Source organism: Sandaracinaceae bacterium, assembly GCA_020633055.1.
In the GTDB taxonomy this organism is placed as follows: domain Bacteria; phylum Myxococcota_A; class Polyangia; order Polyangiales; family Houyiibacteriaceae; genus JADJJE01.
Window position 1 is genome coordinate 1 of sequence record JACKEJ010000008.1, and the last position, 57,671, is coordinate 57,671.

General features: G+C 70.2%; 48 protein-coding genes and 1 tRNA gene (1 of these 49 running past the window's edge). 24 read left to right on the forward strand and 25 right to left on the reverse strand.

Annotated elements, in window-relative coordinates; translation table 11 throughout:
- Nucleotides 1-123: 123 nt before the first annotated feature.
- Nucleotides 124-273 carry a hypothetical protein gene (locus H6726_16870; protein ID MCB9659319.1) on the forward strand — a complete coding sequence of 50 codons (150 nt, stop codon included), beginning with the start codon at nt 124-126 and terminating at the stop codon, nt 271-273.
- Nucleotides 274-394: 121 nt separating this feature from the next.
- Here H6726_16870 and H6726_16875 read toward each other — a convergent pair whose 3' ends face one another.
- Nucleotides 395-1,087: a hypothetical protein gene (locus tag H6726_16875; GenBank protein ID MCB9659320.1), complete on the reverse strand. Its 693-nt coding sequence runs from the start codon at nt 1,085-1,087 to the stop codon at nt 395-397.
- Nucleotides 1,088-1,305: 218 nt separating this feature from the next.
- Between H6726_16875 and H6726_16880 the strand changes: the two genes are divergently transcribed.
- The gene (locus tag H6726_16880; GenBank protein ID MCB9659321.1) at nt 1,306-1,947 is read left to right on the forward strand and encodes a methyltransferase domain-containing protein; all 642 of its coding nucleotides are present in this window, start codon (nt 1,306-1,308) and stop codon (nt 1,945-1,947) included.
- Between the two features lie 94 nt (nt 1,948-2,041).
- Here the strand turns inward: H6726_16880 and H6726_16885 are convergent, their stop codons facing one another.
- From H6726_16885 to H6726_16900, 4 genes are all read right to left on the reverse strand, one after another.
- Nucleotides 2,042-2,758 (reverse strand): PQQ-binding-like beta-propeller repeat protein, encoded by a 717-nt coding sequence (locus H6726_16885; GenBank protein ID MCB9659322.1) that lies wholly within the window; start codon nt 2,756-2,758, stop codon nt 2,042-2,044.
- Nucleotides 2,739-3,248: a hypothetical protein gene (locus H6726_16890; protein MCB9659323.1), complete on the reverse strand. Its 510-nt coding sequence runs from the start codon at nt 3,246-3,248 to the stop codon at nt 2,739-2,741. Before H6726_16890 ends, H6726_16885 begins: the two co-directional genes overlap by 20 nt.
- A gap of 466 nt (nt 3,249-3,714) precedes the next feature.
- Nucleotides 3,715-4,038, reverse strand: coding sequence for a hypothetical protein (locus tag H6726_16895; protein ID MCB9659324.1), 324 nt, complete (start codon nt 4,036-4,038; stop codon nt 3,715-3,717).
- A gap of 299 nt (nt 4,039-4,337) precedes the next feature.
- On the reverse strand, nt 4,338-6,086 hold the full coding sequence (locus H6726_16900; GenBank protein MCB9659325.1) for a hypothetical protein: 1,749 nt from the start codon (nt 6,084-6,086) through the stop codon (nt 4,338-4,340).
- 635 nt (nt 6,087-6,721) lie between these two features.
- Between H6726_16900 and H6726_16905 the strand changes: the two genes are divergently transcribed.
- From H6726_16905 to H6726_16920, 4 genes are all read left to right on the forward strand, one after another.
- Complete coding sequence (locus H6726_16905) at nt 6,722-8,194, forward strand: glutamate--tRNA ligase (protein ID MCB9659326.1); 1,473 nt, start codon at nt 6,722-6,724, stop codon at nt 8,192-8,194.
- Nucleotides 8,191-9,030: a CPBP family intramembrane metalloprotease gene (locus H6726_16910; GenBank protein ID MCB9659327.1), complete on the forward strand. Its 840-nt coding sequence runs from the start codon at nt 8,191-8,193 to the stop codon at nt 9,028-9,030. The genes H6726_16905 and H6726_16910 overlap by 4 nt, the downstream gene beginning before the upstream one ends.
- Nucleotides 9,031-9,174: 144 nt before the next feature.
- Complete coding sequence (locus tag H6726_16915; protein ID MCB9659328.1) at nt 9,175-9,726, forward strand: hypothetical protein; 552 nt, start codon at nt 9,175-9,177, stop codon at nt 9,724-9,726.
- A 201-nt stretch (nt 9,727-9,927) separates the two neighbouring features.
- Nucleotides 9,928-10,344, forward strand: coding sequence for a hypothetical protein (locus H6726_16920; protein ID MCB9659329.1), 417 nt, complete (start codon nt 9,928-9,930; stop codon nt 10,342-10,344).
- Between the two features lie 136 nt (nt 10,345-10,480).
- Here the strand turns inward: H6726_16920 and H6726_16925 are convergent, their stop codons facing one another.
- Nucleotides 10,481-11,422: an isopenicillin N synthase family oxygenase gene (locus tag H6726_16925; GenBank protein ID MCB9659330.1), complete on the reverse strand. Its 942-nt coding sequence runs from the start codon at nt 11,420-11,422 to the stop codon at nt 10,481-10,483.
- A gap of 74 nt (nt 11,423-11,496) precedes the next feature.
- On the opposite strand from H6726_16925, the gene H6726_16930 reads away from it, so the two are divergent.
- The gene (locus tag H6726_16930; protein MCB9659331.1) at nt 11,497-14,319 is read left to right on the forward strand and encodes a hsp70 family protein; all 2,823 of its coding nucleotides are present in this window, start codon (nt 11,497-11,499) and stop codon (nt 14,317-14,319) included.
- 714 nt (nt 14,320-15,033) lie between these two features.
- Nucleotides 15,034-16,017: a D-glycerate dehydrogenase gene (locus H6726_16935; protein ID MCB9659332.1), complete on the forward strand. Its 984-nt coding sequence runs from the start codon at nt 15,034-15,036 to the stop codon at nt 16,015-16,017.
- A 106-nt stretch (nt 16,018-16,123) separates the two neighbouring features.
- Here H6726_16935 and H6726_16940 read toward each other — a convergent pair whose 3' ends face one another.
- The gene (locus tag H6726_16940) at nt 16,124-17,062 is read right to left on the reverse strand and encodes a cation transporter (protein ID MCB9659333.1); all 939 of its coding nucleotides are present in this window, start codon (nt 17,060-17,062) and stop codon (nt 16,124-16,126) included.
- A gap of 98 nt (nt 17,063-17,160) precedes the next feature.
- On the opposite strand from H6726_16940, the gene H6726_16945 reads away from it, so the two are divergent.
- Nucleotides 17,161-18,015, forward strand: a complete 855-nt coding sequence (locus tag H6726_16945; GenBank protein MCB9659334.1) for a MaoC family dehydratase N-terminal domain-containing protein — start codon at nt 17,161-17,163, stop codon at nt 18,013-18,015.
- 147 nt (nt 18,016-18,162) lie between these two features.
- Complete coding sequence (locus tag H6726_16950) at nt 18,163-19,407, forward strand: 2-isopropylmalate synthase (protein MCB9659335.1); 1,245 nt, start codon at nt 18,163-18,165, stop codon at nt 19,405-19,407.
- Nucleotides 19,408-19,453: 46 nt separating this feature from the next.
- Here the strand turns inward: H6726_16950 and H6726_16955 are convergent, their stop codons facing one another.
- On the reverse strand, nt 19,454-19,996 hold the full coding sequence (locus H6726_16955) for a L,D-transpeptidase family protein (GenBank protein MCB9659336.1): 543 nt from the start codon (nt 19,994-19,996) through the stop codon (nt 19,454-19,456).
- Between the two features lie 172 nt (nt 19,997-20,168).
- On the reverse strand, nt 20,169-21,161 hold the full coding sequence (locus H6726_16960) for a hypothetical protein (protein MCB9659337.1): 993 nt from the start codon (nt 21,159-21,161) through the stop codon (nt 20,169-20,171).
- A gap of 341 nt (nt 21,162-21,502) precedes the next feature.
- Between H6726_16960 and H6726_16965 the strand changes: the two genes are divergently transcribed.
- From H6726_16965 to H6726_16980, 4 genes are read left to right on the forward strand one after another with little or no spacing between them, the layout of a single operon-like run.
- Nucleotides 21,503-21,682 carry a hypothetical protein gene (locus H6726_16965; protein MCB9659338.1) on the forward strand — a complete coding sequence of 60 codons (180 nt, stop codon included), beginning with the start codon at nt 21,503-21,505 and terminating at the stop codon, nt 21,680-21,682.
- Between the two features lie 57 nt (nt 21,683-21,739).
- Entirely contained in the window at nt 21,740-23,167 is a 1,428-nt protein-coding gene (locus tag H6726_16970; GenBank protein MCB9659339.1) for a HAMP domain-containing histidine kinase, read from the forward strand.
- Entirely contained in the window at nt 23,164-24,540 is a 1,377-nt protein-coding gene (locus H6726_16975; protein MCB9659340.1) for a sigma-54-dependent Fis family transcriptional regulator, read from the forward strand. The genes H6726_16970 and H6726_16975 overlap by 4 nt, the downstream gene beginning before the upstream one ends.
- 48 nt (nt 24,541-24,588) lie before the next feature.
- Nucleotides 24,589-24,999, forward strand: coding sequence for a response regulator (locus tag H6726_16980; GenBank protein ID MCB9659341.1), 411 nt, complete (start codon nt 24,589-24,591; stop codon nt 24,997-24,999).
- Nucleotides 25,000-25,027: 28 nt separating this feature from the next.
- Here H6726_16980 and H6726_16985 read toward each other — a convergent pair whose 3' ends face one another.
- Both H6726_16985 and H6726_16990 read right to left on the reverse strand, forming a co-directional pair.
- On the reverse strand, nt 25,028-25,825 hold the full coding sequence (locus H6726_16985; GenBank protein ID MCB9659342.1) for a hypothetical protein: 798 nt from the start codon (nt 25,823-25,825) through the stop codon (nt 25,028-25,030).
- 125 nt (nt 25,826-25,950) lie between these two features.
- Nucleotides 25,951-26,598 carry a hypothetical protein gene (locus H6726_16990; protein ID MCB9659343.1) on the reverse strand — a complete coding sequence of 216 codons (648 nt, stop codon included), beginning with the start codon at nt 26,596-26,598 and terminating at the stop codon, nt 25,951-25,953.
- Nucleotides 26,599-26,840: 242 nt separating this feature from the next.
- On the opposite strand from H6726_16990, the gene H6726_16995 reads away from it, so the two are divergent.
- Nucleotides 26,841-28,529, forward strand: coding sequence for an acetyl-CoA carboxylase carboxyltransferase subunit (locus H6726_16995; protein ID MCB9659344.1), 1,689 nt, complete (start codon nt 26,841-26,843; stop codon nt 28,527-28,529).
- Nucleotides 28,529-31,333 carry a biotin carboxylase gene (locus H6726_17000; protein MCB9659345.1) on the forward strand — a complete coding sequence of 935 codons (2,805 nt, stop codon included), beginning with the start codon at nt 28,529-28,531 and terminating at the stop codon, nt 31,331-31,333. Before H6726_16995 ends, H6726_17000 begins: the two co-directional genes overlap by 1 nt.
- Nucleotides 31,334-31,557: 224 nt before the next feature.
- Here H6726_17000 and H6726_17005 read toward each other — a convergent pair whose 3' ends face one another.
- Complete coding sequence (locus H6726_17005; protein MCB9659346.1) at nt 31,558-32,205, reverse strand: DJ-1/PfpI family protein; 648 nt, start codon at nt 32,203-32,205, stop codon at nt 31,558-31,560.
- 79 nt (nt 32,206-32,284) lie between these two features.
- Nucleotides 32,285-33,253 (reverse strand): GlxA family transcriptional regulator, encoded by a 969-nt coding sequence (locus tag H6726_17010; GenBank protein ID MCB9659347.1) that lies wholly within the window; start codon nt 33,251-33,253, stop codon nt 32,285-32,287.
- Between the two features lie 166 nt (nt 33,254-33,419).
- On the opposite strand from H6726_17010, the gene H6726_17015 reads away from it, so the two are divergent.
- Nucleotides 33,420-34,301, forward strand: a complete 882-nt coding sequence (locus H6726_17015; protein ID MCB9659348.1) for a hypothetical protein — start codon at nt 33,420-33,422, stop codon at nt 34,299-34,301.
- On the opposite strand, the gene H6726_17020 is transcribed toward H6726_17015, so the two are convergent.
- The 3 genes from H6726_17020 to H6726_17030 all read right to left on the reverse strand — a co-directional run bounded on the left by H6726_17020 (nt 34,273) and on the right by H6726_17030 (nt 38,118).
- Nucleotides 34,273-35,703: a UDP-N-acetylmuramate:L-alanyl-gamma-D-glutamyl-meso-diaminopimelate ligase gene (locus H6726_17020; GenBank protein ID MCB9659349.1), complete on the reverse strand. Its 1,431-nt coding sequence runs from the start codon at nt 35,701-35,703 to the stop codon at nt 34,273-34,275. The two genes, H6726_17015 and H6726_17020, sit on opposite strands and share 29 nt — an antisense overlap.
- Nucleotides 35,704-35,850: 147 nt before the next feature.
- Nucleotides 35,851-37,089: a metallophosphoesterase gene (locus H6726_17025; protein MCB9659350.1), complete on the reverse strand. Its 1,239-nt coding sequence runs from the start codon at nt 37,087-37,089 to the stop codon at nt 35,851-35,853.
- 249 nt (nt 37,090-37,338) lie between these two features.
- Nucleotides 37,339-38,118, reverse strand: a complete 780-nt coding sequence (locus H6726_17030) for a sulfite exporter TauE/SafE family protein (protein MCB9659351.1) — start codon at nt 38,116-38,118, stop codon at nt 37,339-37,341.
- A gap of 93 nt (nt 38,119-38,211) precedes the next feature.
- Between H6726_17030 and H6726_17035 the strand changes: the two genes are divergently transcribed.
- Complete coding sequence (locus H6726_17035; protein ID MCB9659352.1) at nt 38,212-39,261, forward strand: CoA ester lyase; 1,050 nt, start codon at nt 38,212-38,214, stop codon at nt 39,259-39,261.
- A gap of 64 nt (nt 39,262-39,325) precedes the next feature.
- Entirely contained in the window at nt 39,326-40,204 is an 879-nt protein-coding gene (locus H6726_17040; protein ID MCB9659353.1) for a CoA ester lyase, read from the forward strand.
- 72 nt (nt 40,205-40,276) lie between these two features.
- Here the strand turns inward: H6726_17040 and H6726_17045 are convergent, their stop codons facing one another.
- The 6 genes from H6726_17045 to H6726_17070 all read right to left on the reverse strand — a co-directional run bounded on the left by H6726_17045 (nt 40,277) and on the right by H6726_17070 (nt 47,556).
- Nucleotides 40,277-40,834 carry a hypothetical protein gene (locus tag H6726_17045; GenBank protein ID MCB9659354.1) on the reverse strand — a complete coding sequence of 186 codons (558 nt, stop codon included), beginning with the start codon at nt 40,832-40,834 and terminating at the stop codon, nt 40,277-40,279.
- A 26-nt stretch (nt 40,835-40,860) separates the two neighbouring features.
- Nucleotides 40,861-44,280, reverse strand: a complete 3,420-nt coding sequence (locus tag H6726_17050; protein MCB9659355.1) for a hypothetical protein — start codon at nt 44,278-44,280, stop codon at nt 40,861-40,863.
- 15 nt (nt 44,281-44,295) lie between these two features.
- Nucleotides 44,296-44,997, reverse strand: coding sequence for a hypothetical protein (locus tag H6726_17055; GenBank protein MCB9659356.1), 702 nt, complete (start codon nt 44,995-44,997; stop codon nt 44,296-44,298).
- Complete coding sequence (locus H6726_17060) at nt 44,994-46,169, reverse strand: hypothetical protein (protein ID MCB9659357.1); 1,176 nt, start codon at nt 46,167-46,169, stop codon at nt 44,994-44,996. Before H6726_17060 ends, H6726_17055 begins: the two co-directional genes overlap by 4 nt.
- An 89-nt stretch (nt 46,170-46,258) precedes the next feature.
- Nucleotides 46,259-46,888, reverse strand: coding sequence for a prepilin-type N-terminal cleavage/methylation domain-containing protein (locus tag H6726_17065; protein ID MCB9659358.1), 630 nt, complete (start codon nt 46,886-46,888; stop codon nt 46,259-46,261).
- On the reverse strand, nt 46,885-47,556 hold the full coding sequence (locus H6726_17070) for a prepilin-type N-terminal cleavage/methylation domain-containing protein (protein MCB9659359.1): 672 nt from the start codon (nt 47,554-47,556) through the stop codon (nt 46,885-46,887). The genes H6726_17065 and H6726_17070 overlap by 4 nt, the downstream gene beginning before the upstream one ends.
- A 344-nt stretch (nt 47,557-47,900) precedes the next feature.
- On the opposite strand from H6726_17070, the gene H6726_17075 reads away from it, so the two are divergent.
- Nucleotides 47,901-47,984, forward strand: a tRNA-Leu gene (locus H6726_17075).
- A gap of 265 nt (nt 47,985-48,249) precedes the next feature.
- Here H6726_17075 and ruvA read toward each other — a convergent pair.
- On the reverse strand, nt 48,250-48,870 hold the full coding sequence (gene ruvA / locus H6726_17080) for a Holliday junction branch migration protein RuvA (GenBank protein ID MCB9659360.1): 621 nt from the start codon (nt 48,868-48,870) through the stop codon (nt 48,250-48,252).
- 34 nt (nt 48,871-48,904) lie between these two features.
- Entirely contained in the window at nt 48,905-49,513 is a 609-nt protein-coding gene (locus H6726_17085; protein ID MCB9659361.1) for a nucleotide exchange factor GrpE, read from the reverse strand.
- Nucleotides 49,514-49,660: 147 nt separating this feature from the next.
- Between H6726_17085 and dnaK the strand changes: the two genes are divergently transcribed.
- The 3 genes from dnaK to H6726_17100 are packed head-to-tail and all read left to right on the forward strand — an operon-like array spanning nt 49,661 to nt 54,901.
- Nucleotides 49,661-51,505, forward strand: a complete 1,845-nt coding sequence (gene dnaK / locus H6726_17090) for a molecular chaperone DnaK (GenBank protein MCB9659362.1) — start codon at nt 49,661-49,663, stop codon at nt 51,503-51,505.
- Nucleotides 51,506-51,536: 31 nt separating this feature from the next.
- Nucleotides 51,537-53,558 carry a UvrD-helicase domain-containing protein gene (locus tag H6726_17095; protein MCB9659363.1) on the forward strand — a complete coding sequence of 674 codons (2,022 nt, stop codon included), beginning with the start codon at nt 51,537-51,539 and terminating at the stop codon, nt 53,556-53,558.
- Between the two features lie 41 nt (nt 53,559-53,599).
- Nucleotides 53,600-54,901, forward strand: coding sequence for a beta-lactamase family protein (locus H6726_17100; GenBank protein ID MCB9659364.1), 1,302 nt, complete (start codon nt 53,600-53,602; stop codon nt 54,899-54,901).
- A 9-nt stretch (nt 54,902-54,910) separates the two neighbouring features.
- Here the strand turns inward: H6726_17100 and H6726_17105 are convergent, their stop codons facing one another.
- Nucleotides 54,911-56,983: a PQQ-binding-like beta-propeller repeat protein gene (locus tag H6726_17105; protein MCB9659365.1), complete on the reverse strand. Its 2,073-nt coding sequence runs from the start codon at nt 56,981-56,983 to the stop codon at nt 54,911-54,913.
- A 292-nt stretch (nt 56,984-57,275) separates the two neighbouring features.
- Between H6726_17105 and H6726_17110 the strand changes: the two genes are divergently transcribed.
- Nucleotides 57,276-57,671, forward strand: the beginning of a protein-coding gene (locus H6726_17110) for an NAD(P)/FAD-dependent oxidoreductase (protein ID MCB9659366.1). It continues 1,068 nt past the right edge of the window; the window shows 396 of its 1,464 coding nt (coding positions 1-396); its start codon is at nt 57,276-57,278; its stop codon lies beyond the right edge, outside the window.

Sequence of the window (57,671 nt, forward strand, 5' to 3'; positions counted from 1 at the left end):
TCAGCCGGTGAACAACTCATTCAGCAAGGCCGCCAGCAAGGCCTCCAACAGGGCCTGCAGCAAGGCCTCCAGCGAGGTCGTGACCAAGGCCGCCACGAGGGCACCCTCGCCGCCCTGCGCACCATGCTGCGAGCCCAGCTGACGGAGCGCTTCGGTGAACTCGACGCCACAGATGTGGAGACCATCGAGGCCGCGACGGCGCCCGCGCTGGAGCAGATGCTCATCCGCGTGCTGACCGCGACGAGCCCGGACGACGTGCTCGGCGCGCCGTGACGTCTGGTCTCGGTCGCTGACCCCCGCCGGGGATGCGGCCGCCGCTGCAGCGTGCAGATTCCCCATCGAGCGAGAAGTGACCCGCCGGGCGCGGCCCCCTGCGCCAGCGACGAAGGAGGGCCTACTCGGGCACGGCCTCGCTGGCGCAGGCGGCGAACACCCCCGCGACGTCGAGGTAGACGTCGACCTCGCCGCGACCGAGGGTGAACGAGCCCACGTCGGAGCGCCCGCTGGTCTGGAAGCGGACGGTGACGGTGTCGCCGGTGGGCGTGAACGGCACCACGCGCTGGTACCAGCTGGTGCGCACCGCGAAGGTGAAGGGCGCGACGTCCGTGTCCGAGAGCGTCAGGGTCAGGTCCGTGCCCGCGGCCGCGGAGGCCGTCGAGAACACGAGCGCGTACCGCTGCCCCGGCGTCACGTGCAGGTCGTACTCGTAGGCCGTGTTGGGCTGCTCGCTCGCGCCCGACGTGGTGCGGGGCTTGAGCAGCCCGTGCTGCGCGCCGTAGGCGGCGTTGTCGGGCACCAGCGGCAGGTCCACGTTGCCGCGCCCCACCAGCGGCTCACCGCGCGGGCTGCGCCAGCCCGTGATGGACTGGTAGCTGTTGAACGTCATCTGCGGCGGCAGCGTGGGGTCCTCGAAGCCGATGTTCGGCGTCTCGAGCGCCGCGCACAGCCGCACGCTGGTCTGCTCCTCGGCCGCGGCCCGCGCCTGGTCGATGGTCTGCCCCGGGTTGGACTGGATGATGACGGAGCAGCCCGCCGCGGCGGCGAGACCGAGGGTGAGCGCGATGTGGGTGTGGTGGTGTGTAGTCACAGGCGTTCCTCTTGGCGTCCGAGTGTGCGGCGTCCGACGCCGCCTGGCCAGCGTGAGCGGGAGCGCTGCCCGGGTGTCCATGCCAAAGTGGCTCCATGGCATCGCGTGCGTCCATCTGCAGTGCTCTTTGGCTTGCCGTACTGTCCCTGACGCCCGCGATGAGAGTGGGGTGCGGCGCCTCCTCGGCGCACGAGAGCACCTCGTCACCAGAGGCCACGGTGGAACCCGACGAACCACAGACAGACCCGGCTCACGAGGAGCACCCGCAGCACGGTCATCAACATCACTTCGACGACCCCGCTCAATACGCGACCGCGTGGGAGAGCCCCGAGCGGGACGCGTGGCAGCAGCCGGCGGTGCTCGTCGCCCACATGGACATCGCGCCGGGGATGCGTGTGGCCGACGTGGGCACGGGCACGGGTTACCTGCTGCGCTACCTGAGCGCGGCGGTTGGCCCGAGCGGACGCGTGGTCGCCATTGATGTGGAGCGCGCCATGGTGGACTGGGTCGCCGAACGAGCGCGGACGAGCGGGTGGACCAACGTGGAGCCGCTGCTGGCGCCCCCGACGGGCCCGGGGGTTCCGGATGGCTCGCTCGACCGCGCGGTGATGGTGAACGTCTACCACCACATCGAGCACCGCGAGCACTACGCACGGAACCTCCTGCGGGCGCTTGTCCCGGGCGGATCGGTGCTGATCGTGGAGACCCGCCTGGACGCGCCCGACGGTCCGCCGATGCACTTCCGCTTGCCGGAGGAGCGGGTCATGGAGGAGCTCCGCCGCGCGGGGTTCGACGTCACCCTCTCGCCCTATGGGAACGTGCGCCAGTACGCGGTGCTCGGCACACGCCCTGACCGCTGACACGACGGGCGGGGGCGGGCATTGGCCGCCCACCGAAGCCGGAAGCGCGGGGCGCGCTGCAAGCACTTCAAACGCCGTCCGGGTCGTGTCGGCGTCACACATCCAACGCCAAGAGCGCCGTGCCTGCGCCATCGGGCGACCATCGAAGGACGTAGATGCGGTCACCGACGACGAGCGGCGGGCCCGCGAGGTGAGGTCCCACGCGCGCCTCGTCCACCACTACGCCGTCGGTCGCGCGCACGCTGCGCAAGACTCCGTTCCAATCCCCAGCGACCAGACATTCGCCGCACCTCGCGTAGTAGGGGCAACCCCCTTTCATCGGGACGGCCCACTCGGTCTCCCCCGTTCGGACGTCGTGGCGGCGAAGGTGGCGCCCGTGGCCGCCCGCGGTGCCGAAGATGATGGACGACCCGTCGACCTCGAGCGGGGTGTAGAGCCACTGCGCTCGAAACGACCAGCGCGTCTCGCCCGTGTCGACGTCGACCCCCACCAAGGAGGAACCGCCGTTGACGCTGAGCACCGCGGTGCGCTCGTGGACGAGGAGGCGGTGGCCCTTGGTCGGGGTGATCTGGCCACGCCGCACACACTTCCAAGCGACGTCGCCCGTGCCGGAGGCGAACCGCACGAGTCCACCGCTGGCGCGGTTCGCGTAGGGGAACAACAGGTCACCCTCGAACTCGACGGGTGGGAACAGCCGGTCGATGCCGGGCAGGCTCCGCCGACGCAGAACGACGCCGCGCGCGATGTCCACGTAGATGAGCCCATCACGCGCGGAGCAGACGAGCTCTCCGTCACGCCACGGGCGCGACACTGGCGCTGCGTCCGTTGGATGGTTCTAGCGTCCAACGGACCTCGCCCGCGTCCGTGTCGAAGCAGAAGATCTTGGAGCCACGTCCCCCGGTGAACACGAGCAAACCCGCGTGCCAATGGAACACGCCGCGCCCTGCGAACTCGGATGCGTCCGCGAACGGCAAGGCCTCGACGCGCTCGCCGCTCGGGACGCGATGAAACGTTCCCACATGCAGCAGCAGCTCGTTGGGTAGGGTCAGGAAGGACCAGGCGCTCGCGGGAAGCGCGGCGTCGACCTCGAAGCTCGTCACCGTCGCGACCCCGGTGCTCGCCACGCGGTGCAGGTCGAACTGGTAGCCGCGTTTGGCTTCCTCTCGGCTCCGCGCTTCCCGATCGAACGCATGACGGTGGACAGGGATCAGGACGCGCTCACCGTCCCAGTGGAGGGGGGCCGATCCGTCGAACGGTGCGCCCTCGCCGACGGACAGCGGGTACGTCCACGCCACTTGCATGGGGCTACTGTCAGATGTGGTCTTGCATCGCGCAAGCTCGTGTCGAGGAGGGCGCCACCGCGGGCCCCGGCTGGACCCGCGGCGACGCGGTGATTGGCGTTCTCGGTGGGGATCGAACCCACGCCACGGCGATGAGACGGCCTTTCGGAAACCTGCTTCCCTACAGAACCCGTTCTGAACCCTGTCCGGTGCAATCTGTAAACCTTCCGCCGCCGACCCACACCCCTACTTGCTTTCGTCGACCCCATGGCCACGTCTGCGCTTCGGGTAGCAGGCTCGCCGTGCCCGGTTAGGGGCCCGACGCCGGTTTTTCGGTGCTCTTCCTTGGCTGAGCTACGAGAACAGGCCACCCATGAGCAAGAGCGGTGCCAGGGCTCACGCGGAGGATGTGCAGCTGTTTTCCACTGGGTTTGGCGCCGTCGTCGTTCAGAGCGCGATACAACCAGATAGCGGCTTATCCCAGGTGTCAGGGGAGCGGGTGCAGGTCCGAACCGTAGTACGCACCTCGGTGCAGGTCGGTGCACTCCTCGGTCACGACGCGGAGGTGCTCCGCGACCTCGCCGCGAGCGGCGTCGCACGCACTCGGTTCGAGAGGCTCGAACGTCGTGTCGTGAGCCTCTTCGAAGCGGTAGGCGTTGCCCGCGACCCGCACGCGGTAGGCGCACAGGAGATAGCTGGCCCCGTGCGACTCCGCGACCCACTCCTCGTAGTCGTCCGGGGAGAGCGCGTCGACGGCCGCTTGGGTCGCCGGTGTGGTGTGGTAGCCGCGGTAGACCTCCGCGGAGAGCACGGCCTCGACGTGGACTTCGCATGGTGGGCCGGCCTGGTCGCGTGGCGCTGGGGGCGTGGCTGCGGACGCCTCACCGGATGGCGCCCTCGTCGTGCTGCTCGTCGTGCTGCCGGACGCGTCATCCGCGGACGAACCCGACGACTGGGGCGCAGATTCGTCGGGTGGTTCCTCTGTGGTCGCTGTCGTGGCGGCGGGTGCGCTCCGTGGGCCGCAGCCAAGCGCTGCCAGCAGCATCCACACGGCGCCGCACCGACCGCGCCAGCGAGACCGACGCAGCGCATACGAGCTCGCCGTGCGGGTCACTGCCCCGCGCCCTGGGTCGCGCTGCGGAACGCCGCCGAGTCCGGCCGGAAGAAGGTCTGCGCCATGCTCGCGCCCAAGCGGTCGAAGGCCCGCCGCGCCATCTCGGCGTACACGAGCCCGGCCGTGCCCCCCGGGACCACCACCGGCTCGTTGCTGCGCCGGATGCTGAAGTGCTCCGGCGGCTCCACGCCCACCATGAACGTGTAGGGGGCCTGCCCGGGCACGGACATGGTCACCACGAAGTCCACCTGGATGCCGACGAAGTCGGCCGAGTCGTGGTCCGAGCTGTAGGTCGCCCCCGAGGGCCGCACGTTGTACGCGACGTGGATGGAGGGCGCCTGGCTGGGCACGCCGGCTGCGGCAGCGAGCGTCTCGGGCCCGTGCACGCCGTGCAGTTCCAAGATCTCGCCGGGGAACACCGCACCAAAGCCGGCCTGCAGCGCGCGCGTCACCGACTGCTCGCGCGAGGCGGCGTACTCGGGCGCGAAGTGTGGTGCGATGGGGGCGATGGGGCGACCAGTCACCCGACCCGCGGACGCGGCCAGGACGCGGTCCACCTCCAGCAGGGCGCCAGCGCCCGGAGGCGCGTAGTGCACGGCGACGGGCGGCGAGCCGTTCGCCTCGAGCCAGGCGAGCAGCGCGCTCATGAACGAGACCATCTGCGCGTCCTGCGTGTTGGCCTGCGCCAAGAACGCCTGCTTCACCCGCTCGAAGTGCGCGTGGATGGCGTCGCGCCCGGCCTGCCCGTAGGGCGACCCGCCGAATTCCGCCATGAACTCGCGTAGCGCCGTGACGGTGCCGCGCTGCTGCGCCCGCTCGAGGGCCATGCGCGGCAGGAGGTCCGCCCGCACGGTGGCCGCGTGGTTCCCGCCGCGGTTCACGTAGTTGGACGCGTGGTAGTAGTTCCGGATGGTGCGGTAGGCGGCCTCGTCCGACAGCTGGTTGCGCACGAACCACAGGGGCACGGCGCTGATCACGGCGAGCCCCAGCGACAGCAGTGCTTTGCGCGAGAAGACCTTCGGCACGTCGCCGGCGAGCGGCGTCCCCCCCGCGTCGCGCAGCGCCGAAGGCACGGCCGCCGGGTCGTTCCACACGGGCAGCACGCGCGCCTCGAAGAACACGTCGAGCGCGCGCAGCCGGTCGATGGCCCCCTCACGCGCCGCCGCCACCACCGCCTGCCGCTGCGTGTTCAGCTCCCGCAGCTTGCCCTCCGCGAGCTGCTTGCCGCGCACGGCGAAGGTGTAGTTCTTCCTGCCGAAGTGCAGCGTGGTCAGCGAGTTGGTGTAGACCCCGTTCGTGTGGTGATGGACGCACTTCATGTTCGTCATCGCCCCCACCGGGTGGATGCGCAGCACGGGCCCCGTGGCGTCCACCAAGTCGGTCGCGAACAGGTACACGCCAGGACGAAACGGGACCGCTCGCAGCAGCAACGCGCGCCCGACGGACGCCAGCGCGGACACTACGAACAAGAACACCAGGGCCGCGTACACACCGATGAACTCCGGCCCCTGCGTGAAGCTGGACCCACTGCCGAACTCCACCGCCAGCGCAAGCAACAACGCCAACCCGAACAGCAACGCCAGCACGGCGAACCCCACCACACCGCCCTTCCCTTGCACATTCTCGTAGATCGGCAGCGACGCCCCCCGCTTCCCCAGCGCATCGGTCAACCGGCGACGAGTTGCCTCCGGCAGCGCATTGAACGGAATCTCGCGCAAGGCGGGCGGCTGAGCAGGCGCGTTCATCAGCCCAGGGTACGCCAAGCCACCATCATTTTGACCCCACCAGGCCCTGCGCCGCCTCGGACGCAGACGCACCACCCGCCACGCGCTAGCACATCCCTCGCGGTCCCCGCGCAAACCGTCATGCTCAGACCAGCCCTCCCCGCCCAACACGGACCCCGCGCAAGCAGCCGCGCACCTCGCGCCCCGAAGCAGACCGCGCGCAAACCGTCGAGCTCAGACCAGCCCATCCCGCCCAACACCGACCCCGCACAAACCGTCGAGCTCAGACCAGCCCTTCCCGCCCAACACCGACCCCGCGCATACCGTCGAGCTCAGACCAGCCCTTCCCGCCCCAAAGCGGATCCCACGAGTCCCACCCGCCGCACTCCCGCGCCACGGGCAAGAGACGTCCCCGAGGGAGAGGGGAGCGCCGAGCCCGGGTGTCGGGGGGGCCCCATTGCAAGCGCCCTGGCGCGCCGCAATGGGGGAGGCACCGCAGGGAGCGTCTGCGCGACCGAGCCCGGGCCCGGCGCTCCCCGCTCCCGCGCGCGACCCCGCCCCCAGCCCACGCCTCGAAGAGCGCCCAGTCGGACTCGTGCGCTCCGCGCCCTGCGGCGACCTTGACCGAATTCCCCGAGAGCAGTAGACGCACGCGCATGACCGCCGCCCCCGTCCGCGTCCGCTTCGCTCCCTCTCCCAGTGGCTACCTGCACATCGGCGGGGTGCGCACCGCCCTCTACAGCTGGCTGTGGGCCAAGAAGCAGGGCGGCACGTTCGTGCTGCGCATCGAGGACACCGACGCCGAGCGCAGCACGCAGGAGAGCGTGGACATCATCCTCGACTCCATGCGCTGGCTGGGGCTCACCTGGGACGAGGGCCCCGACGTGGGCGGCCCCAACGGCCCGTACCGGCAGTCCGAGCGCCTCGACATCTACAAGGAGTACGCGGAGAAGCTCATCGCGAGCGGCCACGCCTATCGCTGCTACGCCACCAAGGAGGAGATCCAGGCGGCGCGTGACGCGCACACGGCCACCGGCACCAAGGACGGCTTCGTGTTCGAGAGCCCGTGGCGGGACCGCACCGACGGCGACCCGAGCGAGCCGCACGCCGTGCGCTTCAAGGCGCCGCGCGAGGGCAGCACGACGTTCGTGGACCAGATCCGCGGGCCGATCGAGGTCGCGCACAGCACGCTCCAGGACTTCATCCTGCTGCGCAACACGGGGCTCCCGCTCTACAACTTCGGCTGCGTGGTGGACGACGTGACCATGGGCATCACGCTCGTGGCGCGCGGCGACGACCACATCATCAACACCACGCCGCAGGTGCTGATCTACGAGGCCCTGGGCGTGCCCGTGCCAGCCTTCGCGCACCTGCCCATGGTGCTGGGCCCCGACGGCAAGCGCTTCAGCAAGCGCCACGGCGCCGTGAGCGTCATGGAGTACCGCGACCTCGGCTACCTGCCGGACGCGGTGCTGAACTACCTCGCGCGCCTCGGCTGGGGGCACGGCGACCAGGAGGTCTTCACCCGCGACGAGCTGGTGCAGCTCTTCGACTGGGCCAACTGCGGCAAGCAAGCGGGCAAGTACGACCCGAAGAAGTTCTTGTTCGTGCAGGCCGAGCACCTGCGGATGCAGCCCGACGCGACGCTCGCCGCCCTGGCGCAGCCGTACCTCGCGGCGCGTGGGCTCGAGGTGGCCGCAGACGACGCCCGCGTGCTCGCGGCGATGCCCTACATCAAGCCGCGCAGCAGCCTGCTGCCCGACCTGGCCGACAACCTCGACTACTTCCTGCGCGACGTGCCGCAGCAAGACGAGAAGGCGGCCAGGAAGTTCCTCAAGCCCGAGGCGGCGCCGCACCTGCGCGCGCTGGCGGACCTGGTGCAGCGCGCCGAGCCCTTCGACCAAGCCACGCTGGACGCCGCGGTCACCGCTTGGCTGGAGCGCGAGGGGCTGGCCATGAAGAACGTCGCGCAGCCCGCGCGTGTGGCGCTGAGCGGTCGCTCTGCGAGCCCTGGCTTGTTCGAGGTCATGGACGTACTCGGCCGCGATGTGAGCGTGCAGCGCCTCTTGGCGGCGGCCGAACAGGCTGAAGCGTCGGGCGCGACCGAGGCCGCGAGCGGGCCCCAGTGAAGCTGGCCGAGCTGCACCCGCGGCGCTTCTTCCTCGAGACCTGGCAGGAGATGGACCGCGAGGCCGCCGAGGAGCGGGCAGCCCGAGCGCAGGCCGGGCTCGGCTACGACTGGCGGCCGCTGATCGCCCTGCTGGGCAGCGCCGTGCTGCTGACGCTGATGGAGTACGTCGGGAACCGCTACTGGCTCGACCAACGCATCACCGACGGCCAGCCGCTCGGGTGGATCCGCGAGTGGCGCCGCTCGCCGGACGCGGAGCGCGTGGCGTGGGCGTGGTGGGCGGGCTGGCGCGTGCTGGGCTACTTCCTCGTCCCCATGGTCATCGTGCGCCTGTACGGAGAGCGCGTCCGCGACCAAGGCCTCTCCACCAAGGGGCTGCGCGAGCACGTGTGGCTGTACATGCTCTGCTACCTGGTGGTGGCCGTGTGCGTGGCCTTCGTCAGCCGCAGCCCCGAGTTCACCAACTACTACCCGTTCTACAAAGGCGCGAACCTCAGCTGGGCGGACTTCCTGGGCTGGGAGCTGATGTACGCCGCGCAGTTCTTCGCGCTGGAGTTCTTCTTCCGCGGCTGGTGGCTGAAGGCGTGCAAGGCGCAGATGGGCAGCCACGCCATCTTCGTCATGACCGCGCCCTACGTGATGATCCACTTCGGCAAGCCCATGCTGGAGACCTTCGGCGCGTGCATCGCGGGCGTCGTGCTCGGGACACTGGCCATGAAGACGCGCTCGATCTGGTCCGGCTTTTTTGTGCACGTCGCCGTGGCCGTGAGCATGGACCTAGCCGCCATGCTCAAGACCATCGGCCTGCCCACCACGTTCTGGCCACCGGGTAGCTGAGCGGGCTCGCGCACGTGGCGCGCCGTCCGTGCGCTCGTCCAAGAAGCCCCAGGCGTCCCGCGCGGATGACTCAGGCGCCCCGCTTAGGACGGACTCGGGATGGAAAGGGGGTGAGACTTGACGCACATTCCGTACCATGCGGGCATGGCGGGTATGACGCGTGTTCAGTGGTGGGTGCCCCTCGTCATGGGGTTGGTCATGTGTGCGGTGACAGCGCCCGTGCGAGCGGACTGGATGGGAGACGAAGACGTGCTGCCCGGTGTGCGCCTCGGGCTCGGCCCGCAGTTCGCGACCAACCCCAACTCCACGATGCTCACCGGTCAGTTCCTGCTGGGCCTCGACCTGCGCCTCGACGAGCAGCTCGGCGCGTCCTTCGAGCTGGGCTACAGCGGCGAACGGCGCGGACGACTGGCCGGCCGGCACCTGGTGTTCGGTGGGGCGTTCCGCTTCGGCAACATCCTCGGGCTGAGCCCGCTCGTACACGGGATGATCGGCCGCACCTATGGCGACCCCGTCTTACCCACACGGCGCAGCGGCGGGCTGCGTCTGGGTGGCCGCGTGGACGTGGGTCGCGTCGCCGGGGTGGACATCCAGTACGAGTCCCGCTTCATCCGCGGCCGGGACACCGAGAACGGGTTCCGAATGGTCTTCTGGTTCGACGCCCTGTTCGCGCTGAAGGTCGTCGGGTTCCGCTGACTCGAGCGAGCGAACCACGGACCGAGGCCGAGCCACCATGTCACGCGCATGATTGGCGGCGCGCTCGAGCCGGCTGTGGGTGGGCTGTGACTTTCCGCCCCCGAGAAAACATGGGGTTTTTCACCCATCCCCATGGCGACGTGGGGGATCGGCGTGGCACAATCGGCGCCGGGTTGAACACATTCTCTGGGGGTTTTCTCTATGGTAAATGGAATCTGGTTGGCTGTGCTCGGGGTGCTTGGCGCGGCGAGTCTCATCATCGCGAAGAAGCCGGACGCGAAGGAGCTGATCGACAAGCTCGCGCCCTACCAGGGCTGGATCGGCGCCGTGTCGGCGTTCTGGGGTCTGTGGGTCGTCATCTCGTCGGTGCTCAACATCGGCTGGCTCACCGCGGCGCCCATCTACTGGGTGACGTTCTTGGTGGACGGTGTGCTGCAGCTGTGCCTCGGCCTGCTGCTCGGCGTGGGCGTCCTCAAGACGTTCATCAAGAACGAGGAGGCCGTCGCCAAGCTGGACCAGACCATCGCCAAGCTGCAGCCCAAGCAGGGCGTGCTCGGCCTGGTGGCCATCGGCTTCGGCATCTGGATGATCGTCGCGGGCCTGCTGTTCTCGGTCTGACACGCGCTTCTACCAACACGACGCAACGGCGTGCTTCCCGGGGGGTGGCGCGCCGTTCTCGTTGCGGCGCTCGAGAGCGCTCGTCGCGTGCAGCCCGAGGGCCGCGGTCGGTCGCGACCGCTCCCGCGCGCTGTACCTACTTGATGAGCCCGATCTCGATCAGCCGCTGCGTGAGGTACGCGTCGGCCGTGATGGGCTCTGGGTAGCGGTCCGGGTTCTCGTCGCTCACGCACTCTGGCAGCGTGCGGATCACGTACTCGGAGTTCGGGTGCAGGAAGAACGGAATGCTGGTGCGCGCCTGGCTGGCCCACGGCTCGGGGGGGTTGGTGACGCGGTGCGTGGTGCTCGGCAGCACGTGGTTGGTCAGGCGCTGCAGCATGTCCCCCACGTTCATCGCGATCATGCCCTGCTCGGTGCCCAGCGGGAGCCACGCGCCATCGCGCCGTAGCAGCTCGAGCCCGGGAGCGTCGCTGCACACCAGCAGCGTGATGAGGTTGATGTCCTCGTGCGCGGCGGCCCGCACACCCGGCGGACACGGCTTGGGCAGCGGCGGATAGTGAATGGGCCGCAACACGCTGTTGCCGTGGTCCACCACGTCGTCGAAGAAGCGCTCCGTGAGCCCCAGGCCGAGCGCGATGGCCCGCAGGATGTCCACGCCGAGCGCGTCCAGCGCCTGGTAGAGGGCGAGCGTGGCCGCCTTGAAGCCCGGCACCTCCTGGGGCCAAACGTTCTCGGGCTCGGTGCCGTGGAACGGGCTGTCGGGCGCGAACTCGCGGCCCACGTGCCAGAACTCTTTCAGGTCGGGGTGCTGCGCGTCTTTCGCGGCCTCCACGCCGAACGCCGTGTAGCCGCGGGCGCCACCACCTCCCGGGATGTGGTAGCCGCGCTTGACCTCCTCGGGCAGCGCGAAGAACGCGCGCAGGGCCTCGTAGGCAGGCTCGGTGACCCCCTCGTCCACGCCGTGCCCCACGAAGGTCACGAACCCGAACTCGCGCAGCGAGGCGTGTAGGTCGCGCACGAAGCCCGTGGCGTCCCCTTCGCGCAGCTCGCGCACATCCAGCGTCGGCACTTGATTCACGGCAGTGGCTGCTCCTCGAGGGACTCTACCAGATGCTTGTCCCCCCGCGCCCTTGTGGCCACACTGCGCGCCCGATGAGCGCCCGATACATCGTAGGGATCGACCTGGGCACCACCAACACGGTGGTGGCCTTCGCCGACACGCGCGGGGCCGGCCCGAGCGCCATGCCGCGCGCGGAGGTGTTCCCGCTGCCGCAGTGGGTGGCCGCGGGCGAGGTGGCCGAGCGCCCGAGCCTGCCCTCCGCGCGCTATCAAGCCAGCGAAGAGGAGCTGCCCGAGGCGCGCACGCTGCACGACGATCGCGAGCCAGGCGTGCTGGGCGCGCTGGCGCTCGACCTGGGCGCGCGGGTCCCTTCCCGCCTGGTGACCAGCGCCAAGAGCTGGCTGTGCCACGGCGCGGTCGACCGGCGCGCGCCCATCCTCCCGTGGGGGGCGCCGGCCGAGGTCCGCAAGGTCTCGCCGGTGGACGCGTCGGCCAGCTACCTCGCGCACGTCCGCGGGGCCTGGGACGCGCAGCACCCCACGCACCCGCTGGACGAGCAGGAGGTGGTGCTGACCGTGCCCGCGTCCTTCGACGAGGCCGCCCGCGCGCTCACGCTGGACGCGGCCAAGCTGGCCGGGCTGCCGAAGGTGCGCCTGGTGGAGGAGCCGCTGGCCGCGTTCTACCGTTTCTTGGGCGAACACCGCGCCGGCCTGGCCGAGGCCCTCTCCGACGTGAAGCTGGTGGTGGTCGTGGACTGCGGCGGCGGGACCACGGACCTCACGCTGATCCGCGTGGAGCAGCGCGAGAGCGGGCCGCGCATGACGCGCATCGCCGTGGGCGACCACCTCATGCTGGGCGGCGACAACATGGACCTGGCCCTCGCCAAGCGCTGCGAGGCCGAGCTGAGCCCGGGGCGCCCGCTGAGCGCGCTGCGCTTCGCCCAGCTGGTGCACGAGTGTCGGTCCGCAAAGGAGCGGCTGCTCTCGCCCGACGCCCCCGAGGCGCTGACTGTCACCGTGCTGGGCTCGGGCAGCAAGCTGATCGGCGCGTCGGCGAGCGCGCGCTTGGCTCGTGACGAGGTCCGCGCGGCCGCCCTGGACGGCTTCTTTCCCCTGGTGCAGCGAGACGCGCGCCCGGCGCGAAGGGCTTCCGGCCTCATGGAGCTGGGCCTGCCCTACGCAACCGACGCGGCCGTCACGCGCCATCTCGCGGCGTTCCTCGCGCGGCACGAGTCCGTGGCGCAGGAGGCGGTCGGTGAGGGCGCGCCGCTGCCCGACGCGGTCTTGTTCAACGGCGGCGTGTTCCGCAGCGGACTGCTGCGCGAGCGCGTGGTGGAGACCCTCGGCAGCTTCCGCGGCGGCCCGGTGCGCGCCCTGCCGCACGACGAGCCCGACCTGGCGGTGGCGCTCGGCGCGGTGACCTACGGGCTCGCGCGGCGCGGCGTGGGTCTGCGCGTGGGCGGAGGCTCGGCGCGCAGCTACTTCCTGGCCCTGCCCAAGGAGCCGAGCGCGCGAGGCGGCGATGGTGGGGACAGCGTGGCGGAGGCCATCTGCTTGCTCCCCCGTGGCAGCGAGGAGGGCGAGGAGATCGCTCTGGCCGGCAAGCAGTTCTCGCTGAAGCTCGGCCGCCCCGTGCGCTTTCACCTGCTGACCAGCACCGCCGACGTCCGCCACATCCGCCCGGGGGAGCGCGTGCCCCTCGACGACCCGGAGCGCTACACCAGCCTGCCGCCCATCGCCGCCGTGCTGGACGCCAAGGCCGCGGGTGGGGGATCGCCTCAGGGGGCGCAGGCCGAGGCCGAGGTGACGGTGGAGCTCGTCACCGCGCTGACCGAGGTGGGCACGCTCGAGATGTCCTGCGTGCAGGCCGACGACGCCCGCGCCCGCTGGAAGCTGGAATTCCAGATCCGTGGTCGCGACGACGCTCAGCTGGCCGCGCTGCACGTGGGCCAGCTGCATCCGCGCTTCGCGGAGGCCACGGCGCGCATCCGAGAGGTGTACGGCAAGGCCAAGGGCGCGGCCGACGTCACGGGGCGCGACGTGAAGCGGCTGCGCGCGGACCTGGAGAAGATCCTGGGCCCCCGCGAGGGCTGGGACACCCCCCTGCTCCGCGAGCTGTTCTCGGCGCTGTTCGCGGGCGTGAAGAACCGGCGGCGCAGCGCCGACCACGAGCGCGTGTGGTTCAACCTGGTGGGCTACACCCTGCGGCCTGGCTTTGGGTATCCCCTGGACGAGTGGCGCGTGAGCCAGCTGGTCGAGGCCGCGCTGCGCGCCGGCGTGCAGTACGCCCCCGAGCCGCAGAACTGGTCCGAGCACTGGACCCTGTTCCGACGCATCGCGGGTGGGCTCCCGGCCGAGGCGCAGCGCGAGCTGTTGGACCAGGTGCAGTGGTACCTGGAGCCCCCGAGCCGCAAGCCCAAGCCGCGCCCAGCGGGTCCGCGCATGCTGGCCGTGGACGACATGGTGCGCTTGGCCGGCGCCCTCGAGCGCGTGGGGGCCGAGCGCAAGGCGCAGGTGGGTGGCTGGCTGGTGACGCGCCTGATGGAGCACGACGAGAACCCCCAGGCGTGGTGGGCCGTGGGCCGGCTGGGTGCGCGCGTGCCGCTCTATGGGAGCGCCCACGACGTGGTGCCGCCCCACGTGGTGCACGAGTGGCTCGAGCGCTGCCTGAGCGTCGAATGGAAGAACGACGCGACCCAGGCGCCCATGGCCGCCGCCCTCATGGCGCGCCGCAGTGGGGACCGGGTGCGGGACGTGTCCGACGCGCTGCGCGAGCAGGTCGCGGCGCGCCTCGAGCGCGAGGGCAAGAGCGAGGCCTGGGTGCGCATGGTGCGCGAGGTGGCCCAGCTGGAGGAGGCAGACGAGCGTCGCTTCTTCGGCGACTCGCTGCCCGTCGGCCTGCGCCTGCTGGAGTGAGCCCCCGGGTGAAATCGACCGCCGCACCGAAGAAAAAGTGATGGGGTTGGGCCCAAAGCGGCAACTGCACTCATGGACGCGACAGGCACCATCCCCCCGGGGCCCATCCGGCTACCCCCAGCCCCCTCCAGACCGGCGCTGATCTCCGGTCGTTCTGGCCTCCATGGCAGCGGGGTCGGTGGCAGCGTGCGAGCCGCGCCCTGGTTTCCGATTCCCCACGAGTTCGGCGGGTAACGCGTGTACGTGAGGCGCGTCGAGCCGGAGTTCCCCAGCGCCGTGGAAGGTGCCGCGTCGGTGGGGTGCGAGGGGCTATTCGTGGACGAGGTTCCCCGGCTGAACGTCGAGCGTTCTGCTGGCGGACCCTCCTCCGGCTCGGCGTGCCCTCCGGCCACGTGGACGAATTTCGTCGCCGCAAGGGAGATTTTTCAGACTTGCGACGTTGCCGAAACTTGCACAGAAAAATCCTCAATCTTTTCGTGGCGACCAACGTTGGCACGGGTCTAGCATAGGGAAAGAGCAGTGTTCGGAGCCGACGTTTGGGCCACCCCCCCACGCCCGGCGTCAATGGCCTGACACACCCTGCGACCGCGACGAACCCCCCCCACCCCCTCCGTCGCGGTCGTTTTTATTCCGTCGGCCGCATGGCCTCGGTCGCCCAGCGCGACCGGGGCCCGGCGCCGAGACGGCCTGGGCCCTGACTGCTACGGTCGGCCCATGCCGACCCTCGTGCTCTCACGTGACCTGCCCTTTGGGGCCAGCTTCGACCTCCGGCAAGCCACCAAGGGGCTGGACGTGCGGACGGTGGCCCACGGCCGTTCGGCCGAGCGCGACGAGCTGCTACACGCCTGCCGAGACGCCGACGCGCTCGTGACCATGCTCTCCGATCGCATCGACGCGGAGTTCATGGCGGCCTGTCCACAGCTGCGGGTCATCGCGAATTACGCCGTGGGCTACGACAACCTGGACCTGCACGCAGCCGCCCGCACCGGAATCGTGTTGACCAACACGCCCGACGTCCTGACCGAGGCCACGGCCGACATCGCGTTCGCGTTGGTGCTCGGGGTGGCGCGGCGCGTCCGGGAGGGCGAGCGCCTGCTGCGGGCGGGCGAGTTCCACGGCTGGCGCTCGGACATGCTGCTGGGGACCGAGCTGCACGGTCGTGTGTTCGGGCTGATCGGGATGGGGCGCATCGGGGCCGCCACGGCGCGGCGCGCGCGGGGCTTCGGTATGCGTGTTCACTATTGCAATCGAAACCCGGTGTCGACGGAGCTGACGGCCGAGCTGGGGGCGACGAGGCGCAGCCTGGACGAGCTGCTGGCCGAAGCGGACGTGCTGAGCGTGCACTGCCCGCTGACACCCGAGACGCACCACCTGCTGAACGCGGCGCGCCTCGCGCAACTGAAGCCCGGCGCCATCCTGATCAACACGGCGCGCGGTCCCGTCGTGGACGAGGCTGCCCTGGTGGACGCCCTCGAGCGCGGAGCTCTGCGAGGGGCGGGCCTGGACGTGTACGAGCACGAGCCACGTGTGCACCCTGGGCTGCTCCACCGGGACGACGTGATGCTGCTGCCTCACCTCGGGAGCGCCACCACCGAGACGCGCGCGGTCATGGCAGAGCTCGCCCTGCGCAATTGCGTCGCGGTGCTGCAGGGACGCCCGCCGGAGACACCCATCACGCTCCCCACGCGGGTGGCATAGCGGTGCTGCGGGGTGCACCGTGACAGCGCGGACGGGGTAGCGCTGCTGCGGCGAGGGGCGCTCGACTCCGCGGTCGGAGACGCGCGCCACGTCCGCGGGGGGCTGCTCAATGGGCGGCGGCGCGGGCTGCGTCCCGGCAGGGCTCCTCGGGCCACTCGAACTCGATGGTGGACTTGGCGAACCCGAAGCCACCCACGATCTCTTGCAGCTCGCCCTTGAGCGCGCGCAGCTGCGCCACGGGCCGCTCGTCCACCAGCTCGATGTGCGCGCTGAAGACGTGCTGCTGACCATCGAGCGTCCACACGTGCACGTGGTGCACGTCGTGCACGGCGTCGAGGGCGCGCAGACGAGTCACCAGCTGCTCGAGGTCGATGCCGGCGGGCGCGGCCTGCAGGAACACGCGCACCGCCGCCCACAGGTTGCGTAGCACGTTGAACAAGATGAACGCCGTGAACGCGATGGAGAGGATGGGGTCCAGCACCGGCACGGGCCACACCAAGAGGACGAGCGAGACCACCAGCACCGCCACCCAGCCCAACGTGTCCTCGAGCAGGTGCCAGCGGATCATGTTGGCGTTCAGGGACTCGGCGCGTGAGAGGCGCAGCACCCCCGCGCCGTTCACCAGCACGCCCAGCACGGACAGGCCCAACATGCCGGGCGCGTAGGGCATCTGTGGCTCGAACAGGCGCGGCACAGCCTCGGCCATGAGGTACACCGAGCCGCCGATCAGCACCATCGCGTTGATGACGGCCGCCAGCACGGAGAGGCGCTGGTACCCATAGGTGTACGTCGGGCTGGCCTCCCGCTCACTCGCGCGGCCGAGCCACCAGCCGAGCCCGATGGCCAGCGTGTCCCCCAGGTCGTGCACCGCGTCGGACAGGATCGCGACGCTGTTGAACGCGAATCCACCCACGAACTCGATGATGGTGAACGCGAAGTTCAGCCAGAACGCGGTACCGATGGCGCCCCCCTCACCGCCGTGCCCATGTCCGTGGCCGCCTCCGTGTCCATGCCCGTGGCCGTGTCCGTGTCCGTGAGCCGACATGCGCGTGGGTTCTCGATAGCAGACGCGCTCCCGTGGGGCACCGTGTTCGGCGCGCGCGGCGGCTTGGCGCGGCGCACGGCGTCTGATACCTCCCCGTCATGGCCCTCGACCCCAGCGCCCTCGGCTTCACCACGGACCCCCTGCTGCACGAGTACACCTGGCAGGACGTGGTGCTCTACAACCTCGGCATCGGGGCGCGGCGCGACGGCGAGCTGCACCTGCTGTGGGAGGGCGCGGACAAGCGGGGCCCCCAGGTGTTCCCGACCTACGCCGTGATCCCGGCCTGGCCCGCCATGCTGAAGCTCTTCGACGCGGTCGGGGGGGACATGCTGGGCATCGTGCACGGGGCCCAGAGCATCACGGTGCACAAGCCCTTCGCGCCTTCCGGCCGCGTCTTCACGGTGGGTAAGGTGGCGGGCGTGTACGACCTGAAGCGCCTGGCGCAGACCACGTTCGTGAGCGAGACGCGCGACGAGGCGGGCGAGCTCCTGTGCGAGACCTCGTGGGACATCATCTTCCGCTTGGACGGTGGCTTCGGCGGTGAGAAGCCGCCCAAGGCCGAGAAGGTGCGCCCGCCCGAGCGCGACGCGGACTTCGTGGTGGAAGAGACGACGCAGAACGAGCAGGCCTTGCTGTACCGCCTCACGGGCGACCACAACCCGCTCCACGCGGACCCCGCCATTGGGGAGAAGGCGGGCTTCGGGCTGCCCATCCTGCACGGCCTGTGCACGTTCGGGCACGTGGCTCGGCACGTCGTGAACGCGGCCTGCGGCGGCGACGCATCGCGCTTGTCACGCCTGGAGGGGCAGTTCCGCAAGCCGGTGTGGCCTGGGGACACACTGGTCACCAGCGGGTGGCAAGAGGATGACCATGTGGTCATCGAAATGCGGACGACTCAGCGACCAGACGACGCGCCGTTCAGCAACGCCCGCGCGTTTCTGAAGCCCGTGTGAATCCAGGCGGGGCCACCGTCGTCCGGAAAGCTCCCGGAAACATGTCCGGTGTCGATTTCATGTGGCCCGCACGGTAACCTCGCCCCATCCTCCCCCCGCTCGGACGCCCCCATGTGCGCACACGTTCGAGGGCGGGACTGCCTGTCGATGAGTGACGACCAAGACCTGATCTACAACTGGAACGGCAGCGAACGCGACCTGGCCGCAGGCGTGTTGCTGCACGACGAGACGTTGCGCGACGGCATTCAGGATCCGGCCGTGGTGGATCCATCCGTCGCGGACAAAATCGAGATGGTGCGCGGCATGGACGCCGTGGGCATCCACTCCGTGGACCTGGGCATCCCCAGCGCGGGACGTCGTGCGTTCGCGCACGCGCTCGAGCTGGCCAACGACATCGTGGCCGAGGGGCTGCGCATCAAGCCTGCTTGCGCAGGTCGGACGCTGATCGGGGACCTGGAGCCGATCGCGCGCCTGAGCCAGAAGGCCGGTGTCGCGGTGGAGGTCATGACCTTCATCGGCGCGTCACCGATCCGCCAGGCTGCCGAGCAGTGGTCCGAGAGCGCCATCCTGTCGCGCTCGGTGGAGGCCATCGACTTCGCGGTGCGTGAGGGCCTGCCGGTCACGTTCGTGACCGAGGACACCACACGCTCGCACCCGGACCTCCTCGCCAATCTGTTCAAGGCCGCCATCGACACGGGAGCGTCGCGCCTGTGCCTGTGCGACACGGTGGGTCACGCCACCCCGAACGGCGTGCGCTCGTTGGTGCGCTTCACACGCGACATCGTGGCGCAGCACGGCGCGGACGTACGGGTGGACTGGCACGGACACAACGACCGCGGGCTCGCGCTGGCCAACAGCCTCGAGGCCATCGCGGCGGGGGCGGACCGCATCCACGGCTGCTGGCTGGGCATCGGCGAGCGCGTCGGGAACGCGTCGCTGGACCAGCTCTGGCTGAACCTGGCGATGATGCAAGGCACCTTGGACAACGGGGCCGACCTGCGCGCGCTACGCGACCTGTGCGAACGCGTGTCCGACGCGACGCGCACCCCGATTCCGGCGGACTACCCACTGCTTGGCGCGAACGCGTTCAAGACCGGCACGGGGGTTCATGCCTCGGCCATCCTCAAGGCCACCAGCCGCGGCGACCGCGCCCTGGCCGACCGGGTCTACTCGAGCGTGCCCGCCAGCCTGCTGGGGCGTCGCCAAGAGGTGGTCATCGGCCCCATGAGCGGGTTGAGCAACGTGCGCTTCTGGCTGCGACAGGCAGGCCAGCCGGACACGCCGGGCCTCGCGGAGGCCGTGCTCGAGGCCGCCAAGCAGAGCGACCGCAACCTGAGCGACAGCGAGGTGCGGCACATCGTCGAGACCGTGCTGCGCGGCGCGGCGCAGTAGGGTCCTGACAAGCTCGAGCCGTCGCCCTCGCTCACGCGTAGGCGGGCTACGGGAGGATCTCGATCGGCGCGTCCGGGACGACCGCTTCGTAGAGCTGCTGCGCCTCGTTGGACGCGATGGCGATGCAGCCCTCGGTCCAGCCAACCTCGCGGCTGAAGGGGATGAGCGCGGCCCAGCTCGGGGTGCCGTGCACACCGATGTCGCCTCCGATTCCGGTGCCCGCAGGGATGGTGCCGTCTCGGCGTCCAGCACGATAGCGGGCGCGGTCTTCGCGGTTGGGATAGGACACGTGCAGGAAGCGGTGGAACTCGCGGCTGTGGTGGCGGCTGTCGATGCGGTACTGGCCCTCGGGCGTACGACCGTCCCCCTCCATTCGCTTGGGTCCGAGACCGCCGCGCCCCATGGCGGCGCGAAACGTGGCGACCAACCTGTCGCCAGAGAACGCCTGCAGCGTGCGGTCCGCCTTGCGGACGAGCAGACGGTCGACGCGCGCGCCCGGCGGCATCGGCGTGGGTGTGCTGGCCTGTGCCTCGACGACGAGCGCGCGGGTGACTGCGGCGCACGCGAGCAGCAGCAGCGCGACGGACATGACGGCCCGCGCACGCGCGGCCCAGGCAGAGCGGACGGGGGCGGCGGAGGAGCAGGGCGTGGAGCGCGGTGTCACGCCTCTTTGTGCCGCATGCGTCGCGGGTTGGCGAACGGCGTGCGCCAGGAGGGTCGGGTGGACGCCGGGCCGACCGACTCGAGGTGGGAGATGCGTTCTAGCGGCCCGTGGCCCGCAGCGGGGCGTGTCGGTTGCGCGCGTGGCGGAACTCGGAGAGGCTCTTGTAGATGGCGGCTCGGGCGCGATTGAGCCCCCCGAGGGGCGCGTGCGCCGGGAGCGCATGGGCCGGTGAGAACGTCAGCGCCTCACCGAGCAGGGCGCGCTCGGCCGTGCGGAACGACTGGACGGAGATGCGCAGCGTCGCAACCTTGACGAACGGCGAGACGTCTTCGTTCCAGAGCACCGCCGCGTCCTCGATGGGCATGCCCTCGCGTTGCAGCTGCACACAGAAGTCGAAGGTGGCGTCTTCGACGGCGAGGTGGCGCTCCATGGCGACGCTGAGGTAGTCCTCGGTCAGCTTCTCTGGCAGCGTGCTGCGGTGGGCCGAGGTCGGGAGCAGCCCGTACTTCACGACCTCGTCGAGCCCGAACTGGTAGGGCGTGGTGCTCCAGTAGCGCACGTCGAACGGGGACGTCGGGCAACGCCGCGCGTCGTGCAGCGCCTTGAGCGCACCCATGTGGCCCGTGACGAGGAACTTGGCCATGAGTCCGAGGGGGGAGCCCTTGGTGAGGTAGTAGATGGCGTCCCGGAACATGGGCACCGTCCCGAGCGGCATGGTGGGATGGTCCATCAAGACGAAGTCCTGCTCACCGGGGTGCTCCTCGTTTCCCTCCGCCTCGGGGCACGCCAGCTTGATCGCGAAGCCGCGCAGGTCGGGCTCCGCGTCGGAGCGCACCTCGTTGCTGGCGTTGGAGATGCGTATCCAGCAGTCGTACACGCGCCCGGGTTGGAACACCCCGACGCGCATGTGGGGCGGGAGGTCGCCCGCGACGGTGAACTCGCCGCGCAGCACGCCCAGCGCCTTGGGGTGCGCGTCGCGCAGGGTGGCGCCGGCCTCGTACTGTTGCTCGAGCTTGTGCTGGAGCAGGTCGATCATCTCGGCGATGAGCTCGTGCTCGTGGGCGGACATGCTGCTGGCGTCGATGTTCATGGAGGCTCCTTGGACGAAGGTTCGGTCACGCACGGACCTCCAGCAAGTCCGTGCAGCGCTCGTGCCACACGCCGCGGCTGACCACGCGCCACACGTGCGCCATAGGCGCCAGACGCGGCCGAGATGCCGCGGAGCGGGACGCTCCCACGGGTCACGAGCGGTGACCCAGAGAGCCCCGCGCTCGAGCTCCGCGCGGAGTCCTGCACGACCTCGAGCCACCTGACGCGCGGGGCCTCGTGTCGGAATGCACCGAGTGGTGCATTTCGCCCCACTGAAGTGGCACATGGCTCTCAGAACGAGCGCGGAACGACCGGTGGCCCCGTTCCTGCACTACCCCCCGCATGTCCATTTTCCACCTCATCATCAGTATTGCTCTCGTCGGCCTTGTCCTCTGGCTGGTCAACACGTTCGTGCCCATGGAGTCGCGCGTGAAGTCCATCTTGAACGTCGTGGTCTTGGTGGTGCTCGTCGCCTGGCTGCTCAAGGGCTTCGGCGTCATCGCGGCGGCCGTGGGCTTCTGATTTGCATCGACACCGTGGGTGCGCCCGTCTACACGAAGCGCAACGAGGTGCCCCCCTATGCGCGTTGCCTGGAAGTTGGCCGCAGGTATGACCTGCGGAGTCGGAGTGGTGCTCGCCGCACAGGGTGTGTTCCACGCCTATCGCCTGGCCGATCTCCAGGAGAGCGAGCTCAGCGACGACGAGCTGATCCTCAGCGGGACGCTCGCGACGGCTGTCGAAGACATCTGGGCGACGTCGGGGTTGAGCGGAGCCCAGGACTTCCTGGGTCGCGTCCGCGAAGACTGGCCGCGCTCCCGCATCCAGCTGCGCACCCGCGAGGAGGTCGATCCGCGCGCGCCCCTGCCCGAGGCGGCCGAGATCACCACCTTCCAGCGCGGCGAGCTGTGGTTCGTGAGCGCGGCAGCACCCGTCCGCATCCACGACGAGACCGTCGCAGTGCTGGAGGTCAGCCGCGACCTGACGCAGGACGTCGTGTACGCCGGGAACGCGCTGCGCCAGCAGCTGCTCCTGGCCATGGTGGGGGCCCTCTTCGCGGGGCTCGGCTCGCTGTGGCTGTGGCTGCGTCTGCTGGGCCGTCCACTGCGGGATCTGACGGCGCTGGCGCAGCGGGTGGCGGAGGGCGACTACTCGCAGCGCTCCGCGCTGCGACGCCGCGACGACGTGGGGAAGCTCGCGCAGGCGTTCGACGAGATGAGCGAGAAGCTCGAGCGCGCGCGGATGCGCGTGAAGGCCGAGCGACGCGCGCGGACGCAGACGCTGGAAGAGCTGCGACACGCCGACCGCTTGACGTTGGTGGGGCGCTTGGCCTCCAGCATCGCCCATGAGCTCGGGACGCCGCTCAACGTGGTGTCGGGGCGCGCCATGATGATCGCCACGGACGAAGCGCTGCCCGCCGAGGCGCGCGAGAACGGGGAGATCATCGGGCAACAGGCGCAGCACATGGCCGGGCTCATCCGTGACCTGCTCAACCTGTCGCGCAAGAAACAGGTGGCGCGCGAGGCACAGCCGGTGCGTGACGTGGTCGACAGCGCCGTCGGCCTGGTGGTGCCCATCTGCGACGACCGTGATGTGTCGGTGACCATCGTGGGACGCACTGATCTGCTGGCGGAGATCCACCGCGGCAAGATCATGCAGGTGCTGACCAACCTCATGATGAACGCGACGCAGGCCATGCCCGACGGGGGGACCATCTCCGTGGGGATCGAGCGCGTCGAGGTGGAGGACCCCCGCGACCGCCACGCATCCGCAGGGACCTACGTGTGTATATCCGTCACGGACGAAGGCGTGGGCATCGAGGGCGACAGCCTGGAGCAGGTGTTCGAGCCGTTCTTCACGACCAAGCGCGAGGGCGAGGGTACGGGCCTCGGCCTCACGGTCTGCCACGGCATCGTGCGCGAGCACGGCGGCTTCCTCGACGTGGCGAGCGAGGTCGGGCGGGGGACGACCTTCTTCGTGTACCTTCCCATGTTCGAGGAGACTCCATGAGAGTACTGGCGGTCGACGACGAGCAGAGCATGTGCGAGCTGATGGCCGCCGCGCTCCAGAAACAAGGCATCGAAGTCGCGTGGGAGACCTCGGCCGAGGCAGCGCTACGGTCGCTCGCCGAGCGGGACTTCGATGCGGTCATCGCGGACCTGAACCTGGAGCGTGACGGCGCAGGCCTCGAGCTGTGCGCCTACGTGCGTGAGAACCAACCCGACACGCCCGTGGTGGTGATCACGGGCTTCGGGGACATGCAGGCCGCCATTGCGGCGCTGCGCGCAGGCGCGCACGACTTCATCAACAAGCCAGTGGACATGAGCATGCTGGCGCACACGCTGCGGCGCGCGGCCGAGCACCGCGCCCTGCGTGCCGAGGTCAAGCGCCTGCAGGAGGAGGTGAAGCGGTCACGCGGCGCCGGCGCGCTGGTGGGGACCAGCCCACCCATGCTGAAGCTGTACGACCTCATCCAGCGGGTCGCGAGCGCGGACGCGTCCGTGCTCATCTGCGGCGAGAGCGGGACGGGCAAGGAGCTGGTGGCACGCGCGCTGCACACCGAGAGCCAGCGCCGGGAGCTCCCGTTCGTGGCCATCAACTGCGCGGCGGTGCCGGCGAACCTGCTGGAGAGCGAGCTGTTCGGTCACGTGAAGGGCGCGTTCACCGACGCCCGCACGGCGCGACGCGGTCTCTTCGCGGAGGCAGACGGCGGGACCGTGCTGCTGGACGAGGTGGGCGAGATGCCCCTCGAGATGCAGTCGAAGCTGCTGCGCGTGCTGCAAGAGCGCACGGTGAGGCCCGTGGGTGGCAACGCGGAGGTGCCCTTCGACGCGCGCGTGTTGGCCGCCACCAACCGTGACCTCGAGACCGAGGTGGAGGAGGGGCGCTTCCGCGAGGATCTCTATTACCGCCTGAACGTGGTGCAGCTGCACGTGCCACCGCTGCGCGTCCGTGGGAACGACATCCTGGTGCTGGCGCAGGAGCTGGTGGAGCGGGCCGCGACGCGTGCCGGCAAGGCCGTGCGCGGCGTCTCGAGCGAGGCAGCCCGCAAGCTGCTGGACTACGACTGGCCCGGGAACGTGCGCCAGCTCGAGAACTGCATCGAGCGCGCGGTGACGCTGACGCGCTTCGACCAGATCACGCCCGCGGACCTACCCGAGCGTGTGGTGGACTACGTGCCGGACCGCATCAGCCTCGGGGACGTGGACCTCGAGCACATGTTGACGCTGGAGGCGCTGGAGCGCCGCTACATCGAGCGGGTGCTGCGCGTGTCGCAGGGCAACAAGGCGCTCGCGGCGCGCACCCTGGGCCTCGATCGCCGTACGCTGTATCGGAAGCTCTCGCGCTACGCGGCCGACGACGAGGGCCCCGACGCGAGCTGAGCATCGCTGGCACGCAACGTGCCCTTGGAATGCAGATGGATGGAAGAAGTGAGTGATACCGCCCGAGTCCTGCTAGCCGAAGACGATGACGCGATGCGTGTGATGCTGTGCACGGTGCTCGCGCGCAGCGGCTTCGAGGTGACCCCCTGCGAGAATGGCCGCGCCATGCTCCGCGAGCTCGAGCGCGCGGAGCGCGAGGGGCACGCCCCCGACGTGATCGTGAGCGACGTGTGTATGCCCGGCGCGAGCGGCCTCGACGTAGCGCACGCGTCGCGGCGGGTCCTCCCCGAGGTACCGCTGATCCTGATCACAGCGTTCGGTGACGACCACACCCACGAGCGCGCCAAGGCGCTGGGGGCCATGGCCGTGCTCAACAAGCCGTTCGACCTACGCGACTTTCGGCGGCTCGTGCAAGACGCCGTGGCGGCGACGCGCCCGCGCGAGCGTGGCGAGGCATGACGCCCTACCTGGGGCGGAATGCCCCAGGTCAGAACATCGCGCCGTAGGCGATCTCGAGTCCATAGCCCCAGTGCGTGGCGGGCACCGAGTCCACCGGGGCCACCAGCTCCTCCGTCGCCGCGAGAAAGTAGATGGCCGGGTGCAGGACGCCGGAGCGACCCACGAGCACGTCGAGGCCCGCACGAGGCTTGATGGAGAAGCCCGTGTGGTCGCCGTTGTAGAGCAAGCCGGGTGCGACCCCCAGCAGCACGAGCAAGCGGTCCGACACGCGCAGGTGCGCGCTGGCCTCGATCTGGAGGTTCATCGCGAACCAGCGCCCGTCCTCGCGCTTGCCCCCGTAGAGCTCGTGGATGTACGAGAACGCGATGCCATCGAACGCGAACCAGGTGACGAAGGGCGCGAAGCGCAGGCCCGCGAACGCCTCCGTGGCGAAGAGCGAGCCGGACCCGCCCACCTCGAGCACCCCGCCCGACGCGTAGGCCGTGGGGCCGCCGACGCCCGCCTGCTCGACCACGTCCACGCGCGCCTCGCTGGCGGAGCGCTGCATCAGGCGGGGCACCTCGGGCGTGGGGTCCGGGGTGGCCGTCGCGAGGTCGGTGTCGTCGTCGCTCGGGCGCTCGTCGGGCTGCGCGACCTCGTTGGGGGAGCTGGCATCACGTGGAGCGTCGCCGCGCGGGTCGCGTTGCGCGCCAGCGCGCTCAGGCGAGGCAGAGAGCCACAGGCCCAGCGCAAGGAGACCGAGGAGAGCCATGGAGGTGGAGCGAGGAGACTGCAGCGTCATGTTCGTCATGCCCCCCGACGACGCACGCCCCGTGCCAGGCGTCATGTCGCGGCTGGTACGGGGCGTGCTGATTCGTGCGGATGCTGAACTGGGGCGCTCTGCCCCACCCGCACACGACTGTCACGGGGCGCGATGCCACGAAGGCCGCGCCATCGGGGCGCATCGCGCCATCAGAACTCGAGGTGAAGGCCGGCGTTGACGCTCAGCTGCGCCCACGAGAGGTTGGCCTTCACGTCCCCCAGGGGTCCCAGGTCCTCGCTGGCGTACACGCGGTGGTAGCGCACCCCCACGTCGGTGAAGAGGCCGACGTTGCCGAACACCAGCTCGAGCCCACCCAGCGCCCCTGTGTTGAAGCCGAGGTAGCGCTCGTCGCCGTACACGTCGCCTCGCGGCTTGAGCACACTGAAGCCCAGCGGAACCGTGCCGCGCAGGCGCATGCGGGTGCCGCCGTGGTCCACGAGGGGAATGCGCACCCCGATGTAGGGAGACACGTCGAACACGAAGTCACGGTCGTTGTACTCGTCGTTGCCGTAGCCGCGGAACTCGGTCATGAGACCCGCTGCGAAGATGCCAGACTGCATGCCGACGCGAAGACCTCCACCGAGCGTGGGGTCGAGGTCGATGTCACCGCTGGACCGCCGCTCTCCTTCGACGCGCAACCTGTATTCGCCCAGGAAGTCGCCGATGAAGTAGCCCTCGACGGTGGCGTGGGAGCGGCTGGGGTGCTGGGCGTGGGCGCTGTTCGCCGTGGCGCACGCAGTGATCGCGGCGACGACGGCCAGAAAGAAGGAGGCGCCGCGGGCATGTCGCACGGGCATGGAGGTCGACACACTTCCGGCGGAGAGTCCAGAGAGGGTTGTTTTCATCATGCCCAGTGGCAAAGCACGAAGCGGGCCAGAACGTGCGCGCCAGACGAATACCTGCCCAACGGCCGGAAAGTGAGGAGGGCGCCGGGCTAGCGCCCGCGTGGCAATTCCACTAAGACTCGCGCGCACGCGCTGTGCCTCGGTTTTTGGCGCCCGCGTGAGCCTGCAGCACCCCTGCTCGAGGAAAGTGGCCGATGTCCGAAGCACCCCACGTGGCGCCAATCCTGACGAACCCCCTGGCGCCTCCGCCTGAAGCCGACGAGAAGTCCCAAGGCCCGTACGACGACGCCTTGGCGATGGGCCAAGAGCTGCGCGACAAGCCACGCAGCGCGCCCACGCGCGTGCAGGTGGGGACGCAGCACGGCAAGGGGCGCATGACGGTCTGGGAGCGCATCGACACGCTCAAGGACGCGGGGGACGAGCCCACCATCCTGTTCCAGAACTGGGGCAAGAACCTGGACGGCGCGTCCATCGTCACGGGCGTGGCGAAGGTCAACGGGCGCGACACCGCGTTCTACGGCCACGACTTCACGCTGCGCGCGGGCTCGATGGACGCCACCAACGGGCGCAAGCTGGCGAACGTCATGCGCCTGGCGGGTGAGCGCGGCATCCCGCTCGTCGGCATGAACGACTCCGCTGGCGCTTACGTGCCCGCGGGCATCGGCGGCCTCGACGGCTACGCCGAGGCCTTCACCGCCCTGCGCAAGATCAGCGGCCGCGTGCCCAGCGTCATGTGCATGTTCGGCTTCAACGCGGGTGGCGGCGCGTACCTGCCGCGCCAGGGCAGCTTCGTGATCCAGCCCGAGGACACGTTCTTCGGCCTCACGGGCCCCGGCGTGGTCAAGAGCGTGCTCGGCGAGGACGTCACGCCGGACGAGCTCGGTGGCCCCGGCGTGCACGGGCAGAGCGGCGTGTCGGACCTGACCGTGTCCGACGAGGTGGGCGCACTGCGCACGGCGCGGCGCCTGCTGAGCTACCTGCCCAGCAGCAACGAGGTGGCGCCCCCCTTCCAGGCCACCAGCGACGCGCTCGACCGCCCCACGCAGGAGATCGAGACGCTGCTGCGCAAGGCGTTCAACTCGCCGACCGGGTTCAACACGCCGATCGACGTGAGCATCCTGATCCAGCAGATCTGCGACCACGGCGACTACTTCGAGATCCAGCCGCAGCGCGCCCGCAACACCATCACGGCGTTCGGCCGCCTGGGCGGGCACGTGGTGGGCATCGTCGCGAACAACAGCGCCGTGAGCAGCGGACAGATCGACGTGGCCGCGGCGCTCAAGAACGCGCGCTTCATCCGCTTCTGCAACATCTACAACATCCCCGTCATCTTCATGGAGGACACCACCGGCTTCCTCCCCGGCCGTGACCAGGAGATGGCCGGCATCGTGCAGGCGGGCCGCGCGATGCTCGACAGCATCATCGACCTGCGCACCCCGCGCCTCCTGATGATCATCCGCAACGCCTTCGGTGGCGCGTACGCCGCGTTCAACTGCTACGCGACGGGCGCCGACCACGTCATCGCGCTGCCCACCACGCGCGTGGCCGTCATGGGCCCCGCCGGCAAGGAGTTCGTCTACAAGGACCAGCTCCGCGCCGCGCGCGCCAAGGTGCCGGCGCTGGTGCAGGAGGGCATCGCCGCGGGCAAGAGCGAGACGGACGCGAAGGCGGCCGCCGACGCGTGGCTCAAGGAGACGGAGGCGAGCTTCAACGCCCAGTACGAGCGTGAGCTCATGAACCCCAAGGAGGCGCTCAGCCTCGGCTCCATCAGCGAGATCGTGATGCCGCGCGAGCTGCGCGCGAACCTCATCAAGAGCCTCAACTTCTACCTCAGCACCTACAAAGTCGGTCCCATGCAGTCCGTGCAGCGGGAGTCCTTCTGATGTCCTACGACGCCTACTCGAACAATCCGCTGATCCACCGTGACCGCCGCCTGGGCAAGCACAGCTCCCCCTGGGTGAGCAGCTTCGCCTGCGAAGACATGAGCGTGCTCATCGTCTGCCGCGGCCCCATCCGCAAGGAGGCCATCGACGTCTTCCGTGAGATGGGCATCACGAACATCGGCATCCTGCTCAGCGAGAAGGACAGCATCGTCTACCCGCGCGCGCTTGCGCCGGAGCTGCGCATCTTGAACCCCGAGAACGTGCACGCCGTGCCGGACTACACGGGGGCCACCAAGGAAGAGCGCGTGGAGCGCGTGCAGCAGATGATCCGCATCTGCCGCAAGCACGGCTACAAGTACATCTTCGCGGGCTACGGCTTCATGGCCGAGGACGTGGACTTCGTGCGCGCGCTCGAGACGGCCGGCATCCGCTTCATCGGGCCCTGCAGCCACACGGTGGACGCCGCGGGTCGCAAGGACGAGGCCAAGCGCACGGCCCTGCAGGAGGACGTGAGCGTCACGCCGGGCATCAACGACGTCACGGCGCGCACGCTGGTGGCGAAGGTGAAGGACCTGGGCGGGCTCAAGGCGCTGGTGGCGGACAAGGGCCTCGCCGTGCCCGAGCTGAGCGAGAGCGGGCTCGAGCTGGTGGCGCAGGCCGACGCGGTGCTCGAGGCGGGCTACGCCAAGGGGCTCGACCTGATCAGCGTCGAGGAGCTGCAGGCCACGGTGAAGACCGAGGCGGCGGCGGTGCTGAAGCAGTACCCGGGCAACCGCATCCGCCTCAAGGCGATCGGCGGCGGCGGCGGCAAGGGGCAGCGCATCCTGAGCGACGCGGACGCGGCGCCCGGCTTGGTCCTGGAGATCCTCCAGGAGGTCAAGGCCACCGGCGTGGGCGACAACAAGAACGTGCTGATCGAGCTCAACATCGAGCAGACGCGCCACAACGAGATCCAGCTGCTGGGCAACGGCGACTGGTGCATCTCGCTCGGCGGCCGCGACTGCTCGCTGCAGATGCACGAGCAGAAGCTGCTCGAGGTGTCGGTCACCCAGGAGAGCCTGCTGGAGGCGGCCGAGCGTCACGAGCGCGCGGGCAACAAGACTCAGGCGGCCGTGCTGCGCGCCGACAAGGACGTGCTGGCGAACATGGAGGCCCAGGCCGAGCGCTTCGGCGCCGCCGTGAAGCTGGACTCGGCCAGCACCTTCGAGTGCATCGTCGAGGGCACGAACCACTTCTTCATGGAGGTGAACACGCGCATCCAGGTGGAGCACCGCGTGTCGGAGCTCTGCTACGCGCTGCGCTTCCGCAACCCGGACGACGCCGAGGACTACTTCGACGTGCACTCCGTGGTGGAGATGATGGGCCTCCTGGCGCGCCACAAGGAGCGCCTGCCGAAGCCCCAGCGCATCCGCCGTGACGCGGCCGCCGTCGAGGCGCGCCTGAACGCCACGGACCGCTCGCTCTCCCCGCACGCGGGCGGCGAGATCATCGCGTGGAGCCACCCCATCGAGGGCGAGATCCGCGACGACCAGGGCATCAGCATGCTCAACCCGGACACCGGGCTGTTCATGCGCTACCGCCTGGCGGGCGCGTACGACTCGAACGTGGCGCTGCTGCTCACCACGGGCACCAGCCGCGGCGAGAGCTACACGCGGCTGGCCGAGGTGCTGCGCCGCACGTCCATGCGCGGGCCCGACCTGGCCACCAACCTCGAGTTCCACTACGGCCTCGTGCACTGGTTCCTGAGCAACGGCGTGGACGCCAAGCCCACGACGCGCTTCGTGGTGCCGTACCTGACGCTGGTGGGTCAGCTCAAGGAGGCGGTCGACGCCCTCGACCTCGGCTACGCGTTCGACCGCTGCGTCGCGCGCTGCCTGCCGCCCAGCAAGGACCCCGCCGCCACCAAGGCGGCCAAGGACTGCGCCGTGCTCAAGCGCACGCTGGTGGACCGCCCGCTCGCGCGCCTGACCGAGGAGCCGCACGTGCTCTCGGCTTGGCTCAGCGTGCACCGCAAGGACTTCGTCGTGAACGGCGGGCGCGTGGTGTTCCAGCGCAACCCCGTCGCGATCCTGGAGGAGACCTACCACCTCCTGCACATGGACGCCGAGCGCAACTCGCCCGCGGCGCACCGCATCTGGGACAGCGACCAGGAGGTGCTGGACGAGGCGGGCGACTTCTACGAGGCCCTGCACGAGCGCACCGGCGACGTGGCCTGGCCCGAGCTGGACGCGGCCCTGCGCGGCACCACGCCGGCCTACGGCTTCGACGACGCGACCTGGCAGCAGGTGCGCGCGGCGCACGTGGGCTTCCAGATGGGCCTCGAGCTGCTGGGCCTCTTGGTGCTGGTGGCCGACCAGGTGGGCTTCTACGACCTGGTGGTCAACGACGACCTGACCATCACCATCCCCGAGCGCCTCTTCGACGCCGACCTTCAGAAGCGCATGAAGAAGGTGCTGGTGCCGCCCCCCGCCACCAAGGCGGACGAGGTGGTCGCCGTGAGCGGCGGCATGTACTACGGGCAGGAGGGCCCGGGCATGCCCACCTTCGTGCACGAGGGCATGCACTTCGAGGTGGGGCAGCCGCTCTACATCATCGAGGTCATGAAGATGTTCAACAAGGTGCCGGCCACCTTCGCGGGCACCATCGACAAGATCCTCATCGAGGGCGGCGACGGTCAGATCGTGAGCAAGGGCCAGCCCCTGTTCAAGGTCACGCCGGACGAGCGCGTGGTCGAAGTGGACGAGAAGGCTGTCGCGGCGGCCAAGCGCGCGAAGACCGACGAGCTGCTCGGCCGCATCGGCTGAACGGCACGAGGCGCTCCACCGAGGGCCGACCGGCCGGCGGGGACCACGTCATGGGTCTCGCCGCCAGTCGGCCCTTCGGCGTCGAGCCCAACCGCGACGCGCGAACACACAACCTCGAGCGACGAGACGTGCCGCGTGGCATGGCGCACCGAACGCCCGACCACGGGCGACGAGACGCGCCGCGTGGCGCGATCGCGGCCGCACCAAGCGCGTCGGGTCGGGAGTCAGGCCGCGGAAGCGGCGCGCTTGCGGTCGATGGCCGCCGTCACACGCGCGACAACCTCGGCAGGGGCGCTGCGCGGGTGCCCGCTGTCGAAGGGTGGCTGCGGGTCGTACTCGATGGCGAGCTGGATGGCCTGCGCCACGTCAGGGCTGGCGAGCTCGGCCGCGAGCGTGAGCGCCATGTCGATCCCCGCCGACACACCGGCCGCCGTGACGATGCGCCCCGCGGTCACGACGCGACGACTGACGGGTGTCGCGCCGTAGCTGGCGAGGGTGTCGAAGCGCGCCCAGTGCGTGGTGGCTTCGAGGCCGTGCAGCAAGCCCGCCGCGCCGAGCACCAACGAACCCGTGCACACCGCGGTGGTGTAGCGCGCACCCGCGTCGAGCCGTCGCACGTGCGCGAGCACAGCCGGGTCCCGGATCAGTCCGTCCACCCCGTAGCCCCCTGGGACCAGCAGCACGTCTGCAGCCTCGATGTCGTCGAGGGCGACATCCACGTGCATGCCGAGCACGCGATTGTCGGTGCGCACCTGGCCCACGCGCGGACCCGCGATACGGAGGTTCACGCCTGGCAAGCGGCTGAGCACTTCGTAGGGGCCCACGGCGTCGAGCGCGGTGATGCCTTCGAACAAGAGGAGGACGATGTTCATGAGCGGTGCCTTTCGGGAGGCGCGCCTCATGACCCCCGAACGAGCATCGAGCGGGGCTCATGAGACGCGCGTTGGGCCATCACGCGAAGCGACGGCGGTACTCGTTGGGCGCGACGTGCAGCTGGCGCTGGAACGCTCGACGCAGCGTCTCCACGCGGCCGAAGCCAGCCTGCTCCGCGACCTCCTCCACGCTCAGCGTGGTAGTCTCGAGCAAGCGCCGAGCGGTCTCGACGCGCGCCCGCTGGACGAACACGGCGGGGGTCGCGCCGACCTCGAGCGCGAACGCCCGGGCGAAGTTGCGGGGGCTCATGCCAGCGCGCGCGGCGAGGGTGGACACGCGCGTGTCCGCGCGCGGGTGCTCCGCGATGTACGCCTGCACCTCGCGCAGCGGCTGTCGCTCCGCGAGCTGCGACGCGAGCTGTGCGCTGAACTGGGACTGGCCGCCCGCGCGACGCACGAAGATGACCAGCTCGCGCGCCACGGCCAGCGCGACGTCCCGCCCCACGTCGTCTTCCACCAGGGCGAGCGCGAGGTCCATGCCGGCCGTGACCCCGGCCGACGTCCAGAGATGCTCGTCGCGCACGTAGACCGCGTCGGGCTCTACCTGCACGCGTGGGTAGCGCTCGCGCAGGCGCTCCACGTGCGCCCAGTGCGTGGTGGCGCGCCGACCGTCGAGCAACCCGGCGGCGGCCAGCACGAAGGCTCCGGTGCACACGGAGGCAACGCGTCTGCAGCGCGGCGCCACGCGCCGTACCCAGGCCGCCACCGCGGCGTCCCGGCTGGCCGCCCGCGCGCCCGCGCCTCCCACGATGAGCAGCGTGTCCACCGCGCCGCGCACGCCTGCGAACGTCCCGTCCGGCACCACGGCGAGACCGCTCTCGGTGCGCAGCAGCTCGCTCGAAGCGGCCACCACGCGCACCTCGTAGCCGCGGGTGCGCTGCCGCGTCTGCCCCAAGAAGCGCTGCGCCGCGTGGAACACCTCCAGCGGGCCTACCAGGTCGAGGCCCTGGATGCCGGGGAAGACGGCGATGACCACGCGGCGGTGCATGCGCTCAAGGTGCCCTCGCCGAGCGATGGCAGCAATGACAACGAGCGGGCGTTTCATGCCATCGGCTGCCAGCGCCGGTGCGTCCTGCGGGGCCTGCTCGACCCCACGCGGCCCGGACCATGGCGACAGACCGGAGCCGCCATCCCTGAGATACGATGACCGCACCATGAGCTGGCAGCCGGTCGAACGAATGCCTGACGAGTCGCGCGGGGACGGCTCGCCCTTCCGTCGACAAGCCGAGCCCGTGCTCGCTGCCCGCTCCGCGCCTACGCTCGCCGAGCGTGCGCGCTTGTACCTGGGCTCCACACCCGACCTCCCGTCGGAGCGCGCGGGACGACGGATTCTGCTGACGCGCGAGCACCTGTACGTGGAGCGGGCGGATGGGACGAAGCAGCGAGTGCGGCGCGCCGATCTGAGCGGGCGCCGCGAGGAGCGCGGCCGTGTGGTCTACGGCGTGCGCGACGGCGAGGATGTCGCGCTGCTCACCCGTCGAGACTGCCAAGTGATGGACGCGTTGGACGCGCAGCTGGGCGCCGCAGCGCTACCTGTCACCACGTATCTCCACTTCAGGCGCGCCGCAGCGATCGCCGCTGGCAACGTGGGGTTCCTTTGGGTGTGCGACATGGCGAGCCGCAGTCAGGTGTGGCGCATCAGCGAGCACCCGGCGCGAGTTCTGGTGTTCATCCCCCTCATCGCCGTGCTGTACGCGGTGCTGGTGCGACCGGAGCGGGTGCGTGTGGACACGCTGGGGATACACCGCCGCTTCGGCTTGGTACCCATCCTGCACGAGAACATCCCGGCGGACCGCATCGAGGCGGTCGCGGTCGAGGACCACCACGTCAACGGCCGGCGCGTGGGGCTCAAGGTGAGTGCGCTGCGGCGGGGTGCGCGCGGCAACGCCGTGGAGGAGCGGCGCGTCCTGATCGAGACGTTCGACACGCGCGGCTACGGTGGAGGGGCCGCCGAGTCGGCCGCGCGCGGGCTGGGACGCCGGGTGGCAGCGCTGCTGGGCGCCCCACTCAGCCCGGTGCCGGAACGACGGGCGTGAGCGCCACGAGCACCTCGTCGTACACGCCGCCGAAGTCGCCGTTCGACATCAGCACCACGACGTCGCCCGGCTGCGCGTGGGCAGCCACGCGCGCCGCGACGGACGCCGTGTCAGGGGTGGCCTCGGCGACGCGACCCTGCCGCGTGAGCTCGGTGACGATGGCCTGCACGTCGAGCCGCTGCTCGGCGGGGATCTCGGGGCGGCCCACGGGCGCGATGAGCGACACGTCCGCGGGCATGAACGCAGCCGGGTACTCGTCTTGGTGCATGCGGCGCGAGGCGGTGGCGCTGCGCGGCTCGAAGGCCGCGATGAGCTTGCCGCGCGGGTGCAGGCTACGCAGCCCCCGTAGCGTCTCACGCACAGCGGTGGGGTGATGCGCGAAGTCCTCGTACACATACACGCCCCCCGCGACCCCCAGCAGCTCCTGGCGACGCTTGACCCCGGCCAGCTGCGGGACCGTCTCGAGCACGGGCCCGAGCCCCAGGCCCGCGCCCTCCACGGCGGCGATGACCGCGGCCAGCACGTTGCGCGCGTTGTGGGCGCCCGAGAGCGGTGAGTAGACGCGCGAGAGGAACGAGCCCCCACCGAAGAGGTCGAACGCCTGCGCGCCTGCTTCGACGGAGGCCAGCGCGGCGGAATAGATGGGTGCGACGTCGCCGCAGTCGTCGTTCGCGAGCGCGTAGAAGCGGACCGGACAGCGCGCCTGTCGCGCGAGGGCGCACACCTCGGGGTCGCCGGCGTAGGCCACGAGGAGCCCGTCCTCCGGGATGCGCGCGATGAGCCCCTCGAACGCGGCGCGGTACGACGCGAGGTCGGGGTAGATGTCCACGTGGTCGTGCTCGACGGACGTGAGGATCACGACGCGTGGGTTGTACTGCCAGAACTTGGGGCTCTTCTCGAAGTAGGCGCTGTCGTACTCGTCGCCCTCGATGACGAAGGGCGCCCCCGCCCGACCCAGGCGCGCGGCGCGATCGAAGCCACGCGGCACCCCGCCGATCAGGAAGCCAGGGTCGGCCCCGCCAGCGTGGAGCAGCTGCGCGAGGATGGCGGTGGTGGTGGTCTTGCCGTGCGTGCCAGCGACGACGTAGCCCGGCCGGTCCTGCAGGAAGAGCTCGTTCAGCGTCCCCGGGAACGACATGCAGCGCAGCCCGCGCTCGTGCGCTGCGACCGCTTCGGGGTTGTCGCGGCGGCACACGTTCCCCACCACCACCAGGTCGGGCGCCGGGTCGAGGTTCGCTGCGTCCCAGCCTGGCAGCGCGCGCACGCCCCATGCGGCGAGTGCCGGACCCATCGGGGGATAGAACGCGCGGTCCGATCCGGACACGTCGTGTCCCGCGTCGCGCAGCAGCCCGGCGAGCGCGCCCATGCCTGTCCCGCAGACACCGATCAGGTGGATGTGCATCGCCGCGGAGCGTAGCAGCAACCGTGATCGGCGTCGGTCGAAGGATGGTGCAGGGGACGCGATGCCTCGATGGTTCTGCGACCGAAGCGGGCGGCGAGTGGGCATCGGGCTGCCAGCGAGAGGAAGGGAGGGTTGGAGAGCGGACTGCTAGCGCACGTGGACCGTCTCGAACTGCAGCGTGCCGTGCAGGTCGTAGAAGCGCGCGATGAGCGTGTCCCCGCGGATCTCACCCCAGAAGAACCCGGGGGTGCTGTCGTCGTTGAACGGCCCGTCGTGGCGCAGCCCCCCGCCGAACAGACGCCCCCGGAAGTCCGTGGTCTTGGCGGCCGCGCCCGAGACGACGTGCTGCGTCCCGCACGCCATCGGCAGCCACTGACGGTTGTGGTCGTGGCCCGAGAAGTAGATGTCCACGTTGCCGCAGATCTCCTGTTCGAAGAACGACTTCACCGTGCCGCCGCTGACGATGGGCACGCCCGGAATGCCCTCGTAGAGCCCCGCGTCGCCGTGCTTTCCGTTGCTGATGTAGGGATGGTGACCGAAGGCGATTACCCAGTCTGTGTCGGCGTTCGCGATGGCTTCTCGGACGAAGCTACGCTGTGCGGCGACGTCGTGGCTCCACATGAGCGCGTTGGTGTCGAGCCCGACGAACGTCACGTGCTCGCGCACGAACGCGTAGAACTCGTGGGGCATGGTCCACTTGTCGCTCACGTTGGTGTAGTCGACCTGGATGGCGCCCCGCCAGAACTCGAAGCCCGCACCGCCGAGCCCGCCGGAGTCGTGGTTGCCGAGAACGACGTAGAAGGGGATGTCGAGCTCGGCGTAGGGCATCTCGAACTTGGTGTCGAACTGCATGTCTTCGAGCGAGGAGACCCCGTCGTCGTAGAAGTTGTCGCCGAGATACAGCGCCAGATCGCAGCCCAGCTCGCAGCACCGCTCCGCCATCGCGTGACCCACCTGGTACTGCGCGTCGTTCCCTTCCCCTCCGTCGCCGAGCGCGACGAAGCGCACGACCCCGGGCGTGGGCGGCGCGCACAGGCTCATGAGCGGGCCCCCGTCCACGCCCTGGTCGACGCCCGCGTCCGCCCCCTGGTCGGTGCCCGCGTCGAGCGGACCGTGACCCAGGTCGGTCCCGTGGTCCGGGCTCGTGGCCTGGTCGGGGCCACCCGCATCCACGCCAGCGTCGTGAGGCAGCATCCCGACGTCTGCGAGGCCCGCGTCGATGCCCCCCGCGTCGCGCGACCCGGGGCCCGCAGCGTCGGGCGTCGTCCCCGCGTCATGGTGAGCGCCACCGTCGAGCGCCACGCCGCCGTCGCGCGCAGCCCCGCCGGCATCGGTCCCCTCCGGGTCGAACGGGCTGCCCCCCGTGCATCCGGGCGCGTGGGTCACGCACGCGAGGGCTACGAGGACGTACCGGGTTCTCCACTTGTGCTCTCTCATCACCACGACTCCGCTGGTCCGGGGTGGCTCGCGACGCTGCAGAACGGCTCCGCGCGCGAGCCACGTTCGCGACGCGACGGACTGTGCGCCCCGGCGGCGCCCGACACCCGCGACAGTTGGTGCCCCCGCGTGACGTGCACGCACGCGTCGTGGCAGACGCGTGACCCGCGCGCCGTCAGCCTTGTGGCCGACTCGTTGCTAACGCCCCAGCAGCTCTTGCGCCGCGACGGCAAGACATGCCACCACGACCAGCACCGCGACGAAGCGCTTGAGCTTCTTCGGGTCGGCCTCGACCGCATACCTCACGCCGAGCACGGACCCGATGGACGTGGCCACGGCGAGCACGAGGGCGGGCACCCACGCGACCTGGTCGCGCGCGATGAACACCACGAGCGACGCGGCGCCGAAGCCCAGCGTGCACAAGAGCTTGAGCGCGTTGGCCCGGACCATGTCGTAGTGCAGCGTCCCCGCCAGCACCATCAGCAGCACGAACCCCACACCGGCCTGCACGAACCCGCCGTACAGCCCCGCCACGAACAGCCCCACCATGGCGCGCGGGTGGTCGGACGCGCGGCGTGGCACGGCCCCCTCGGGCGCGATGGCCGCGGGCCGCACGACCATGAGCACGGCCATGCCGCCCATGGTGACGAGCAGCACGGGCTTCAGGAGCCACACGGGAAAGTACGACGCCAGCAGCGCGCCGATGACCGCGCCGATGAGCGTGGGCGCGGCGATGTCGCGGATGGCCCCGGTGTCGAGCTTCCCGTCTCGGTGGAAGCTGTACGCCCCGGACGCGGCCTGCGAGAACACGGCCACGCGGTTGCTGGCGTTGGCGATGTCGGCCGGCAGCCCGAGCGCCATCAGCGCTGGGACGGTCAGCATGCTGCCCCCGCCGGCGAGCGTGTTGACGAACCCCGCGACCAGCCCGGCGAGCATCATCAGGGCCAGCAGGCCCACATCGTAGGAGGCAAAGGTCATGGGGAGCACGGGGGCGGGTGTAGCGCAGATGAGCCCGAGGCAGAATGCTACGGGCGCTGGCACATTCTGCGCCTCGCGTCTATATGCCGAGGCATGCGCAGCCCCAAGCACTTCTTCGCCCCGCTCGCCATCGGCGCCCCCGCTCCCCTGCGTGAGGTGCCGTTCAAGCCGTCGCGGATGATCCACTTCTTCGACCCGAGCAACGCCAAGATGGCGGTCAAGGTGCCGGACATCGCCAAGCAGACGGACGTGCTGCTGGGGAACCTGGAAGACGCCGTCGCGTCGGACAAGAAGCTGGCCGCGCGCGAGGGCTTCATCCAGATCGCGAAGGCCACCGACTTCGGCGACTGCCAGCTGTGGACGCGCGTGAACAGCCTGGACAGCCCGTGGTTCCTGGACGACGTCACGGAGATCGTCACGCAGGTCGGCGACAAGCTGGACGTGCTGATGGTGCCCAAGGTCGAGGGCGCCTGGGACATCCACTACGTGGACCGGCTGCTCGCGCAGCTCGAGGCCCGCGCTGGGCTGAAGAAGCCCATCCTGGTGCATGCCATCCTCGAGACCGCGCTGGGCGTGGCGAACGTCGAAGAGATCGCCAGCGCCAGCCCGCGCATGCAGGGGCTCAGCCTGGGGCCCGCCGACCTGGCCGCCTCGCGCCGCATGAAGACCACCCGCGTGGGCGGCGGTCACCCCGGCTACCTCGTGCGTGCCGACCCGGACGCGGACAACGCCGAGGCCCCGCGCACCACGGCGCAGCAGGACCTCTGGCACTACACGCTCGCGCGCATGGTCGACGCCTGCGCCTCCAACGGCATCCTCCCCTACTACGGGCCCTTCGGTGACATCAAGGACGTGGTCGCCTGCGAGGACCAGTTCCGCAACGCGTTCCTGCTGGGCTGCGTCGGCGCGTGGTCGCTGCACCCGGTGCAGATCGGCATCGCCAAGAAGGTCTTCTCGCCGCCCGTGGACGAGGTGCTGTGGGCCAAGCGCGTCATCGCCGAGATGGGCGACGGCACGGGCGCCGTCATGATCGACGGCAAGATGCAGGACGACGCCACCGTGAAGCAGTGCAAGGTCATGGTGGACCTCGCCACCATGCTGGCCGAGAAGGACGCCGACCTGCGCGCGGCCTACGGCTTCTGAGCCGCGCTTCTCGCGCACGCACCGAACGAACGACAGACCCGCTCGACCCGAGGACAAGACACCCATGGCCGCCACCGCAAGACCCCGTCGCTCCGTGCTCTACATGCCGGGCAGCAACGCCCGCGCGCTCGAGAAGGCGCGCAGCATCCCCGCCGACGCGCTCATCCTCGACCTGGAAGACGCCGTCGCGCCCGACATGAAGGCCACCGGCCGCCAACAGATCGTGGACGCCGTGCGCGCCGGGGGCTACGGCCGCCGCGAGCTGGTGCTGCGCGTCAACAGCCTGAACACGCCGTGGGGCTACGACGACCTCGTGGCCGCCGCGAGCTCGGGCGTGGACGCCGTGCTGCTGCCCAAGGTGGAGAGCGCCGACGCCGTGCGTCTGGCCGAGCAGGTGCTGGTGGCCCACGGCGCGCCCAGCACGCTGGGCATCTGGACCATGATGGAGACCCCGCGCGGCATGCTGCACGCGGAGGACATCGCCGACAGCACCCCGCGCATGGCCGCGTTCGTCATGGGCACCAGCGACCTCGCGAAGGATCTGCACTGCGCCCACACGCCGATGCGCCTGCCGATGATCACGTCCCTGGGGCTGTGCATGCTCGCCGGTCGCGCGGCGGGTCTGGCCGTGCTGGACGGCGTCTACCTGGACCTCAACGACGACGAGGGCTTCGCGGCCAGCGCACGCCAGGGGGCCGAGCTGGGCTTCGACGGCAAGACGCTGATCCACCCCAAGACCGTCGCCGCCGCCAACGAGGCCTTCGCGCCGAGCGCGGACGAGATCGCCTTCAGCCGCAAGATCATCGCGGCCCACGCGGAGGCCGAGGCCGCCGGCAAGGGCGTGCTGGTGGTGGACGGCAAGCTCATCGAGAACCTGCACGTCGAGAACGCGCGGCGTCTGGTCGCCCTCAGCGAGGCCATCGAGGCCATGGCCGCGGGCTGAGCGCGCGGAGGCTCAGTCCAAGCGCACCGCGAGGCCATCGAGGCCATGGCCGCAGGCTGAGCACCCGGACGCTCAGTCCAGGCGCTCGTGGTAGGCGCGGAGGTCTTCCTCGGTTGGAGCGCTCGGGCGCGCCGTCGGCACGTCGGTCAATCGGATGACGAGGGCGCTGCGATGCGCGCCACGGGCCGTCACCAGCACATCCATGCGGTAGGCCGTGCCCGACGGCCGCAGGGGTGTGGCGCCGAGGAAGCTGGCGCCCTGCCCGTGCGGATCCACTTGGCCCGTGAACAGGCGCGGACCGAAGTACTGCACCAGCTTCGCGGCCGGCACACGGGCGTCGAAGATGTGGCGGTGGTTCCCTTGCTGCTCGTTCTCCAGCCCACGCGGGAGGGTGAGCCCGCCGAGGACACGCTCGGACGGCAGCAGCCGACCCTCCGCGTCGTACAGCGGGTCCGGCGGCGCGGGGGGCGGCGTAGGCTCGGGGACACGCTCGTCGCTCGGCACGTCGCCCGTGTCCGTGGAGCCCGAGCCAGAGCAGCCGGACAACGCCCCCCCGAGGCCTCCTAGCGCGAAGAGCAGGAGCACCGAGAGGGGGCGGAGTCGACGAGACGCGGGGGGCACGCACACCATGACGCGGGAGGGTAGCGCGCCCGCGCTCACTCGACGCGACGAACCGCGCCGACCGTCTGCACTTGGATGGGCGGCGCGGTGAGCGACAGACCGAGCGTCGCGACCGAGCCTCCGTCCGGTCCCCCCGAGCCCTGCCCGGAGATCTGCGCCACCAGCTCGAACTGGGGCGGCGAGGCGTCGGTCACATGGTAGCGCTGGGTGCTGCTGCCCACGTAGGGGTCGGTCTCGCTCACCTCGTTGGCCGCAGAGCAACGGGGCCGTGCCGCGATGCTGACACCCATCAGGAGCCCGTTCTCCAGCTGCTCGTACCCCGGCGTGGAGCTGTCGTACGCGATCAGGTCCGCGTTCCCGACGATGGGGTTCGGGAGCCGTCCGACGGGCTTGTGGATGTCACCGTCGTTGTCGATGTAGTCGACCGCCCACAGGCGGCTGTAGCCGAACGAGCACGCGTTGTCGGCCTCCACGTCAGTGGTGAAGCTGCCGAAGTAGACCACGCCGTTGAACAGCTCGAGCGGACCCGTGACCTGCTCACCCGGCCGCAGGGCGTCTTGCGCGTTCGACGCACCGTTCAGGATGTCCCAGTTCACCGCGACGTCGACGCCGGTCACCGTGAAGTTGCTGGGGTTGACGTTGATGGTCTCCGTCAGCGAGACCACACGGTTCACGGCGCCGCCGTCCTCGAGGAGATCCACGTTGCCGCTCGCCTGGATGATCACCACGCGTCCGTCCTCCTGCGTGGAGAGCAGCGGGGCGACATAGGCAGGCTGGCCCTGAGTCGCTCCGAGGCCGTGCGCCATGTCCCAGATGGCCTCGTAGTCCCAGTCGTCGGGGTTGGTGGACGAGAAGTCGAGGCGCCACAAGATGCCGTCGTGGTCGTTGAAGTAGGCCGCCTGCGCGTCGGAGCCCACGCTCCCTGGGAACACGGACACACCGCCGGTGAGAGGCGCGGGGAAGTCCGTGATCTCGCGGATGAGCTTGCCGCTCAGGACGTCTACGATGAACAGCGAGCGACCCACCGGGTCCCAGTTGCGGCGGCTGCCGCGCGGCGTGATGCCGCTGACGGTGTCTGGAATGTGACGCGGGTCCGACGGCGTGCTGGTGCCCGCGAGTGGCGCCCCGCCGTAGCCCCCGGGGAGGATGGCGACGGTGCGCTGATGCAGCGGCCCGGTCGAGAACTGCACGTTCACCTGGGCCAGGCGCGGCTGCCCGTAGGTCTGCCCCATGAGCGGGTTGGTGTACTGCCAGAGAAACTTGGGCGTGAACGGGTCGGTCACGTCGAGCGCGAAGTATCCGCGCGCGCCCTGCCGGAAGCCCATCACGAGCACGGTGCGCCACTCGGCCGCAGACCCCACGCCAGTGCGCGCCGTGATGACGTCCTGCACCACGGGGGTTCCGTCCAGCATCCACTGGTGGCTCGTCATGGTCTCCTCGAGCTCGTCCAGCAGGATGGGCGGGATGAAGCCCCACAGCTCGGTGCCACCCGTGTACGCGGTGCTCACGCCCGCGGACGTGCGGGTGTAGTCGTCGGCCATGAACGCGTGCAGGATGCCGTCGTTCGTCCCCACGTAGAGCACGCGCGGTCGGTCACCCACGACCTGCCGGTACTCGTTGAATGTCTCGTCCGTGCGGTCCGCGCCGGGGGGGCCCACGACGGTGGGCGACGAGTGGTAGATGGAGCCCATGCGCTTGTCGGCGCGCGCCGTGCCGGCCTCTCCGAAGGTCCACGACAGCACCTCGTCCCGACGAGCCGTGGCGGCCGCCGCGAGGCCCAGGTGCTGCGGTGTGATGCTGACCGCGCTGAACGGAACCGGGGTGGACGTGGTGGAGACTGGGGTGGGTCCGAGCGCCGGGGGGGTGAGGCTGCCCGGGAGCGAGCTCCCCTCGCTGCCGATCAGGTGCCCGTTGATGTCGGCCGCGTCGGGCACGACGGTCCACAGCGTGCGTGTGCCTTGGGTGTTGAGCAGCTCGTGAAAGCGGTCGGTGCTGTCGATGGGCTGCGCGACCGGGTTCAGGCCGTCACACAGAAAGCGACGACGCTCGAGGACGCCCTGCCAGGGCTCGTAGCCCAGTGACACCACCGAGAAGCTGGGGTTGAAGCCGGTCTGGAACTGGTACTGCGCCCCGCCGCCGACGCTCGCCGCCGCAAACGCGGGCACGGTGCGGGTCGTGGTGCCAGGCGCCGTCTGGCGCAGGATCTCCTCGAAGTCCACGCGCAGGTCCGCCGCCGTGGAGGGGAAGCGCGCACAGTCACCGCCGCTCGTGGGGCAGGTCTCGCCTGCGGTCGCGATGGCGTTGAGCGTGGTGCGCGCGTCGGTGTCGTTCGTGCGGATGTTCATGCCGATGACGTAGAGGCCGTCGAGCGGCCCGGACGCGTCGGTCAGACGAGCCGCGGTCGTCTCGGGAGTGTCGTACGGGCAGCGGTCGACGCCCCCGCTGACGACGCCTCCGGACTCGGTCCCGCCGTAGTGCTCGCAGTAATAGGGGTGCCCACGGAAGTCCATGTTGGGGCGACCATCGGTGAGCAAGATGGCGAAGCGCTGGCGACACGCGCGATAGGGGTCGCCCGTCACGCCGTTGGAGGGGCGCACGTCGGGGTGGTTGGCGAAGTAGTACTCGAGGTCCTCGAACATGGCCGCCACGGGCGTGCCACCGTGCGGGCGCAGGCCCGGCGTGTTGAGCGTGGCCTGGATGGCCGCATTGATGACGGTGTGGTCGTCGCTGGGGACGCCGGGCGTGGCGCTCTCGAAGCCCACCGACACCAAGCGCCCCGCGGTCGCCGTCTCGCTGCGCGAGCCGCTGTTCACGCGGCGGTCGTTGTTGTCCGGACACCCGAAGTAGCGGAAGCCCTCGCTGGGCCCGTAGGAGAACGCGCCCTCGACGCCGTTCGAGAGCGTCTCGTTGAACGACGCGTGCGGGATCAGCGCGCCATAGGGGATGTAGGTGGGGTGCGTGTCGAAGGTCATCAGACCGAACTTCACGCGGTCGACGTAGGTGTCGAGGATGCCGTTGTCCGCTTGGGTCGTGCCGTAGGGGTGCACGGCGTGCGAGAGGTAGTAGTCGACGTCGTATTGCCCCGTGTACACCGTCCCGCTCGGCCCCGTGCCAGTACGCACGGGGTCCGTGGTGCACGTGTAGTTCGTCCACTCACCCGTGAGGACCTCCAACACGTTGGCCCAGCGGTTGCGCTGCGGCGTGGCGGCGCTGCAGTCGGTCATGCACTCGCGACACGTCAGCGTCGTACACTCACAGTTCCCGACGTACTCCATGGATCCCGAGGAGTCGATCAGCAGCATGACCGCCGGACGGATCTCGCGGATGTCGGGCTGCGCCCCGACGGGAGAGGCCCCCGAGAAGAGGCCTGTAACGAGCAGGACGAGGGGCACCCACCCCGCACGGGCGACGCCGTGAGGGCTAGGGGCGAGGGAGGTTCGGGTGGGGTTTCGCATGATGGCTCCCAAGCTTCAGAGACGACCCGCGGGATAGTCGGTCTGGAGCGAAAACAGTCGGGTGGCGGCGGCGCTCTCGCCGGGGTGAAAGCCGTAGTCCAGCTCGGACGAGTTGGTCTCCACCCCGCTGGTCACCCCCGCCGCGGGGCGGAGGCGCGCGCGCGCCGTGTAGACGATGTGCATCTGGACCGCCGGAGCGCCGTCGCCGGAGCGCTCGCCCGCTCGGTTGAGTTGCGTGACGTACACGTCGTTCACGTCCACCCAGCGCACGGCCTCCCCGGGCTCGTGTGGGCCCAGCTGGTCCGTGGTGGTGGGCACGCCGCCCAGTAGGGTGAAGTCCGCGGGCGTCAAGCGGCCCACGTCGAACTGGTTGGTGCTGTAGTCGGTCTCGAGGCCTTGCATCTCCGGCGTGCCCCCCACGCCAGCCGACACCCCCAGCTCTCGGTCGCGCCGTAGCTTGTGGAGCAGCGTCTCGCTGCCCATCGTCGCGACGGCTGCTTGAGCCGTGAACGCGGTGCCCTCGCTGACGTACTCGGCCTGCATGGCCCGCCGCGAGTGGCCTGACGCGCGAAGCTCGAGGGAAGACGTGTGCATGGCGAAGATCGCCACGCCGCTGATCATCATCAGGACCAGCAGCACCACCAGCATGACGAGGCCGCGCTCGCGGGAGGGCACACGCGAGCGCCGCGCGAGGCGGGTCGGACGGGGGTGGCTCATCGGAGACCTCGGTTGGCGATGTTCTCGAGCATCACGACCTCCTCGGCGGACCGGACGTGCGCGGCGGGAGCCTGGCCCACGGCTTGGGCCGCGCTCATCCCTGGAGGGAGGCGTGGCAGGTAGCTGCGCAGCGAGGACCGTTGGTCCGCACGGGAGCCGGCCCAGGGGAAGTTGGCGTCCACCCCAGAGCTGCGACCTGCGAGACGCACGCGGGCAGCGCGCACCCGCGCGGGGGCAGCGTCCAGCTGCGCAGCGCCGCCGTCGTCGATGATCGGCTCGGTCAGCAGGGGCGCCGCCGTGCCGAGCGCCGTGTCCAGCACCAGGCTCACGTCGAAGTGCGCGAGGTACTCGAGCACCACGCGCTCCGAGTTCGGCACGGCGGTGTTCGCGTCCACGAAGTCCAGTTCGCGGCGCGCCAGGATCGTCTGTTCCACGCCACGGGCGATCCGCTCCGCGCTCGAGCCCCCCCGCGGGAGCAGCCACTCGAACGCGTTCCCGTCCGCGGGGGAGGCCGCATAATACTCCACACGGGAGATGGGGCTGATGCGCGCGCCCCGCCCATGTCCGAAGCAGCCCACGCTGATGGTGTCGTTGACGGTGATGGTCGCGCTCGCCCCGTTGACCGACGAGATCTGACGCGCGATGCGCCGGCCCGTCTCGGACACCAGGTAGACCCAACGCCCCACGCGGAATGCTTCGGCGAAGCGCTGCGCGTTGAGCGGGGCCCCGAAGCTGCGACGGAATGACTGACGCGTCTGCTGCAGGGTGATGGTGGTGCCCGCGACGATCTCGGCGACGAGGTAGTGGTCCCCGGTCGCGAAGTTGCCCGTCAGGATGAGGCCGTCGGCCTGGACCACGTTGTCGTCCGCGAGGGCCAGCTGGTCGCTGTATGCGTTGTGCTCCACCTGGAGCGCGCGCATGCGGAAGCCCGGCGTGACCGCACAACCGGCTGGGTTCGAGCCGCGGTCCCCGCTGCTCGCGGTCGCGCCGCTGTCGGGGGTGGCGCCTAGGCCGGCCCGCGAAAGGTCGCGGCGCAGCTGCTCCATGGCGCTGCGCACCCCCGCTTGCGTCTGGTTGATGCGGTTCTGCTCCCGGAACGCGCGGCTGGACCCAGCGCCCAAGCTGTAAGCCGTGGCAATGGTCATGGCGCCCGCGACCAACGCCACCAACATCTCCAGCAGCGTGAAGCCTGCGCGCGCTCGCCGACGGAGGCCGTGTCGTCCTGGGTTTGTGACGGTGCGCTCGCTCGTGATTCGCCGACTCACTGCGTTGCCCCCTGCCAGCGCACGACGGTGCTGCCATACACCACGCCGAAGTTCCGGATGTCGGCCACGGCGGCCGTCACCGCTGCCTGATCGTCCCCACAGCCCTCGATGAGCACACCCGCGTCCCGGTTGGGTCGGTGCCACCACGTGCGCACGTCCAAGCGGGCGACCTCGTCGCTGCCGGTCGCCATGCGCGTCCAGCGGAAGCTGGTGCAGTAGTCGGCGGGCGCCACGCCCGCTCCGGTAGGGATGGCCATGGGCGCGCCGTACCAATTGCTCGCCGCCGTGACCAGCGTGTCCCCCGCCCCGTTCGAGGCAGGCAGCAGCCACCCACTGGACCCCCCGACGGCGCCAGGGATCTGATCGAGCCACGTGATGGTGGTGTTCGCCGATGGCCCCCAGCGGGCAGCCTCGAGCTTGATTCGCTCGATCCAGAAGCGGTTCACCTCGGTGGCCGTCGTGACCTGGCGCGAGCGTCGAGCACCCTCCGCGGTGATGCTCTGCATGGAGAACACGGCCACGGCTCCAGCGGTCATGACCGCAATGGCCATCATCACCTCGACCAGGGTGAAGCCGCTGGTGACGGGCTCGCGACGTCGCGACGACTTCGGCGTCCCCCCGTTCACTGGGACACCCTCGCGGCTGCACCGAGCGGCGCAACCAGCTCGCGGTCTACGGAGATCGCCGCTGTGGTGCTGTCGAGCCGCTGCACGTGAAAACGGAAGCCGCCCCGCAAGCTACCTCCTGCCCCGCCGCCGTTCTCGGAGCTCATCAGACCGTCCGAGGAGGCGACCGCGCCAGCTCGCCAGAACGTGAGCCCGGTGGGCTCGTAGCAGAGGTCCGCAAGGGTCTCTTCCCACGTGCCCCGATCTCCCGTGGTGAGGAGCCCGAGCTGCAGCGTGTCTCCTACCATCTGCCGTTGCCGTGGGTCGAGCACCTCCGTGCAGAACCCCGTGGGGCCGCAGCCGGCGGCGATGATCGCGGCCCAGTTGCTGACATTGCAGCTGCTCGTGTTGCCCTCGTAGGCCACGAGCCCGCCCTGCCCATCGTTGTCGGCCAGGGTGAAGCGCAGCAGCTGGGCGCGACCGCTCCCGTTCGCTCGCGCCCTGGCCCCGTTGAACATGTTGACGATGCGCCCCGCGAGGTCCTCGGCGCGCGCGTCGCCGAACGAGTTCATCATCGCCGGACCAGCCAAGCCAATCATCACGGCGATGATGGTGACGACGGCCATCATCTCCACCAACGTGAAGCCCTGCGGTCCCAGGGAGCGGTTCGAGTGAGGACGGAAACGCACGAAGGCGCAACTATGCAAGGAACGTACCTCAGCGTTCAGGAGGAGGCATCCGACGTGATCCTCGGTGAGATGGCTTGGCCCTCGGCTGCGCACAGCCTGCATTCGGTGCAGGGCTACGAAATCTTTTCGTGGCGTCACGGCGTGATCGTCTTTTCTCACCAGCACTGACAACCATGGCTGATGGTGGTGAGGAGACTGTAGAGGACTCGTCCCCACTACCCGAAGTACCTGACCATCGACACCACGCGCGACGCGCCCGAGAGTAGACCCTAGAAGACACGAAGATGACGCAACGGCCTTGACAGACACCCCCTCCCGGCGTACATCGGCGCCTCCACACGCCCGCGGAAGTGGCGGAATTGGCAGACGCGCATGATTCAGGTTCATGTAAGGTAACACTTGTGGAGGTTCGAGTCCTCTCTTCCGCACCCCTGGAGCTCTCGCAGCTCTGAACGCAAGCCCGGCTCACGCTGGGCTTTCGTTTTTCGGTGGCCCAGCTCACTGCTGTCCCCTCGCCGTCCTGGCCGGCCGACGTCCTGGCTGACGTCCTGGCCGGCCGACGTCCTGGCCGGCCGACGTCCTGGCCGGCCGACGTCCTGGCTGACGTCCTGGCTGACGTCCTGGCTGACGTCCTGGCGACGTCCTGGCTGACGTCCTGGCCGAGACCATCCAGAACCGGGCCTGCGCAGGGCGTCAGGACAGCGCAGAGAGGGCCTCGCGGAGGACCACCTCGACCGGCCGCTCGACCTCGTCGTGCTCGGTCACCCCCTGCACGGCGCGCTCGGCGTCGGGTCGCTTGTAGCCCATCAGCACCAGCGCGTTGACGACCTGGGCGACCACGCCCGTGGCGGCTGGCTGCGTGGGCTTGCGGATGGCGGCGCGGGGCACGCTCGTGACGCTGGGCGCGAACAGGAGCTTGTCCTTGAGGTCCAACAGGATTCGCTCGACGGTCTTGCGACCCACCCCGGAGATGCCCTTGAAGGCGTTCTTGTCCTCCGTGGCGATGGCGTGCGCGAGCTCGGGCGCCGAGAGGCTGGAGAGGATGGCCAGCGCGAGCTTCGGGCCGATCGAGTTCACGGTCAGCAGCGCGCGGAAGGCGGCCTTGTCCTCGGCCGTGTCGAAGCCATAGAGCACCAGCGCGTCCTCCCGCACGTGGGTGTGCACGTGCAGCAGGACTTCGCCCTCCTCACCTTCGGGGAGGCGACCCACGGTGCCCAGGGGGACGTACAGCTCGTAGCCGACGCCACCCACCTCGAGCACCACGAGGCCCTCGAGCCCCTGCTGCACGACGGTCCCCCGGAGCCGCCCGATCACGGCACGCTCCAGCCACGGGCGCGCGCCACGTGACTCACTCGGACTCGGTGCCCGCGTCGCTGACCGCCTCGGGCGCGGGGGCGCTGGGGGCCTTGGAGACCACCACCATGGCGGCTCTGAGCAGGCGCTCGCCCAGGCGATAGCCGGCGACCACCTCGGTCAGGACGGTCCCGGGCGGGTGCTCGGCGCTCTCCACCTGCTGGATGGCGTCGTGCAGCGTGGGGTCGAAGCGCTCGCCCTTGGCGACGATGCGGGTGGCCCCCATGCGCGCCGCCACGTCGTCGAAGCTGCGCAGGACCATCTCGATCCCCGAGATGACGGCGGCCACGTCGGTCGCCCCACGGGAGGCCTCCACGGCGCGCTCCAGGTTGTCGATGATGGGCAGGATGTCGCGCAGGCTGTCCTCCCGGCCGCGACGCAGCGCGTCCTCGGCGTCACGGCGCGCGCGCTTCCGGAAATTGTCGAAGTCCGCCATGGTGCGCAGCAGCTGGTCCTTGAGCTTGTCGCGCTCGGCGGTGACCTGCTCGAGCGGGCTCAGGACCTCGGCCGCGGCACCCTCGGCCCCAGGCACGGCACCTTCATTGGCGCCCGGCGCGTCGGTGGACTCGTCGTTGGGGGTGGGGTTCTCGTCTTGGTCGCTCACGGGTGGTCCTTGCTGCGGGGTTGGTGCGCGGGACCATAACCCCTCCCCGCGGTGCCGACAACGGACGGCGACGCCACGAAGGGGGAAAGTGTGTATCGCCGCGCGGGCCTGTCGCGGTATAAGAGGCTCGGAGACACTGAGAGGAACATGGGCAAAGTCATCGGTATCGACCTCGGGACGACCAACTCCTGCGTGGCGGTCCTCGAGAACGGCGAGGCGCTGGTCATCCCCAACGCAGAGGGGAGCCGCACCACCCCGTCGGTCGTCGCGTTCACCAAAGAGGGTGAGCGCCGCGTCGGGAGCGTCGCGAAGCGCCAGGCCGTGACCAATTCGGACAACACCGTCTATGCCGTGAAGCGCCTGATGGGCCAGGAGTACGACTCGGAGGACGTCGCCCGTTTTCGCGACTTGGTGCCCTATCGTGTGATCCAGAACACCAATGGCGACGCGTGGGTGCATGCGGGTGGGCGCGACCTGTCGCCCCCCGAGCTGAGCGCCATGATCCTCGAGACCATGCGCGACGTGGCGGAGTCCTACCTGGGCGAGAAGGTCACCGAGGCGGTCATCACCGTCCCGGCCTACTTCAACGACGCTCAGCGCGCGGCCACCACGGCGGCCGGCAAGATCGCGGGCCTCAACGTGCAGCGCATCATCAATGAGCCCACCGCAGCGGCCCTGGCCTACGGCTTCAAGGAGCGTGAGGGCCAGCGCGTGGCCGTGTACGACCTCGGCGGCGGCACGTTCGACATCTCGATCCTGGACATCCGCAAGGGCGTCTTCACGGTGCGGGCCACCGCGGGCGACACGCACCTCGGGGGCGAGGACTTCGATCACCTGGTGCTCGAGGAGCTGGCCCGGCGCTTCAAAGAGAGCACGGGCATCGACCTGATGCAGGACCGCATCGCGCTGCAGCGGCTCAAGGAACAGGCCGAGAAGGCCAAGCACGAGCTCAGCTCGTCCCTTCAGACCGAGATCAACCTGCCCTTCATCGCGGCCGACGCCACGGGCCCGAAGCACCTCGAGACGACGCTCAAGCGCAGCGAGCTGGAGATCCTGGTGACGGGCCTGATCGACCGCACCCTCGGGCCCTGCGAACAGGCGCTGGCCGACGCGGGCGTCACCAAGGAGGAGATCGACGAGGTGCTGCTGGTGGGCGGCTCCACGCGCATGCCCCTGGTGCAGAAGCGGGTGGCCGAGTTCTTCGGCAAGCCGCCGCACAAGGGCGTCAACCCGGACGAGGTCGTGGCGCAGGGGGCCGCCATCCAGGGCGCCGCGCTGACCGGCGAGGTGGACGCGGTGCTGCTGCTGGACGTGACCCCCCTCTCGCTGGGCGTGGAGACGGGCGGCGGCGTGTTCTACCCGCTCATCCCGCGCAACACGACGGTGCCCACGCGCGCGAGCGAGGTGTTCACCACCAGCATGGACAACCAGCCGTTCGTGCCGGTGCACGTCCTGCAAGGCGAGCGCGAGATGGCGGCGGACAACAAGTCGCTGGCGCGCTTCGAGCTGGCGCCCATCCCACCCGCTCCCCGCGGCGTGCCCGAGATCGAGGTGGCCTTCGACATCGACGCGAACGGCATGCTCAACGTCACCGCCAAGGACATCCGCACGGGGCGCGACCAGAGCATCCGCGTCACGGCCTCGAGCGGCCTGAGCGAAGACCAGATCAACCAGATCATCGCCGACGCCGAGAAGTTCCGCGCCAGCGACGTGGTGCGCAAGGAGCTGGCGGAGCTCAAGAACAGCGCCGAAGCGCTCCTCTACACCAGCGAGCGCGCCGTAGTGGAGTGCGCCGAGCTGGTGCCCGACCCTGTGCTCAAGCGCGTGCAGGTGGACATCGACCGCGTGAAGGCCATGGTCGCGGGACAGCCCAGCGCGGGTGAGCTGCGCGACGCCCTCCAGCAGCTGGAGCTGAGCGCCTACGGCATCGCCGAGGCCATGTACGCCACGGACGCCATGGGCTCCGGCGAGGGCGACGCGGGCGAAGGCTGACGGCGGGCCGTTCGCGGGTCAGACTCCGGGCATGAGCCTCAACCCCGCGCAGCGCGCCGCTGTGGAACACGACCAGGGCCCCATGCTGGTGTTGGCCGGGGCCGGCTCGGGGAAGACGCGGGTGATCACCACGCGCATCGCCCGGCTGATCGAGCGGGGGGCGCGGCCCGAGAGCATCCTCGGGGTGACCTTCACCAACAAGGCCGCGCGCGAGATGGCGGAGCGCATGGTCCCGCTCATCGGCCGCGAGCGCACGGAGCGCGTGTGGCTCAGCACGTTCCACTCGCTCGGCGTGCGCTTCCTGGGCGAAGAGGCCAAGCGCTTGGGGTTCGAGGGGGGGCGCTTCGTCATCTTCGACCAAGGCGACTCTCTGGGTCTGGTGAAGGACATCCTGCGCAGCGAGATCGGCGTCACGCGCAACGTGGACGTGCCGTCGCTCATGACGCGCATCTCGCTGTGGAAGAACGCGTTCAAGGGGCCGGACGAGATCCCCCCGTCCAGCTTCGAGTACGACGCCATCGCGCGCGAGGTCTACCCGCACTACGAGGAGCGCATGCGGCGCATGCACGCGGTGGACTTCGACGACCTCGTGGTGCTGCCCGTGCGCATCCTGCAGGAGCACGACGACGTGCGCGAGAAGTGGCAGGCGCGCTTCCGCTACCTGCTCATCGACGAGTTCCAGGACACCAACAAGAGCCAGCTGGAGCTGGTGCGGGCGCTGACCAACAGCCTGAACAACGTGTGCGTGGTGGGTGACGACGACCAGTCCATCTACGGCTGGCGGGGGGCCGAGGTGGGCAACATCCTCGACTTCGAGCGCACGTTCCCGGGCACCAAGGTGGTCAAGCTGGAGGACAACTACCGCAGCTACGAGCAGATCCTGGCGGTGGCCAACGCCGCCATCGCGCAGAGCCGCGGCAAGCGCCACGGCAAGACGCTGCGCGCGGCGCGCGGGCTGGGCGACAAGGTGCGCCTCGTGACGACGAACGACGCGGCGGCCGAGGTGGAGTTCGTGGTCAACGAGATCCACGACCTGGCGCAGAACCACCGCGTGCCCTACCGCGACATGGCCGTGCTCTACCGCAGCAACGGGCAGGCGCGCATCTTGGAGGAGGAGCTGCGCGCGAACGGCATCCCGTACCAGCTCTTCGGAGGGACGCAGTTCTTCGACCGCAAGGAGGTCAAGGACGCCATCGCCTACCTGCGCGTGGTCGTCAGCACGCGCGACGAGCTCTCCATCCGGCGCGTGATCAACACGCCGCCGCGCGGGCTGGGCGACACCAGCCTCGACCGCATCGCGGGGCACGCCAAGCTGCACGGCCTGACGCTCTTCGAGGCGCTGCAGCAGGCGGAGCAGGTGCACGGCATCACCGAGCCGGCCAAGCGTGGGGCCGAGCTGTTCACGCAGTGCATCCTGAACGCGCGCAACAGCCTGCTGCGCGAGAAGGCGGACCTGGTTCCGACGACGAAGCGCCTGTTCGAGGAGGCGGGCTACACCCGCATGCTGAGCGCCGGGGCCGACAAGGACTCGAAGCGTCGGGAGGAGAACTTCGGGTTCCTGATGCGCAGCGTGGAGCGCTACGCCAACGCGCCCAGCGCGGGCAAGGCCAGCCTCAGCGTGTTCCTGACGCGGCTGACGCTGCGCGTGGACCAAGAGGAAGAGGTGGCCGGCAACAAGGTCACGCTCAGCTCACTGCACAGCAGCAAGGGGCTCGAGTTCCCGGTGGTGTTCTTCATCGGCTTGGTGGAGGGCATCCTGCCGCACGCGCGCACGACCGACCCCAAGGTGAACGAGGCCGTGCTCACCGACGTGGACGAGGAGCGGCGGTTGTTCTACGTGGGGGTCACGCGCGCCATGAACCGCCTGTACCTGACGAGGCCGCTGCGGCGCACCAGCCGTGGGCGGGTGGTGCCGCTAGCGCCCACGCGCTTTCTGAGCGGGCTGCCCCAGGACGCGTACGAGGCCTACCAAGGGCGCGGACGCGAGCGCACCAGCGTGCAGGAGACGGCCGACTTCGCGGCGCAGATCCTGGCGCAGCTGAACGCGAAGTAGTGCGCGAGCGCACGGACGCAGCTCGGCGTACGCTCTCGCCCATGACGGAGCACTCCGAGCACGGGCAGTTCGAGCCGGCCTTCACGCGCGTCGCGGAGGCCTTCTTCACGTCCACCCGCAAGGCCGAGGGCGGCGGCGCGTTGGCGGTCTTCCAAGACGGCGCGAAGGTGCTGGACCTGTGGGGCGGGCGGCGCGACCCGAGCGGCGCTCCGTGGGAGGAGCACACGCCCTCGCTGTCCTTCTCCACGACCAAGGGCGTGGCCAGCGTCGCGCTGCACATGTGCGCGGACCGCGGGCTCATCACGTACGACGCACCCGTCGCGCGCTACTGGCCCGAGTTCGCGCAGGCCGGCAAGGACGGCATCACGGTGCGACACGTGCTGTGCCACGAGGCGGGCCTCTACGACGTTCGAGGACTGCTGGACGATGCACACCAGCTGCTGGACTGGGAGCACGTGGTGGGGGCGCTCGCGGCCGCCACACCCGCGCACGCCCCGGGGCGCTTCAACGCTTACCACGCGCTGACCTACGGCTACCTGGTGGGGGAGCTGGTGCGGCGCGTGTCCGGCGTGCACCTGCGCGACTTCGTGCGCACCGAGCTGGCCGAACCTCTGGGGCTGGACCACCTGCACATCGGCGCGCCGCCCGAGGCCGTGGCGCAGGCCGCGCGCTACTTCCCGCTGCCGGAGGGCGAGCTGCGGCGACGCGGCGGGCGACACGCAGGGGCCAGCGGGAGCGCAGGCGGGTCGCTCGGCGGCCCCGGTGGCGTGAACCACGGAGGAGAACGGTCAGCGGGTCGGAGGAGGGGCGCGAGCCTGCGCGGCCGCGCGCAGCGCGCGGGCGTCCTGGCGCTCCGCCGCGCGGGGATCCCCCTCGACCAAGAGCGCTTCGTGCGCGCGCTCGCGCCGCGCGGGGTCGCGGCGCTGGACTGGTCCGCAGACGCGACGCTGGCCGCGTGCAACCCCAGCGCAGGCGGGCTGTTCACGGCGCGCGCGCTGGCCAAGCTGTACGGCGCGCTGGCCGTCGGGGGCACGCTCGACGGCGTGCAGGTGCTCTCGCGCGAACGGATCCAGCAGCTGGCGACGCTGCAGAACCGACGCCCCGACGGAGTGCTGCTGCTGCCCATGCACTGGCGCATGGGCTTCCACAGCATCGCCTCGAAGCGCGGCTTCCACCCCGGGGCGTTCGGGCACTACGGCTTCCGCGGTTCGGGCGCCTTCGCCGATCCGAAGCGGCGCATGAGCGTCGCCTACGTGACCAACTGCGGTGTCGGGAGCCCCATCGGTGACGGGCGCATCTTCGAATTCGCAGGCATCGCCGCGCGCTGCGCAGGACGCGGCTGACGGACCGCCTCAGCGGTGGATCCCGGCCCGCTCTCCGGTGACCGGGTCCAGCTCGAACAAGAAGCCACGGTAGTCCACGAGCAGGAGGCGCCCTTCGTCAGCGTGGAGGTAGCGGGCGTCGCGGCCGCTGACCGCCTCGAAGGCGAGGCTGCGCGCGCCCGTCGTGAGGTCGATCTCGACCACGTCGCGGAGGTTGTCGAGGGTGAACAGGCGTCCGTCCCAAAGCGCAGGCCCGCTGAGCACGGACTGGAGACCGCCCGACATGTCATGGGGCGAGACGAGGGTGCGCGCTCCGCTGGCCTCGTCGACTGCGACCAACGCGTCGAAGTTGTAGGAGCCGACCAAGAAGCGGCCCCGCGCACGGTCGTGGACCAAGCCACAGGCGTTGTTGAACGCGTTCGTGCCATCTGGGACGCTCGCGCTGGAGCGCACCAGCTGGTCCCCGGTCGCGAGGTCCACGGTGACGAGTGCACTCCGTGTCAGCACGTGGACGGCGCCTGCATCCGCGTCGTAGGCGAGCCCCTGCGGCTGGTACAGGTCGACCCCCTCGCTGACCAGCGTCGCGGTGTGCGTGTCCACGTCCACGCGGTAGAGCCTCCCGGCCAGCGTCTGGTCCGCAGCGATCACCGCCCGCTCCCCGGGCACGGGCGTCACGGTCATGAGCTGCTCCGAGTGCGGGGTGAACACCTTCCCCGAGGGCGAGAACGTGAGGATCCCCTCCGGGAGCACGCCCACCACCGTGTCGCCGACGAAGACCGCGTCCGACACGAACCGTGGGGTGTCGCCACGGGGGAACTCGCCGCCCATGTGCCGGGTGCGCTGCGCGTCGAACGTGGAGACCGAGAGCAGGCCCCGGGCGAGGTCGCTCACGACCAAGCGCTCACGCGTCGCGTCGAGGAACAGCGCGCTGGCGAAGTAGGTGGCGAGGTTGACGTCCGCAGGGTTGGAGGAGAAGACGCTGCGGTCGCCCGTCGCGAGATCGATGGCCACGATGGGGAAGCCCGCGGAGGTGTTGGCTCGGTCGAACACGAAGGCGCGGCCGCCAGCTTCGTCGAGGGCCAGTGCGGTGACGCCCACCAACGGATCGCCTTGTCCCTGACCCGCGCCGCTGACGAGCCGGCGTGCGCCGGTGGACGTGTCCACCGCCACGAGACCCAGCGTCTGGTCCGTCACGTACAGGGTGTCCCCGTCGGCCGTGAGCTGGGCCGCCTGAGGAGCGACGAAGGCCGTGAGCGCGTCGGGGACGCTGGACGACGAGAGCATCTGACGGTCCCCGGTCGCGAGGTCGACCACGACGATGGCGGGCCCTGCGGCGTCGATCACGAAGAGGCGCCCGGCGACGTTGTCGAGGGTCAGGTGGATGGGGTCTTCGATGACGGGGGCGGCGGGGTGGGTCGCGGCCGTAGACAGCGGCGACCACGTCTGGGTGGCAGGGTCGAGGGCGTAGACCCCACGGGAGCCCAGGCTTCCGGGCTCACGCGCGCCGACGAGCACGCGGCCGCTCGCGTCCAGGACCGCACCCTGGACCGCGCGCGCCCCCGTCCCGAACACGGAGACGTCGGCGCCGGGGCTGACGGTGAGCGCGCTCAGGTTGGCCACCGCGAGGCGTAGGTTTCCGCCGTCGACGTAGTGGAGCTCGTCGCGCGCGGAGTCGTAGTGGAAGCCACGCGGGCTGGCCAGGTCGTGGTGGAGCACGATGGACCGTGTGTCCCGCGCCTCGTTGCCGGAGGTGTCGGTCGCGACCACCTCGAAGACGCCCCCGCCGTCCGAGGTGTCCACGGCGATGGTCCAGCTCGCGTACCCGTCGGTGGTGGTGACCGGCTGACCATCGACCTCCACGGACGCGAGCGCGACGTCGTCACCAGCGACGCCGCGGAACGTGAAGGTGCCGTGCTGCGTGAACCCGCTGAGCGCAGGGAAGGTGAACTCGACGGTGGGCGGCGTGCGGTCGGGCTCGGGGCCCACGTCCGCCGTGACGGGAGGGCTCTCGCTGCCACCGCACCCCACGAACGAGAGGGCGAGAGCGAGAGCGGTGGCGAGGATCGCCACGGGCTGGCGGCGAAAGAGATGGAGTGTGCGCATAGGCCCCAAGCTACGGAGCAGACCGCGGGGGCTCGCCTGTGAAACGACGCGCGTGAGAAGCGTGTGAGGTCCACGCCGACCCGAGAGAGCGCTCAGGACCGTGCGGGCGAAGCACGTCGCGAGCCTCCCCGTTCGCCACCGTCCCCACCGCGCGACGCGCCCGTCCGGCCGCCGAGCCGCCCAGCGCCGACCCAGCGCGCGAGGTCTGCCAGCCTGTGCGCTGACGACCGGAGGCAGCGCGAACGACCCGCTGGCGGCAAGCAGGAGCCATCGGGTGAGGCCTCGGCACGACATGCGACCGTGCGAGCGAGCGGCACCGTTTGAACCCCCTCGTCGTGGGTCGCGATCGCTGCGGACCGGCTACACTCCCGCCACGATGACGACGACCGTGCGAGAGACCTTCGACGTGGTGGTGGTGGGCGGCGGCACGGCTGGCCTCCACGCCGCCGCCGAGCTCGCGTCCCAAGGGCTGCGCGTCGTAGTGCTGGAGAAGCGTCGCGAGGGACACAGCGGGGCGCGCTGGTGCAATGGCGTGTTGGCCTGGCAGCTGGCCCGCGCTGGGCTCGACACGCGCTGGATCGACGGCCATCCGCGCGTCGGCGCCTCCCACCTGGTGAGCCCCACGGGGCGACACCGCTTCACCATCGCGGACAACCCCATCATCGAGGCGGACATGCGCGCCTTGGTC

Bases quoted from the DNA above. Each gene is read 5' to 3' on its own strand.
- H6726_17010 (MCB9659347.1), bottom strand. From the start codon at position 33,253: ATGCACCGCCGCGTGGTCATCGCCGTCTTCCCCGGCATCCAGGGCCTC.
- dnaK (MCB9659362.1), top strand. From the start codon at position 49,661: ATGGGCAAAGTCATCGGTATCGACCTCGGGACGACCAACTCCTGCGTG.
- H6726_17015 (MCB9659348.1), top strand. From the start codon at position 33,420: ATGAGCTGGCAGCCGGTCGAACGAATGCCTGACGAGTCGCGCGGGGAC.
- H6726_16950 (MCB9659335.1), top strand. From the start codon at position 18,163: ATGAGTGACGACCAAGACCTGATCTACAACTGGAACGGCAGCGAACGC.
- H6726_16970 (MCB9659339.1), top strand. From the start codon at position 21,740: ATGCGCGTTGCCTGGAAGTTGGCCGCAGGTATGACCTGCGGAGTCGGA.
- H6726_16890 (MCB9659323.1), bottom strand. From the start codon at position 3,248: ATGCAAGTGGCGTGGACGTACCCGCTGTCCGTCGGCGAGGGCGCACCG.
- H6726_16975 (MCB9659340.1), top strand. From the start codon at position 23,164: ATGAGAGTACTGGCGGTCGACGACGAGCAGAGCATGTGCGAGCTGATG.
- H6726_17100 (MCB9659364.1), top strand. From the start codon at position 53,600: ATGACGGAGCACTCCGAGCACGGGCAGTTCGAGCCGGCCTTCACGCGC.
- H6726_17040 (MCB9659353.1), top strand. From the start codon at position 39,326: ATGGCCGCCACCGCAAGACCCCGTCGCTCCGTGCTCTACATGCCGGGC.
- H6726_16900 (MCB9659325.1), bottom strand. From the start codon at position 6,086: ATGAACGCGCCTGCTCAGCCGCCCGCCTTGCGCGAGATTCCGTTCAAT.
- H6726_17095 (MCB9659363.1), top strand. From the start codon at position 51,537: ATGAGCCTCAACCCCGCGCAGCGCGCCGCTGTGGAACACGACCAGGGC.
- H6726_16985 (MCB9659342.1), bottom strand. From the start codon at position 25,825: ATGACGCCTGGCACGGGGCGTGCGTCGTCGGGGGGCATGACGAACATG.
- H6726_17035 (MCB9659352.1), top strand. From the start codon at position 38,212: ATGCGCAGCCCCAAGCACTTCTTCGCCCCGCTCGCCATCGGCGCCCCC.
- H6726_16940 (MCB9659333.1), bottom strand. From the start codon at position 17,062: ATGTCGGCTCACGGACACGGACACGGCCACGGGCATGGACACGGAGGC.
- H6726_17030 (MCB9659351.1), bottom strand. From the start codon at position 38,118: ATGACCTTTGCCTCCTACGATGTGGGCCTGCTGGCCCTGATGATGCTC.
- H6726_17105 (MCB9659365.1), bottom strand. From the start codon at position 56,983: ATGCGCACACTCCATCTCTTTCGCCGCCAGCCCGTGGCGATCCTCGCC.
- H6726_16920 (MCB9659329.1), top strand. From the start codon at position 9,928: ATGGTAAATGGAATCTGGTTGGCTGTGCTCGGGGTGCTTGGCGCGGCG.
- H6726_16995 (MCB9659344.1), top strand. From the start codon at position 26,841: ATGTCCGAAGCACCCCACGTGGCGCCAATCCTGACGAACCCCCTGGCG.
- H6726_17060 (MCB9659357.1), bottom strand. From the start codon at position 46,169: ATGTTGGTGGCGTTGGTCGCGGGCGCCATGACCATTGCCACGGCTTAC.
- H6726_16965 (MCB9659338.1), top strand. From the start codon at position 21,503: ATGTCCATTTTCCACCTCATCATCAGTATTGCTCTCGTCGGCCTTGTC.
- H6726_16955 (MCB9659336.1), bottom strand. From the start codon at position 19,996: ATGTCCGTCGCGCTGCTGCTGCTCGCGTGCGCCGCAGTCACCCGCGCG.
- H6726_16945 (MCB9659334.1), top strand. From the start codon at position 17,161: ATGGCCCTCGACCCCAGCGCCCTCGGCTTCACCACGGACCCCCTGCTG.
- H6726_16915 (MCB9659328.1), top strand. From the start codon at position 9,175: ATGGCGGGTATGACGCGTGTTCAGTGGTGGGTGCCCCTCGTCATGGGG.
- H6726_17005 (MCB9659346.1), bottom strand. From the start codon at position 32,205: ATGAACATCGTCCTCCTCTTGTTCGAAGGCATCACCGCGCTCGACGCC.
- H6726_16960 (MCB9659337.1), bottom strand. From the start codon at position 21,161: ATGAACATCGACGCCAGCAGCATGTCCGCCCACGAGCACGAGCTCATC.
- H6726_17000 (MCB9659345.1), top strand. From the start codon at position 28,529: ATGTCCTACGACGCCTACTCGAACAATCCGCTGATCCACCGTGACCGC.
- H6726_16930 (MCB9659331.1), top strand. From the start codon at position 11,497: ATGAGCGCCCGATACATCGTAGGGATCGACCTGGGCACCACCAACACG.
- H6726_16935 (MCB9659332.1), top strand. From the start codon at position 15,034: ATGCCGACCCTCGTGCTCTCACGTGACCTGCCCTTTGGGGCCAGCTTC.
- H6726_17045 (MCB9659354.1), bottom strand. From the start codon at position 40,834: ATGGTGTGCGTGCCCCCCGCGTCTCGTCGACTCCGCCCCCTCTCGGTG.
- H6726_16990 (MCB9659343.1), bottom strand. From the start codon at position 26,598: ATGCCCGTGCGACATGCCCGCGGCGCCTCCTTCTTTCTGGCCGTCGTC.
- H6726_16870 (MCB9659319.1), top strand. From the start codon at position 124: ATGCTGCGAGCCCAGCTGACGGAGCGCTTCGGTGAACTCGACGCCACA.
- H6726_17050 (MCB9659355.1), bottom strand. From the start codon at position 44,280: ATGCGAAACCCCACCCGAACCTCCCTCGCCCCTAGCCCTCACGGCGTC.
- H6726_16905 (MCB9659326.1), top strand. From the start codon at position 6,722: ATGACCGCCGCCCCCGTCCGCGTCCGCTTCGCTCCCTCTCCCAGTGGC.
- H6726_17020 (MCB9659349.1), bottom strand. From the start codon at position 35,703: ATGCACATCCACCTGATCGGTGTCTGCGGGACAGGCATGGGCGCGCTC.
- H6726_17055 (MCB9659356.1), bottom strand. From the start codon at position 44,997: ATGAGCCACCCCCGTCCGACCCGCCTCGCGCGGCGCTCGCGTGTGCCC.